The sequence below is a fragment of the Sphingomonas caseinilytica genome (genome assembly GCF_023516455.1).
In the GTDB taxonomy this organism is placed as follows: domain Bacteria; phylum Pseudomonadota; class Alphaproteobacteria; order Sphingomonadales; family Sphingomonadaceae; genus Sphingomicrobium; species Sphingomicrobium caseinilyticum.
The window spans coordinates 1-57671 of sequence record NZ_JAMGBA010000004.1 but is presented as its reverse complement, the minus strand read 5'-3'; the positions used below and the strand labels follow the sequence as shown (position 1 = coordinate 57671).

The following is a 57671-nucleotide window of genomic DNA, read 5'->3' as shown; positions in this document are numbered from 1 at the left end:
ACGCTCCGATGGACGTACGGATCAGCGATGCGGAACTCGAAGTGATGGAAGCGCTTTGGGCGGCGGGCCAACCGCTGACCGCTGCCGAAGTCGCCGACCGGATCGATGGGACACGCGAGTGGACGCTGGCAACCGTCAAGACGATGCTGTCGCGGCTCGCAACCAAGGGCGCCTTGAAGCATCGCGAGGATGGCCGCCGCTTCCTTTATTCACCGGCGATTAAGCGCGAAGATTATGTAGGACATGAATCCAGGCGGTTCGTCGAACGGCTGTTTGGCGGCCGTCTATCGCCGCTGGTAGCGCGGCTGGCCGAAGAAGATGCACTGGACGAAGATGACATCGCCGAGATCGAGGCCCTGTTGAGGGAGCTGAAGTCGTGACGGATTGGCTGCTTGGAACATTGCTCGCGACGACCGGACTGATCGTCCTGGTCCTGTTGGTCCGTGAACCCGTCCGCCGCCATTTCGGCGCCCGCGTGGCCTATGGCCTGTGGATGATCCCGGCGGCGAGGCTGCTGATGCCAACGATCACCCATACGATCGAGCGGACCGCGCCCACGCCCGTTCTGCCTTCGTACATCGCCCCGCAGGCGTCGATCGAACCGATGCTGCTGGCGACGATGGCGCCGTCCGAGCCGACGCTGGTCGAGCAGCTGGGCGGATGGCCAACGATCCTGCTGACCTTGTGGCTTGGCATTGCAGCCGGCCTGTTCCTGGCCCGGATGCTGACATTTGGTCGCGAGCGGCGGGCTATCCTCAAGGATTCGCGCGAACTTGGCCGCATCGGCTCCATCCGCCTGGTACAGTCGCCGGATCTCACCGGGCCCGTCGCGTTCGGGATTTTCGACCGCGTGATTGCCGTCCCGTCAAATTTCGAGGGTCTCTATGCACCTCATGAGCGCCGCCTGGCGCTCGAGCATGAGCTTGCCCACCATCGTTCCGGCGACCTTGTCGCCAACTTCTTTGCCTTTGTCCTACTCTGCCTCCAGTGGTTCAATCCGCTCGCCTGGGTAGCCCACGCCGCTTTTCGCTTCGATCAGGAAGCAGCGTGCGATGCCCGGGTGCTGGACAAAGCCAAGGCCGACGATCGCGCCGATTACGGTCGTGCGATCGCCAAGGCCGCTTCGGGAAGGGCGCTGCTGTTCGCCAGCGCGCTCGATCGACGCAACACCCTTCACAGGAGGCTTAAGTCCATGCTTACCAACCCCACCGCCGGCCGTCGTTTAAGTGGCCGGTTGATGGTCCTCGCGACGGTCGCCGTCGCCCTTCCGCTGACCGCCACGCGGGCGATCAACTATGTCGACATCGCGCCGCCCGCGGCCCCGGAAAGCCCAATGGCTCCGGCTAGCCCGGCTAGCCCGGCAAGCCCTGCAGCCCCGGCGAGCCCGGCGGCGCTGGCAGTCGCGGCTGTCCAGGCCGCCACAGCGGCTGCTCCGGTCGCGGAACCGGCGCCGTCCGCGCCGACGGCAGCGGTGGCTCCCGTTGCACCGGTTGCGCCAGTTGCACCCGTCGCGCCTGTTGCTCCAGTCGCGCCTGTCGCACCGGTCAAGGCGATGTATTTCGACCATGACAGCAAGATTCACATCAACGGTCGCGAGAAGCGCTGGGAAGATTTGACTCCGGCCGAGAAGCAGGAAGTGCGGCGCTCGCTTGCAAAGGCGAAGGCGGATCTGGCCCGCAACCGGATCGACCGCGAAAAGATGCAGCGCGAGATCCGCGAGTCCATCCAGGACATGAGGATCGACCAGCGGGAAATGCAGCGCGACCTCGCCGAAGCGCGGCAGGAGATCAACCGGGCAATGCGCGAAATCGACCGTAACGCGGTGCATATCCGCCGCTCCGGCCAGGACCCGGAACAGATCAAGGCCCAGATCCGCTCATCGATGCGTGATATCGAGAAGATCGATGTCAACAAAATCTATCGCGAGGCGATGGCTTCGGTCGATCACAAGCAGATCGAGAAGAGCATCGCCGAAGCCGAAAAGTCGATCGAGAAGGCTCAGGACGAGATCGAGCGGCTCGAAATCCAGTTCGACGACGAATGAATTAGGCTCGAAGCGGCACGAGGCTAGCCTCGTGAAGCCGGGGCGTCCGATGCTGGGAGGCAGCGTTGGGCGCCTCATTCCATTTCCGGGGGGCCTTGGCAAAATGGGCACATGGCGGCTTAAGGTCGCGGTTGGTCGAGGCCTGATCATTGGTTAAACCGGGGTTCAGCGGCCCTTCGGCCAATGGAAGTCCCGGATAAGGATTGAAAATGAACAGGTTGACGATCGCACTGGCCCTGGCCGCCGGCGCTATGTTCCCGGCGCTGGCGCAGGAAAAGCCGGCAGGGTCCACCATACAGGGAACCGATCCCGAAGCGCTGAAGCTCGTCACCGACTGCAATGCCCGAAAGTTCGAGACGGTCGTCGAACGCGACGAGAATGGTGAGAAGAAGAGCTCCAAGGTCAAGCTGTGCGGCAAGCAGGGGCAGACCGACGCCGAGTGGGCGGCCACGCTGAAGGACGCCGCGGCGAAGATCGAAGCTAATGAGAAGATGCCGCAGACCGCCAAGGACCAGCTGACGTCGGCGCTGAGGGCGGAGATCGCCAAGGTCGAGGCCGGCGCTGTGGCACTGCCGGCTCCCGTTGCTTCCGTTGAGCAGCCGGCTCCTCAGCCAGCTCCGCCTCCAGTGATTGTCGCCGCCAAGACGCCTGCGGTCGCACCGGTCGTGAAGAAGCCGAAGCTGACGATCCGTTGCCTCGCGCCCGGCGAAAAGGGTACGGGCAGTAGCTGCGCCACGCTTGATCGTGCCACGCGCCTTTCGATTATCGCCGATGCGGATCTTGGCGGCGAGGCAAGCCTTCGCTTCCTGCGGCGAGGGGATGAGCGGGCGAAGCTTGCACTCGCACCGATGCGGCAGGGCGAGACCTACCGGTCCAAGTTGCCGCCGGAGCTTTGCGCGGGCGTTGCCAGCACCAAGGTGGAGATCCAGGTGATGGGGTCCGGCCAGGTTGTCGAAACGCTGGGGCCATATTCCCTGCGCTGCTAGGCCGATCCGTTAGTTGCCTTGCACGCTTGGCTCGTGGCAGGAGCCGGGCATGGATGCGCCTTATGCCATATTGGAGCGGCTTGAGCCGGGGATTGCCCGGCTATTGGCGCGCAATCCATCGCCATTCACCTATTTCGGGACGCAGACCTATCTGGTCGGCGACGAAGAGCTGGTGGTTATCGATCCCGGGCCGGATATGCCCGAGCATGTCGAAGCGATCGTCGCCGCATTGGATGGCCGCAGCCTCGCCGCGATCGCTTGCACCCATACGCACCGCGACCATTCGCCGGCCAGCAGGGCGCTAAAGGAAGCTACCGGCGCGCCGATCATCGGTTGCGCACCGCTGGTGCTGGAGAGCATCGGACCGCGCGCCGACGCCAGCTTCGACAAGGAATATGCGCCCGACCTCGTGCTGGCCGACGGGCAGGCGATCGAATTCGACAATGGCAAGCGGTTGCTCGCGGTTGCGACGCCCGGGCATACCAGCAATCACCTTTGCTTTGCGTTCGGCGACGCACTGTTCACCGGCGACCATGTCATGGGCTGGTCGACGACAGTGGTCGTCCCGCCCGACGGCGAGATGGGTGCCTATATGAAGAGCCTCGACCTGCTTCGGCAGCGCGGCGACCGCATCTTCTATCCGGCGCATGGGCCGGCCGTGACCAAGCCGATGCAGCTGGTCCGTGGGATGATCGGCCACCGGCTGCAGAGGGAACGGCAGATATTGCGGCTGGTCGGGGAACGCGCGCGCGATATCCCGGACATTGTCGCCAACGCATATCCCGGGCTGGACCAGCGGCTCGTGCCCGCAGCCGGCGGATCGGTGCTGGCGCATTTGCTGGACCTTCAGAAGCGCGGGATGGTTGAAGCGGGGGAAGGTGAGACATGGAGCAAGGCCAAAGCCGCCTGAACAAGACGCTGGCGACCGCAGCGGTGATCGTCGCGCTGGTGCTTGGTCTGTTCTTCGGAAGCGCGATCGATATCGGCCGAAGGCTGTTCGGCGGGCCCAATCCCGAAACCGTTGCATCGTCGGCGTTGCAATCGATGCGGGCGCAGAACCGGCTGGTACCGTTCGTTGCGCGCTATGTCTCGGTCGTCAGCAGTCGTCAGGAGCGGCTGGGCGGGCTGGTCAGTTCGGAGCGGACGCTGATCCTTCCGGGCGACGTTCGATACGAACTCGATCTCGCCAAACTGGGGCCGGAGGATGTGCAGTGGGATGCGGGCAAGAGCACGCTCAGCGTCACCCTTCCGGAAATTGAGATTGCCGGCCCCGAAGTCGATCTCGGCGCGGCGCGCGAGTATGGCGAGAATGGCGTGCTCAGCGTGATTACCGACGCCGACCGGGCGCTTGACCGCAACAATCGGGCGAGGGCCGTGGCGGACCTCCGCAAGCAGGCTGGTTCGCCGGTTCCGATGCGGCTGGCGCGCGAGGCCGGGCGGCAGGCGGTGGAGCGGAGCTTCGCGCTGCCCTTGCAAGCGGCGGGGTTCGACAATGCCAAGGTGGTGGCGCGTTACCCGACCGAAGGTTCGGCGGTAACGGAGCCACTTGACCGGAGCCGCAGCTATAACGATGTGCTCGACGAGGCGCGGAGCAATTGAGCGCGCCGCTGGCTTGAAGGACGAATGACATGACCGCGCAGACACAGAGCCTCAAGGGGCTCGATCTCCTGGCCGAGATCGCGCGCCTCAAGAAAGAGCGCAACGCGGTTATCCTCGCGCATTACTACCAGAAGCCGGAAATCCAGGATCTTGCCGATTTCGTCGGCGACAGCCTGGACCTGTCGCGCAAGGCGGCGGCGACCAACGCCGAGGTCATCGCCTTCTGCGGCGTGCGCTTCATGGCGGAAACGGCGAAGATCCTGAGCCCCGAGAAGATCGTCATCCTGCCCGACATGGATGCTGGCTGCTCGCTTGAGGACAGCTGCCCGCCGGACCAGTTCAAGGCGTTCCGCGACGCGCACCCGGACCATATCGCGCTGACCTACATCAACTGCTCGGCGGCGGTGAAGGCCCTGTCGGACATCATCGTCACCAGCTCCTCGGCCGACGTGATCCTGAAGCAGATCCCGAATGAGCAGAAGATCATCTTCGGCCCGGACCGGCATCTCGGCGGCTATCTGGCGCGCAAGACGGGGCGCGACATGCTGTTGTGGCCCGGTATCTGCATCGTCCACCAGGCGTTCAGCGAAACGGAGCTTCTGAAGCTCAAGGCCGAACATCCCGGCGCGCCAGTTGCGGCGCATCCGGAATGCCCGCCCCATATCATCGATCATTCGGATCATGTCGGGTCGACGAAGTCGATCCTCGACTTTGCGATCCATTCGCCGAGCAAGACGATCCTGGTCGCGACCGAGCCGCATATCATCCACCAGATGGAGAAGGCGGCGCCGGACAAGACGTTCATCGGCGTCCCCGGCGGCGACGGCAACTGCAACTGCAACATGTGCCCCTACATGGCGCTCAACACGCTAGAGAAGCTGTACGTGGCGCTGCGCGACCTGGAGCCGCGCATCGAGCTTGATGCGGAGACGATGGCCAAGGCGCGAGTACCGCTCGAGCGGATGCTGGAAATGGCCGGCCGCACGGTTGGGCAGGGCGATGTCGGAATGCCCAAGATTTCCGGGGACTAATTGCCCGGGGCCAGCCCAAGCCCGCGCGATCTCGATTTCTTGACTCAGGCATAGCCGCGGCGCAGCGTTTGCCCGCGGAGGGCGAATGGGGGCCATTTTCCTCAGCTATGCACGTGAGGACCGCGGCTGCGCCGCAAGGCTTGCCGACGTCCTCGAAACGGCCGGGCACGACGTCTGGTGGGACCGCCGCCTCGATGGCGGCGAAGAATTCTCTGACGAAATCGAAGCCGCGCTCGACAAATCCGAAGTCGTGGTGGTCGCCTGGTCGCAAGAATCGATCAGATCGCGTTGGGTGCGCGACGAGGCAGGGGTCGGCTGCGACAAGGGCAGCCTCGTCCCGGTCAGCATCGACGGGTCGGTGCCGCCGATGGGCTTCCGCCAGTTCCACACGCTCGACCTGACGGGTTGGAAAGCCGCGAGGAACGACGAACGAACGAACGAATTGCTCCGCTCGGTTGAGAGACGGCTAAAGGGAAAGGAGGAGCCTTCACCAGGTCAGCGGCCGGCGAAGCCGCCACGGCGTTTCTCGCTTCCCCAAGGCAAGCCGTTTTGGTTCGCGGTCGCGGCGCTGGCTTTCATCGCGGCGGTCGCAGCCTTCCTGGCATTTCAGAAAATCCAGAATGCGGCGAGCCAACCGCTTAAGCCAACGATCGCGTTATTGCCGTTCAACGCAGGAAACGAGGACGCGAGCCTGCGCGAAATCGCGACGCAAACCCGCGACTCCATCGCTCACACATTTTCGCAAAGCGGAGTTCCGTTGCGCCTGATGAACGCGGCCCCGCAACCGGGCCAGCCGTCGGTCGATTTCCTGATGTCGGGCGACGTCAGCAGAAGTGGGGACAAAATCGTTGCTACGGTACGTCTTGCCGAGGCTGCGCACGGATCCACCGTTTATTCGCAGCAGTTCGAGGCCAGCCGCGATGAGGTCCGCGACCTTCCGGAGCGCATCGGTGCGCAAATGGCCGGAAATCTTACCACCAGCGCGAAACTGCCATTGCTCGACCCGCGCCTGTCGCTCGACCCGGCTATCCTGACTGACCTCCTCCAGGACAATTTCACCGGCGATATGCTGCGGGCATATCAAATCGCGAAAAGGTCAGCCGCCAAGGCGCCCGACGTCCCGCTCGCTCAACTCGGGGTGGCCTATAGTACGGCATTCATCATGGCTGATCTGCCGCTCGAGGAACGGGCCGGAGCGGTTGCGGAAGCGCGGCAAGCGGCCGATCGGGCCGTCGAACTGGCACCGAAGTTCGGCGAGGCATATTCGCCATGGTGCCTCCTTCGAAGCGAAACTCTATTTGCCGCCTGCGAAGACCGCCTCCGCCTGGCAAAGCGGGTCGATCCCGATGCGCCATATGTGAATACGTTCCTTAGCCATCTCCTCCGCAGTGTCGGCCGCTTCGATGAATCGGCGGACCTCGCGAAACTGGCCCACACCCACGATATCTATGTGCCGACGAAGATCGGCTGGATGCTCAAGGCGATGGAGTTCGAGGGCGATAGCGCCGGCGTTCAGGACCTCTATCAACAGGCGGTCCGCTGGTGGCCCGAATATCAGTGGATGTTCATTCGGAATCGCCTGTTCAGCCTGATCGACCGCGGCGATTTCCAGGCGATGCAGCAGCTTGAGCGGGAAGTGAAGATCAAGAACCTTGACCCCGACTATGTAACCAGCGACGAGCTCGTCGCGGCGCTGAAATCGAGATCGATCGCGGCTGCCCGAAAGACCTGCCCCGATGGCGACGATATGCTGCTCAACCTCCGCTGCATGATCGCCCTGGCGCAGCTTGGCGATCAGGACGGCGCCTATGCCATCGCGGCCAAACTCTACCCGCAGCGCGTCGGCAGGACCCCCGCGGAGACGGAGCGGATCTGGATGGAGGAACCCGATACCGTCCAAACCGACTTCATAGCATCGCCGGGTTCAGCACCAATGCGGCGCGACCCGCGCTATATCCAGCTGGCTGAGCGCAGCGGATTACTGGCCTATTGGCGCAGCGGGCGGCCTCCGGATTTTTGCAGACGGCACCCGGAACCGATCTGTAAGCAGCTGTTCAAGCGCAAATAGGGATTCGATTTTCATCCCCGGGTTGGCAACTTAATCTGGGTTGCGAATTGCGCATTTCGGCAATCGTTTCGTCGCACGAGTCAATCGATTCATCCCGAGTCCGCCCCGTGTGAATCGCAACTGGCGATCAGCGGCCTAACCAAGCTGCGGGGCAGAGGGGGGAGACTCGTGCAAAAGGCAGTCGCTGGCGCGGCCATCGCGCGCATCCGACGCTATTTCCCTGAGCGTGAGTTCATCATGCGCTCGGAAGGGCATGTCCGCTATCTGCGCATCTCCTCGCGCCTGCAGATGTCCGTCGCCGCAGTTGCCGCCGGCCTTTTGCTTGCCTGGGTGGCGACCATGGCCTCCGTGGCGATCGGTTCAGTGCTCGACAGCTACAATGCGAAATCGTTGCTGAACCGCGAAGCCAAGGTCGTAAGCGCGGAGAACCGCATCGCCGCCTATCGCAAGAATGTCGATGCCGTCGCCGTCGACCTCGACCGGCGACAACTGTTCATCGAGAAGATGGTCAAATCCTATGTCGGAGACCTGCCGGCCGATGCCAAGGCGGGCGAGACCGTTTCCGATAGCAGCCAGGAATCCTCCAAGACCGTCGACAAGGTCAGCATGACGGTGCCGGAAGCGGCCGCTCTCGCCCAGGTCGAGGCGCGGCAGCTCGCATTCGCCGAACGGCTGACTCGGTTCGCCGACCGGCGCTCGGCCGCCGCCGAAGCTGCAATGCGCAAGCTGGGGCTCAATCCCCAGCGAATGCTGGCCTCGCTGGACGACCGGAGCGCCATGGGCGGCCCGTTCATCGCGCTGACTTCAAATGCCGGCGCGATTGATCCGCGCTTCCGCCGCCTCGGTCTTAGCCTTGCGCGGATGGATGCGCTTCAGCGCGGGCTCGAAGGAATTCCGCAGGTCATCCCCGCCGCCGCCAACCATATCACATCAGGTTTTGGCTATCGGTCCGATCCGTTCGCCGGTCAGGCGGCCTTCCATGCGGGGCTCGATTTCAAGGGTCCGATGGGAGCCCCGATCTTCTCTGCCGCCAACGGCAAGGTCGCTTTCGTCGGCCGGCGTCCGGGGTATGGCAATTCCATCGACATCGACCATGGCAACGGCCTGCACACCCGCTACGCCCACATGTCCGCATTTCGCGCGCGCCCCGGTCAGGTCGTCACGGCTGGGCAGGTGATCGGTGCGGTCGGAAACACTGGCCGATCCACCGGTCCGCACCTTCATTTCGAGGTTCGCCTGAACGGCCAACCCGTCAATCCGCGCCCATTTCTTGAGGTAGCCCCTAATGTTCTCCAAGAAGCCAGACTCAACCGACCGGCCGTCGGGTAACGCAGCCATGTCGGATTCAACCTTTTCCGTGCTTGGTCCCGACATCGCCATCAAGGGCGATCTGACGGCTACGAAGGATCTTCACCTTGATGGGCGGATCGACGGCGACATCACATGCGCCGCCCTGGTCCAGGGAGTGTCCAGCGAGGTCACCGGCACCGTCGTCGCAGAAAGCGCCCGTATCGCCGGAACGATCAAAGGTTCGATCACCGCAAATACGCTCGTCATCCTGAAGACAGCGCGGATCGAGGGCGATGTCGCCTATCAATCGCTCACCATCGAGGAGGGCGCGCAGGTGAACGGCAAGTTCGCCCCGCGACAGGTTGAGGCGGAACCCAAGCTCATGCTGGCCGGCGGCACCGAGGTGAACTGAGCGCCTGACGGACCGGCTCTTACCGCCCGGTTCTTGCGGAAAGCTTCGCTTCAATATCCGGAGTTGCCCCGATTTTAGATGCGGGGCCCGGGTCTAAACGGGTGGCCGCCCTTTCAAGGAGGCGGTCATGCTAAAGCTATGTGTAATCGGCGCTGTCGCGGGACTGGCGTTTTCGACTGGCGCCGAAGCCCAGCTCACACGTATCGGGCCCGCCACGGCGGCCGTTGCCGATGCGGTCGAGACCAAGGGCACGACCGACACGCTCTATATCAGCGGCATCACGCCGCCCGCGCTTGACCCCAGCGCGCCGACCGTGCGCGGCGACACGAGGACGCAGACGCAGAATATCCTGAAGATCCTTGGCGATATTCTGAAGGGGCAGGGCTATGGTTATGGCGACGTGACGATGCTCCGCGTCTTCCTCGTCGCCGATCCGGCGAATGGCGGGAAAATGGATTTCGAAGGCATGAAGCAAGCCTATGGCCAGGTCTTCGGAACCGCCCAGCAGCCGGGCCGCCCGGCCCGCGCGACGGTGCAGGTCGCGGGGCTGGTGGACGAGGGCCAGCTGGTCGAGATCGACGCGATCGCGGTGCGGAAGCACAAGCCCTAGGCGTCAGCGTGTCGAGCTGAGGAAGCGCTCCATCAACGGACCGACCTCCTCCGGGCGCTCCCAATTGGGGTTGTGGCCAAGCTCCCCGAAAACCCGCTCCTCGGCATGGGGGAAGGCCTTTCGCAGCGATGCGTGATGCTCGGCCGGGAACAGCGGGTCCTTGCCCCCTGATATCAGCAGCACGGGAATTTTGATGTCTTCGGCGTGGCGGCCGACCGGGACATGGGCAAGTTCGCGCATGACGCCGTGCCAGACGTGGAGCGGAATCGTCAGATATTCCTGCTCGATCGCATTGGCGAACTGAGGATCGACCGACGTCGGCTGGTTCGACGGATGCCATTCGCGCAGGAACGGGGATGATTTATCCAGGGGCGCCTTGAGGGCCGTTGCGCTGCTGTAGAGCCAATCGCCGCGCTTGACGGGCTCGAGGGCGGTCGAGCCGATGAGGATGAGCCTGGAAACGCGGTCCGGATGGTCCGCAGCTAGGCTGATCGCAACCATCGAGCCCAGGGAATGGCCGGCAACCGCGGCACGCCGGACCCCAAGGGCATCCAGGAATAGCCGGGCATCATCGGCGAACTGGGATGTGCTGTAGCAGCACTCCGGCGCATCGGATCCGCCGTGGCCGCGCTGGTCCGGGATCAACAGGCGGTACGCGGCGAGATAGGGCGCGGTCAGAGACCAGCTGCGGCTGCTGTCCGTGTAGCCGTGCAACAGGAGCAGGGGCTCCCCCTTCGGATTGCCAAGCTCGACATAGTTGAGCTTGAGCCCGTTCGGCAGCCGGACTTCCTTCTTCAGGGAAACCCAACTTGCCTGATCAACCGGGGCCGCGAATGCGTCGGCGCTGCCGATGCTGGCGATCACCAATGCGAGGAAGATGATGGCGACCCGGATGCGGCTCATGCTTGCCTCGAGCGGGCGTGAACAACGGTCCTGGCTGATGTGAAGAAACATGATCACTCCCTTGGTCACGCGGACGACCCCGCGCCGGCCATGCGGCAGTGGCGCGCGATGGTTGGGATAATCGTGTGAAATTGCGTGGTAAGCAGCCGTGCCACCGGGGCGACCTGTTTTCCACGGTCGCAGCTTGGCCGCTCGTCGAAAGGTGCGTTGACCGAAATTCACCGCGCGGCCACGGTCCGCCTCAAATTCTTTGAGGGGTCTTCCTTTGCGTAAAATCCTGTTCGCCGCGTTGAGTGCGGCCGTCGCTTCTTCTGCCGTGGCCCAGAACGACGATCCATATCTTTGGCTGGAAGAGATTGAGGGCGCCAAGGCGCTGGAACAAGTGAAGGCGTGGAACGCCGCGACCGAGGCGGACCTGACCAAGATGCCGGGCTTCGAGGAACGTCGTCAGCGCGCACTGGCGATCCTCAACGATCCCAATCAGATCGCGGCGCCGAGCGCGGTGATGGGCGACCTGGTCGCGAACCATTGGGTCGACGCCAATCACAAGCGGGGCTTGTGGCGCGTCTCGCCGCTGGCGGATTATCTGGCGGGCAAGCCCCAGTGGCGGACGCTGATCGACGTCGATGCGTTGGGCAAGGCCGAGGGGAAGAGCTGGGTGTGGCACGGCGCGGACTGCCTTCCGCCCGAATATCAGCGCTGCCTCGTCTCGCTTAGCCCGGGCGGAAGCGACGCCGACGTGGTGCGCGAATTCGACCTGACGACCGGCAAGTTCGTCGAGGGCGGCTTCGTCGTTCCGGAAAGCAAGAACAGCGTGACCTGGGTCGACCGCAATACGCTGATGGTCGCGATGGCCGAAGGCGAGGGGACGGTGACCAAGTCCGGCTACGCGCGCATCGTCAAGGAATGGAAGCGCGGTACGCCGTGGAGCGCGGCGACAAAGATCGCGGAAGTCACCGTGGACGATATCGGCATCAGTCCGGTCGCGGTCATGGACGGCGATGTCCGCCGCGTCGGTTTCAGCCGCAACGTCGGCTTCTATGAGTCCCGTCGAGCGATGCGGGCGCCCGACGGACGCTGGGTCGACTTGCCGATCCCGGAGACGGCGAACTTCAACGGGGTGATTTCAGGACAGGCGATCGCAACACTGGTCGAGCCGCTGGGCGCGTTCCAGCCGGGTTCGGTCGTGGCCTATGACCTCCAGCAGATGCTGGCGGGCCAGAAGCCTGCGCCAAAGCTGGTGATGGCGCCGACAAAGAGCCAGGCGATCGAGGAAGTCTCGGCCAGCGACAATGTCCTGTGGATCAAGGCGCTGGACGATGTGTCGGGCAAGCTGTTCGCGCTTCGGCGCCAGTCAGACGGAAGCTGGTCGAGCAAGGCGATGCCGCTTCCGGCCAACAGCACCGTTCACATTGCGGGGACCGCGGACAAGCAGGACATCGCCTTCGCGACGGTCGAGGGCATGCTGAACCCGACTACGTTGATGTCGATTGATGCGGCTGGAAAGGTTGCGACAGTACAATCTTTGCCAGCGCAGTTCGATGCATCGAAGTTCACGGTCGACCAGCGTTTCGCGACGTCGAAGGACGGGACGCGCGTGCCTTACTTCCTCGTCCGCAAGAAGGGCGTCACCAAGCCGACCGGCGTCCTGGTCCATGCCTATGGCGGGTTCCGTGCAGCGCAGACGCCGACCTATTTGACCGCTCAACCGTATCGCTCCGGACCGCTCGGCCTGTTCTGGGCTGAGGACGGCGGGGCGTTCGTCCTCGCCAACATCCGGGGCGGCGGCGAATATGGTCCCGGCTGGTGGCGCGATGCGCTGCGCGAGAAAAGGCAGAACAGCTTCGACGATCTGGAAGCGGTTTCGCGCGACCTGATCGCGACCGGCGTGGCACGCAAGGACGGTGTCGCCATTTCGGGCCGCTCCAACGGGGGCGTGCTGGTTGGCGCAGCGCTGACCCAGCATCCCGACCTATATTCCGCGGTCATTTCAGGTTCGCCACTGCACGACATGAAGCGCTATTCGCACATGCTCGCCGGCGCATCCTGGATCGACGAATATGGCGACCCGGACAAGCCGGCGGACTGGGCGTTCATGTCCCAATATTCGCCCTACCAGAATGTCCGGCCCGGGGTCCGCTATCCGGCGACCTTCTTCTACCTGTCGACCAAGGATGACCGGGTGCACCCCGGCCATGCGCGGAAGATGGCGGCAAAGCTCAGCGCGGGCGGAAGCACCACCTATTATCACGAGTATCTGGAAGGCGGCCACTCGGTCGGCGCGGACCGCAGCGAAGATGCAATGCGATCGGCGCTGCTGTGGGCGTTCCTCACCAAGGAGATCGGGAAGTAGCGGTCAGCTTGCGATAATTAGCAGGCGTTCAACCCTGCGGCCTGGAAGATGCCGATCGCGTTGGCGACCCGTTCGCCTGACGGCGGCTTGGTGTCCAACAGCTTGTAGTCGAGCTTCAGCCGCTCCCACTTATATTCGCCGAGCTGGTGGAACGGCAGGATCTCCACGCGTTCTATGACGCCGAGCGAGGCTGCGAATTTCGCCATCTGCTCCATTTCCTCGTCGACGTCCGTGAGGCCCGGGACGAGCACGTAGCGAAGCCACATCGGGCGCTTCAGCTCCGCGAGGCGGCGCGCAAAGTGGAAGACTTCGGCATTGTCCTTGATGCCCGTCACGCGCTCATGCTGTTCGGCGGTGAACGCCTTCATGTCGAGGATGACAAGGTCGATGTTCTTGAGCTCCTCGTCGGACAGCTTGTCGCCGAAGAAGCCATTGGTTTCCATCGCCGTGTGGACACCCATCGCCTTGACCGCCGCGAGTAGCCGCACCGCGAACCGGTCCTGCATCAGCGGCTCGCCGCCAGACAGGGTGAAGCCGCCATGCATCAGCTTTAGGCCGTGCGCATATTTGCGAACGCCGTCGATCGCCCGTTCAAGTGTCACAGGAATGCCGTTGCTGAGCGTCCATGTGTCCGGGTTGTGGCAATATTGGCAGCGGAACATGCAGGCCGTCGTCCAGGCGACGACCCGGATGCCCGGGCCGTCAACGGCCGAACCCGTCGTGTAGCTGTGAAGGAAGCCCATATCGCCGGTCTTGAGCGCACTGCGGACATCCACCTCCGGCACGTCGTCGCCAAGATGGACCCGCATTTCGTACGGGCTTTTTGCCTCCAGGTTGACCTTCTCGGCCGAGGCGGTGGCCATTTTATCCTCCGTGGAATGTGCGGTTGATCACATCCATCTGCTGCTCGCGGGTCAGGCGCACGAAATTGACCGCATAGCCCGACACGCGGATCGTCAGGCTCGGATATTTCTCCGGATGATCCATCGCATCGAGCAATGTCTCTCGGTTCAGCACATTGATGTTCATGTGATAACCGGTCGAGCCGAAGAAGCCGTCCAGGATCGACGTCAGATTGGTGATCTGGTCATCCTTGGTCCGCCCTAGGCCGCTGGGGATCAGCGTCGTCGTCAGCGAAATGCCATCCTGCGCGTCGCGGTAGGGGATCTTCGCGACCGAAGCTGCCGACGCATGGACGCCATGACTGTCGCGGCCGTGCATCGGATTGGCACCCGGCGCGAAGGGCTCGCCCTTCTTGCGACCGTCCGGCGTGTCGCCAGTCGCCTTGCCGTAGACGACGTTCGACGTGATGGTCAGCACCGACTGGGTATGGAGTGCATTCCGGTAAGTCGGGAATTTGCGCAACTTGCCCATGAAGGTGGTGACCAACCAGGCGGCCATTCCGTCGACGCGGTTGTCGTTGTTTCCGAACAGCGGGAATTCGCCCTCGGTCTCATAGCCGGTGACGAGGCCGGTATCGTCCCGTTTCACCTTCACCTTGGCATATTTGATCGCTGACAAGCTGTCCGCGACCACCGACATGCCGGCGATGCCGAATGCCATGGTGCGAAGCGGCGCATAATCGTGAAGCGCCATTTCAATCCGCTCATAGGCATATTTGTCATGCATATAGTGGATGCAGTTCATGGCGGTGACGTAAGTGGCCGCCAGCCAGTCCATCACCTTGTCGAGGCGGTCGACGACATCGTCGAAGTCCAGATAGTCGCCCTGGACCGGTTCGAACGCCGGTGCGACTTGCTTGCCCGACACCTCGTCGCGGCCGCCGTTGATGCCGTACAGCAGCGCCTTGGCGAGGTTGGCTCGGGCACCGAAGAACTGCATCTGCTTGCCCATCGCCATGGGCGAGACGCAGCAGGCGATCGCGCCGTCGTCGCCCCAGGCCATGCGCATGATCTCATCGCTTTCGAACTGGATCGAACTGGTGTCGATCGCGACCTTCGATGAGAAGCGGCGGAAGCCTTCGGGAAGCTGCGGGGAATACCAGATGGTGAGGTTCGGTTCCGGCGCCGGACCCAGATTGTAGAGGGTCTGGAGGAAGCGGAAGCTGGTCTTGGTGACCAGCGGCCGCCCGTCGTCGCCCATGCCGGCGATCGATTCCGTCACCCAGGTCGGGTCGCCCGAGAATAGATCGTCATATTCGGGCGTACGGAGGAAGCGGACGATGCGCAGCTTGATTACGAAATCGTCGATGATTTCCTGCGCCTCGCTCTCGGTGATTTTCCCTTCTTCGAGGTCCTTTTCGATGAAGACGTCGAGGAAGGTCGAAACGCGGCCGAGCGACATGGCCGCGCCATTCTGCTCCTTCACGCTGGCGAGGTAGCCGAAATAGAGCCACTGCACGGCTTCCCTGGCGGAGGTGGCAGGTCCGGAAATGTCGAAGCCATATTTGGCGGCCATTTCCTTCAATTCGCCGAGCGCGCGGATCTGCTCGCTAAGCTCTTCGCGGTCGCGGATGATTTCGTCCGATGACCATTTGTTGTCGAGCGAAGCCTTTTCTTGCTTCTTCACTTCAGCCAGGCGATCCACGCCATAAAGGGCGACACGGCGATAATCGCCGATGATGCGGCCACGGCCGTAGGCGTCGGGCAGGCCGGTCAGAACGTGCGAACTGCGGCACTTGCGAACGTCCGACGTATAGGCGTCGAACACGCCGTCATTGTGCGTCTTGCGATACTTGGTGAAGGTTTCGACCATCACCGGGTCGGGCTTGTAACCGTACGTCTCAAGCGAGGTCAGCACCATTTTCAGCCCGCCGTTGGGCATGATCGCGCGCTTCAGCGGGGCTTCGGTCTGAAGGCCGACGATGACCTCATTAGCCTTGTCGATATAGCCGGCGTCGTGGGCGATGATCGTACTGGGGATCTGGGAGACGTCGAGCACGCCCTTCTTGCGCTCCTCGACGAACAGGTCGGTCAGTTTCTTCCAGATGCCCGTGGTCCGGTCGGTCGGCCCGGCAAGAAAAGCTTCGTCGCCATAATAGGGCTCGTAATTGAGCTGGATGAAGTTGCGGACGTTGATTTCCTTGGTCCACAATCCGGGCTTGAAGCCGGCCTGCTTCTTCTCTTCGGCGGGGCTCGGTTCAAGAACGACGGTCGACATTTCAAATCTCCCTTATCGGGCTTCAGGCAGGGGGTCGCCCAATGGCTGGGCGGGGCGGGCGCGACTTCCTGTTTCGCGCAAGAGGAAGGCCAGGAGGATGGCGATGCCGATGCCAACTAGCATGGGCATAAAGGTCAGCTGATAGTCGCCGAGCTCGCGGTCGCCGCCGCCGCTAATCCGCATCAGGCGTGCGGCGAAAAGTGGGCCAAGCAAGGCGGAGAATGAGAAGTTGATGAAGTTGATGACGCCGGTGGCGGTGCCGGCATGCTCGGGCCGGTTGGCTTCCTTGATAACGGTGTAGGGAAGCATCGCCGCGCCGGAAGCGATGCCCATGACCAGCGCAATCGAATAGGGCGGGAAGACACCGGGGGGGCCATAAAGACCCATCGCCATGGCGGCGGCCAGGACAACGCCAGCAACGATGATGACGGGCTTGCGCCGTCCGATCTTGTCGGAAATCCAGCCCAGCAGCGGACAGCCGATGATCCAGCCGAACGGGACTGCGGCCGAACGCAGGACGGCCACGTCATACGACATTCCATGCGCCTCCTGGAGGAAGCGCACGCCCCAGACCATGTCGAAGATGGTGGTCGGAATAAAGAAAAGTCCGGAGATCAAGCCGCAGATGATCGATTGCGGATTGCAGAACACGGTCTTCATCGCGCTTCCGGCGTCGCTTAGCCAATTGCCGTGTCGCTCTGTCTTCTGCCGCTTCGGAATGAAGAGGAACAACAGGATGGCGATCGGAATTCCGATGACCCCCATGATCAGCCAGAAGCTGTCCCACTGCAGGCCGTTTGAAATGGCTGGGCCGACAAGGAATTGCCCGGCAGACCCGCCCGCCATTCCGAACATTTGCGTTGCGCCGATCAAGGTCGCGGCCTTGGACGCGGGAAAGTTCGTCGTCGCGATATAGGCGGCGCCAATGAGCGCGAACACACCCCCGGCACCCTGCATGAAGCGGCCAATGCTGGCGAGGTTTGGATCGCCGGTCGAAAAAAGCAGTGCACCAACGGCAACCGTTGCCGCCCCCAACGGTACGACCGCACGCGGCCCGACCTGATCCATCGCCACGCCTGCAACAAGGCTGAACGGGGCGTAGGCGTAGTAGAAAAGGCCGACCAGCGACGCGATGCCAACAGGCGTCAGCCCGAAGGCGTCGGACATCTGCGGCACCATGACGGCCGGCGCCGACCGCATCGCATATTGGTAGAAATAGTAGATCGAGGTGATGAGCCAGGCGACGGTGACCACGCCGAGGGGAGTCACTGCGGGTCGTTCGGTCGCCTGGCTCATCGGAACGGCGTCAGCAAAGGGTCAACGAGACGGCGAGGCCGCCTTCTGAAGTTTCCTTATATTTGCCGTTCATCTCCTTGGCCGTGATCGCCAGCGCCTGCACGGTAGAGTCGAAGTCGACGCGGCGGTTGGCCGGGATCTCGTTCGACGCGATGAGGTAGCCGGTCCAGGATTTGACCGCGCCGAACGCACAGCGCTCAATGCACGGAATCTGGACGAAGCCGGCGACCGGATCGCAGGTCATGCCGAGATGGTGCTCGAGAGCGCCTTCCGCTGCGTTGGCGACCACTTGCGGATCGGCGTCCATGGCCTGGGCAACCATCGCTGCACCCATTGCGGATGCGACGCCGATCTCTGCCTGGCAGCCGCCTTCGGCTGCGGCGAGCGTTGCGTGGTGCTTGCACAGATAGCCGATCACCGCTGCTGCAAGCAGGCCTTCGCGAAGCTTCTGGTCCGATACTTTGGCCCCGGCCTGATCGAGGGAGTAAAGGACGGCCGGCATCACGCCCGCCGACCCGCCGGTCGGTGCTGTAATGACCAGATGGCCGCGCGCATTTTCCTCGGAGCCGGCGAGGGCTGCCGCTGACAGCACGCCAATACCGCGCCGTGCAGGCCTCTCCTCCTTCATGGCATGCTGGTAGACGTCGCGAGCCTTGGTCTTCAGCTTGATCGGCCCCGGAAGCGTGCTTGTCGGAGCCGCGAGGCCGGTCTTCACTGTCGCCCGCATGGCACCGATGATCTTGTCGAGGAAGGCATTGATCTCCGCCTCGCTACGACCCGAAATCGATGTTTCGTTGGCCATCGCGACCTGAGCGATCGAGATGTTATCGCGCTTGGTGTAGTCGATGACCTCCTTGATCGTTTCGTAGGGGTATTTCGGCGGGTTCTTCTTGGGCGGCGTATAGCCCTTCCATTCGATGAAGCCGCCGCCGACCGAATAATATTCCTGCTCCAGCAACACCTTGTCGCCGGCCATCAGCTTGGCGGTCATCGTGTTGGCGTGCGGGAAATCGCCCTTGGTGGCATCGTAGATGATGTCAGCCAGGGACGCATTGATCGTCTTGGTCCCGAGCTTCACGGGATATTGCCTATCCGGCTCGGCCGCCATCTTGTCGAGGACCGCAACCGGGTCGATCGTTGCCGGCTCGTGTCCGATCAGGCCGGCAAGGGCCGCGCGTTCGGTACCGTGGCCCTTGCCGGTTGCGCTGAGGCTTCCATAAAGGTGAACCTTCAGTGCGGTGGCTTGGTTGAGCGTTGATTGAGGAAGCTTGATCGCCCTCTGGTAGAAATCATAGGTGATCCGCATTGGCCCAATCGTGTGCGAGGACGACGGTCCAGGGCCAACCTTGTAGAATTCGTCGACCAGGGTCATCACCGGGCCCTTGGAGTTCTTCACCACCTGAAGATCGGGATTTTCCTTGCCCTGCAGGGGCGGTTCGGCAGTCGCCTGCGCAAACAGCGGATTGACCTGCCCACCGAGCATGCCGATTGCGGTTGCCATCGCGCTGCGCACCATGAAGCTGCGGCGATCTGATCCCTGCGGCGGCTCGGAATAATCGAGTTCCGGAAGCGTGAACGGTCCCCGCTTATGTGATTGGCTGTCCATATCCTGCCCTCCCATCTTCAACCGAGGGAGCTTGAGGCGCGTGGCGCCTTCTGGACGGTAATTCGTCCAAGAGCTCCCCTCGAAAAGCGTCAGTTCGAGCTATAGGCCCTGGGTAGCGCCAAGATATCAGGGGGAACCCCCAACACCCCCTCAGCCAGTTACTGAGGCCGTTCCGCCGTTTTTGATGCGGCCGATTTGTGCAGTGCGTCAGGACATATCCCGATGGCCCGGATCGGTGCCCTGCCTATGCTTTCGGTTCAATTCCGGAGGCCTATCCATGTCTGGCTCGCAGAGCCTTGGTCCTGCGCACGACTATCTGCTCGACGCGTGGCAGCGATCGGTGCTGTTCCTCGATGTGCTGCGCCAGCGCGGCAATATTTATCGCGAGCAGCAGGAGAAAGCGGCGCCCAATGTCCTGGAGTTCGATGCCGAAGTGGTGCTGGACGGCCGGAAACTGGCGCGCCCGGTCAATTATGGGCTGGTCAGGATCAAGCCGCCGAAGGGCGTAAAGATCGATCCGGCCAAGCGGCCGTTCGTGGTGGTCGACCCTCGCGCGGGCCACGGTCCCGGCATCGGCGGCATGAAAACGGACAGCGAAATCGGCGTCGCGCTGGAGAATGGTCACCCCTGCTATTTCATCGGCTTCCTGCCCGAACCCATGCCGGAGCAGACCACCGAGGATGTGTGGAACGCGGAGGCCGAGTTCATCCGCGAGGTAGCGCGCCGGCATCCGGGTACCGGCAAGCCGGCCGTCATCGGCAACTGTCAGGCCGGCTGGCAGACGATGATCATGGCCGCCACCCATCCTGACATTCCTGGACCACTGCTTCTGGCAGGCGCGCCGCTATCCTATTGGGCCGGCGTCCATGGCAAGAATCCGATGCGCTATACCGGAGGAATGTTGGGCGGCACCTGGCTGACCAGCCTGTCCGGCGACTTGGGCGAAGGTACGTTCGACGGGGCGAATTTGGTTGCGAACTTCGAGAAGCTGGACCCCGCGAACACCTTTTTCGAGAAGCCGTATAACGTCTATTCGAAGGTCGATACCGAGGCCGAGCGCTTCCTTGATTTCGAGACGTGGTGGGGCAGCCCCGTTCTGCTCAATGCGCGGGAAATGCAGTGGATCGCCGACAATCTGTTCGTCGGAAACAAGCTGACGGACGGCGAGATCCGCACCTCCGACGGCGTCCAGATCGACCTTCGCAACGTCAAGTCGCCGATCGTCGTCTTCTGCTCATGGGGCGACAACATCACCCCGCCGCAACAGGCACTGGGCTGGATCACCGACCTGTACGGAACCGATGACGAGCTCATCGCTAACGGCCAGACCATCGTCTATTCGGTGCACGGGTCGGTCGGGCATCTCGGCATTTTCGTGTCGGGCAAGGTCGCGACGCGCGAGCATGACGAATTCACCAGCTCGATGGACATGATCGACCTGATGCCGCCCGGCCTTTACGAGGCGGTCATCGAGGAAATCAGCGACGACGATGCCCATCGCGAGCTGATCGGCGGGGACTATCTCTTCCGGCTGGTGCCGCGAACCCTGGATGATATCCGCGCCCTGGGCGGCAACAGCCCCGAGGATGATCTGAAGTTTGCGGCGGTCGATCGCGTATCGGACATCAACCGGCGGCTGTACGAAAGCTACATGGGCCCACTGGTCCGCGCCGTCACGCCGCCGGGCTTTGGCGATTGGGCGCGCAAGATGCACCCGAACCGGGTCCGCTTCTCGATCTTTTCCGACGAGAATCCGGGCATGAGGCTAGTCGCGGAGACGGCCGAACAGGTTCGCAAGGATCGGCAGGCCGTTTCGGACGACAATTTCTTTGCCGCCGCCGAAAAGGCGATGGCCTCGACCATCAGTGCGTCGCTGTCCGCCTTCGGCGCCGCACGCGATGCGATGACCGAGCAGCTCTTCCACATGACCTATGGCTCGCCGATGTTGCAAGCGCTGGTCGGCCTTGATCCGAAGGACGAAGCGAGCCGCCGCAAGCCGGAGCGCGATGCGCTTCGCGAGCAGGTGCAGGCCAGGAAGCGGGAAGAGCTTGAAGCGAAGTTCGAAACGGGCGGTGCTCTCGAGGCGGCGCTTCGTTCAATCGGCTACATCCGCCTGGGCCAAGGCCAGGTCGACGAGCGCGGCTTTGCGATGATCAAGCAGCTGCATGACGCGCAACCGCCCGGCCGGCCGCGAACGATGGAGCAACTGAAGGAAGCGGTAAGAGATCAGTATCTGCTTCTGAAGATCGACCAGAAGCGTGCCGTTGCCGCGATACCGAAGCTCTTGCCGCGAGATCCGGAAGAGCGGGCCAGCACGTTGCGTTCGATTCAGCGCATCATTTTCGCAACTGGCGAGCCAACGGGCGAGGCCAAGCGACGATTGGCCGAAGTGGAGAGCTTGTTCGGTGCGAAGGCCTCCAAGGCCAGCAAGAAGGAGGATGACGATGTCCGTGCTTGAGGCCGATGCCCCCCCTGTCAGCCGCAATAACCATGAGAAATTCCACAAGCTGATCGCAACCGCCCAGAAGCACCAGCCGGTGAAGGTCGCGGTGGCGCATCCTTGCGACCAGGTGTCGCTGGAAAGCGTCGTCGAGGCAGCGAAATTGAGGCTGGTCGAGCCGATCCTTGTCGGTCCGCAGGATCGCATCAAGGAAGTTGCCGCTCAGCATGGTCTGGACATCAGCAGCTTCGAAATCGTCGACGCTGGATACAGCCAGGAATCGGCAGCCAAGGCGGTCGAGCTGGTTCGCGAAGGCCGCGCCGAGGCACTGATGAAGGGCAGCCTTCACACCGATGAAATCATGAGTGCGGTGGTGAAGCGCGACACCGGTCTTCGCACGTCCCGTCGCATCAGCCACTGCTTCATCATGGACGTGCCGGATCATGATCAGCCGCTCGTCATTACCGACGCAGCGGTGAACATCGCGCCGGACCTCAAGACCAAGGTCGACATCACGCAGAACGCGATCGATCTCGTCCGCGCGCTGGGGCAGAAGGAAGTTCGTGTGGCGGTGCTGAGCGCCATGGAAAGCGTCAATCCCGACGTCCCTTCGACCCTTGAAGCCGCTGCCCTGTGCAAGATGGCGGACCGGGGCCAGATCACGGGAGCGCAACTCGACGGACCGCTGGCGCTCGACAATGCGATCAGCCCGGAGGCTGCGGCGATCAAGAAGATCAGCTCCCCGGTCGCGGGGCGCGCCAATGTGCTGGTCGTGCCAGACCTTGAGGCCGGCAATATGCTGGCCAAGAGCCTGTCATTCCTCGCTGGTGCGGACGCCGCCGGAATCGTCCTTGGCGCGAAGGTGCCGATCATCCTGACCAGCAGGGCGGATGAAGAGACGGCACGGCTTGCTTCCTGCGCCGTCGCCCAGTTGCTGGTCGCCGCCCGACGCGCGGACGCCGCGGCGGCAATCCAGTAGGAGCGGGGGTATGGCTGAAGTCCGGCCGATCCTGACCGGGCACAAGTCGCTGATCGTCGGTGTCGCGAACGATCAGTCGATTGCTTACGGCTGCGCGGAAGCATTCCGGGCGTGCGGGGCGGACCTCGCCATCACCTGGCTTAATGACAAGGCGCGGCCGCACGTCGAGCCATTGGGCGAGAAGCTTGGTGCCGAGATCATGGCGCCGCTCAACGTCGAAAATCCCGGCGAATTGGAGGCGGTCTTCGACGAAATCGGCAGCCGCTGGGGCAAACTCGATAGCCTGATCCACTCCATCGCCTTTGCGCCGAAGGAAGATCTGCAGGGCGGGCTGCTGGATTGCTCCGCCGCAGGGTTCGCGCGGGCAATGGACGTATCCTGCCACTCTTTCGTCCGGATGGCGAAGTTGGCCGCCCCACTGATGAAAGACGGCGGCACCATGTTCGCGATGAGTTACCTCGGCGCCAACCGCGTCGTGACCAACTACAACGTCATGGGTCCGGTTAAGGCAGCGCTTGAAGCGGCCTGCCGTTACCTCGCCTTTGAGCTGGGCCCCCAAAACATTCGCGTGCACGCCATCTCGCCCGGTCCCCTCAAAACCCGGGCGGCGTCGGGCATCAAGGATTTCGAGCACCTACTCAACGACGCAGTCGCGAGATCGCCGCTGCACGAGCTGGTCGACATCGACGATGTCGGCTTCGCCTGTGCCTATCTCGCGGCCGACTTCGCCCGGCGGATCACCGGCGGGACAATCTACATCGACGGCGGCGCAAACATCATCGGATAACGGGAGAGACAGCATGGCGCAGTGCATCGCAGTGGTGAACGCCGGCTCATCCAGCGTGAAGTTCGGCTTCTATGACAGCGAGGGCGAGGAGACCCTGCTGCTGCGCGGTGCCGTCGAGCAGATCGGCGTTTCGCCGACGCTATCGGCAAGCGATGGCGCCGGAAACGACGTGGTGGAGCGCAGCTGGCCGAAGGACGGCTTCACGCACGCGCAAGCAATGACGTCTGTACTGGACGTCGCCCGTGAGTTCTTGCCGGAAGGTTCGACCGTTGTCGGCGTCGGCCACCGCGTGGTTCATGGCGGAACCGAATTTGCAGGCCCAGCGAAGGTGAGCCCCGAGGTCATCGCCGTGCTCGAGGGATTTTCGCCCTTGGCGCCGCTGCACCAGCCGCACAATCTCGCGCCGATCAAGGCAATCGCGCAAAATCGGCCGGACATTCCCCAGGTCGCCTGCTTCGATACCGCCTTCCACCAAACCCAACCGCATCTCGCGCAAGCCTATGCGCTGCCACGAGAGCTCAGCGACGAAGGCATCAAGCGCTACGGATTTCACGGCCTGTCCTATGACTATGTGAGTTCCCGGCTGCGCGAGGTTGCGCCGGATCATGCCGACAAGAAGATCATCATCGCCCACCTCGGCAATGGCGCAAGCGTATGCGCCATCGACAAGGGGAAGAGCGTCGCAACGACGATGGGATTCACGGCGGTCGAGGGGTTGGTCATGGGGACCCGCTGCGGTTCGATCGACCCAGGCGTGCTCATCTACCTGATGGACGAAAAGGGCATGGATGCCAGGGCGCTCGAAACCCTGGTCTACAAGAAATGCGGGCTGCTCGGCGTTTCGGGCATTTCATCCGACATGCGGACCTTGCGCGGATCCGACGATCCGCGGGCGCGGGAAGCGATCGATCTGTTCATCTATCGCATCGTCCGCGAGATCGGGTCGCTGGCGGCGGCGCTTGGCGGCGTCGACGGATTGGTATTCACCGGTGGTATCGGGCAGCGCGACGCCAAGACCAGGCGCGAAGTCGCGGCTGGTTGCGCATGGCTGGGTGCGGAGCTGGATGAAGCGCGGAATGGCGGCGCCGAAGGGCTGATCAGCACCGATGGGTCAGCGCTACCGATGTGGGTCGTACAGACCGACGAGGAGCTGGTAATCGCGCGGCAGACGGCCGTGGTTCTGGGGATTTAGCGCGGCTGCACGTCGATCGTTTTCGTATGCGGGTGGTGCTTGTCCAGGTGCCGCTTGATGATCCGCAGATTGCGCGTGTTCGACTGGAAGAAGAGGTCAGGGATCGCGCCGATCCAGGGAATAAGGCCGAGCAGCATGTCGAAACCGATGTTCCCGCCCATCCGCGCGATCTGCCATTTCGACATGCCCAGGTTCCGCGCTTCCCAGGCGATGTAGCTGCCTAGCGCGGCGGCGCTGATCGTTCCGATGCCGGGTATGATGTCGAGGATGACATCGAGTCCGACCGGCTTGTTGATGCCCGGGATGACGAACATCCGTTCCAGCACCTTCTCCATCGCCTCAACCCGCTGACGAACCGAGTGAGGATCGGTGCCAAGGCTGGGCATTTGGCGGCCCAGCTTCGGGGTCGGCTGTTCAATGGTGTCGGTCAACGCAATCCTCCGCTGTTTCCAATCTCAGCAAGGCCAACCAACGTATGACGGGCAAAGGGGTTCTCTTCGAAGCCGGGAGCGCGGCCCGAAACCAGCGACCACCGGATCGGGGCGGCAATAGGGATGAACAGCTGCGCATCGTCCATCATCCGGGCCGCTTCAAGGAACAGCTGGGCGCGCTGGGCGGAATCTGGCGTGAGGCGCGCCTGGTCGAGCAACGGATCAGCATCTTCCAGGCAGACGGGAACCATGTCGCATCGGAACCGGCGAAGGAACCACGCCGGGGACGAGGAAGGGGCGACTTCATCGATCCAGACGAGGTCCGCCGACGCAAGGGTAGGGGCACGATCGACCCGAATGCCCAGCGGTCCCCAATCATAGCGCAGACGAGCCAATAGATAGTCTCCGCCAGGGCCGGCCGGCAGGAGAATGCGAAGGTTCGGCAGCTCAACCTTGCCGAACAGTCGCCGGGCCTCGGCGACAAGGGCTTGCCTCCGTTCGATCACGGGCTGTGCTATCCAGGCAGGTTGCTGCGGCGCTCCCACGCCCTCCAGTCCGGACTGGAGAATCGTTGCCCGCGGCTGAAGGCCATTGACGTGGAGGCCGGCAATCAATGCGTCGCGATCGATCGCGGTGCTGAGCAATCGCCGCACGTCGCGTTCCTTGAGCGCTTCACGGCGGCCTGTCGGCGCCAATCCGAAAAGCCCCGCCACCGGGTCGAACCGACGAGCACCTCGCGGAAGCTTGGCCATGAATGCATAGGGAAGGTCGCCCACGGTGCCGCCGAGCAAGAGCTCGAGGTCGCCGTTTGCAAAGGCGGCGATCAGCTTTTGGGCATCTCCTCCGCTCAAATGGATCTTCTCGACCGGATCCTCCGCATCGGGGATCCGGATGCGGTGAGCGAGAAAAATGCCCGGCAGCTTCTTCAGCTCCGCCGGCAGCGGCGCAATCTGTTCGGCGGTGGCCGGCTGGAACGGACCGGTCCCCACGCTTGCCCTGACCAGCCCAAACTCCGGTTGGGCGAGCAGCTGCAGAAGGTTGGGGCGAGGTGCGTTGAGCCGAATTTCGATGACCCGGTCGGTCATCGCGACGATCTCGCGGACCGCGCCCAGCGTATCCTTGAGCGGGTTCTTGCTGGACGGCCTTAATTGGCGGCTGATGATCCGGGCGACCTCATCCGCCTTGATCTTGCGGCCGTCCGGCCATTCGCCGGTCTGCAATCGAAAAATATAGCTGAGGCCGTCGTCGCTTACGTTCCATCGTTCGGCGAGGCCCGGAACGACCTGGCCGCGCTCGTCGAAGCGGACAAGGCCCTGAGCGACATTGGAGCGGATCAAGGCTTCTCCGGCCGTCAGCGGTACCGAGACAGTTTCGACCAGTTTCGGCTCTGTCCCGATCACCGCGACTCGCGTCAGATCCGACGCGCCGCTTCCGCAGGCGATGGGGCCCAGGGCGGCCAGTGCCGCAAACATCAGGCCAAGGCTGAATCGACGGACGGCCATTGGGGCTTTGGTTTACCTTTAAAGCAGGGTTCAGCAACCACTGGATATTCGAACCCAACTGTTTTACCTAACTAAAGCAGTTCGGCCGCTGGAGTTTCGTGCCGGAAGGGGAGAAATGGCAGACGACCACGGCCCGGGTTTCGACCGCGCACATGGCATCTGGCAGCGTGGCGGCACTGACGTCGAAAACCTGCCCGATCCCTTCGGACCTGGTGCACGCCATCCCGAGGCAGCGACGCCTCCGAAACCTCCGGGAAAGTATCGGCGCTGGCTTCGCTGGGGCTTCAACATCTTTGCGGCCCTGCTGCTCGTCACCTTGATCTGGCTGATCGTCACCGCTCCTCTGTCCCGCGCGCTGGAGCCGCTGGACGATCCCGCGATGCTGCTTGTTTCTACCGAGGGCCGGGCGATCGCTCGTCGCGGCGCGATCAAGGACGAACCGGTGGACGCGGCGAAGCTGGACCCGCTGACGCCTGCCGCCTTCATTTCCATCGAGGATCGTCGGTTCCGCAGTCACTGGGGGATCGATCCGCGAGCGATCGGTCGCGCCATGGTTGCCAATTTCCAGGCGGGCGGCGTGCGTCAAGGCGGAAGCACCATCACGCAGCAGCTGGCAAAAACCAGCTTCCTGTCCGCGGACAGGTCAATCAAGCGGAAGGCACAGGAGGTGATCATCGCCTTCTGGCTGGAAGGCTGGCTGACCAAGGACGAAATCCTCTCGCGGTACCTGTCGTCCGTTTACTTCGGCGACGGCGTCTATGGCCTCCGCGCTGCGTCGCGACATTATTTCGATCGGGAGCCGGAACGGCTGACCCTGGCGCAGTCGGCGATGCTGGCGGGCATGGTGCAGGCTCCGTCACGCCTTGCCCCGACGCGCAACCTGGCGCTGGCCCAGAAACGGAGCCGTTTGGTGCTTCAGACGATGGCCGATACCGGCGTGATCAGCCAGGCTCGCGCGGAATCGACGAAATCCGCGCGGCCAGTGGGAACGGCGAGCAGCGTTCCGACCGGCACATATTTCGCGGATTGGGTCGCACCGCAGGCCGCCAAGGCGTTCGAAGCCGATTATGGCGAGGTGAAGGTTCCGACGACACTCGACGCCGATCTCCAGCGGATCGCAGTGCGCGCGGTCGCGAATGCGAAGATCGGCGATGCCCAGGCCGCGCTTGTGGCGATGCGGCCCGACGGCCGGGTAGTGGCAATGGTTGGCGGCCGCAATTACGGGAAGAGCCCGTTCAACCGCGCCACTCAGGCTCGGCGTCAGCCGGGCAGCGCGTTCAAATTGTTCGTCTACCTCGCAGCGCTGAGGGCCGGTTACCGGCCCGACAGCAAGATCGAGGATCGGCCGATCACCCTGGATGGCTGGTCGCCTGGCAACAATGACGGCGTCTATCGCGGGACCATTACCTTGCGGGAAGCCTTCGCCCGATCGAGCAATGCGGCGACGGTTCGCCTGGCCGAGCAGGTCGGACGGCAGAATATCATTCGGGCGGCGCGAGACTTGGGAATCGACTCGCCGCTGACGGATCGGCCGAGCCTCTCTCTCGGAACGTCCGGCGTCAGCTTGCTTGAACTGACGGCAGCCTATGCGGCAATTGCCGGCGGGCGTTACCCGGTCGAGCCGCGAGGACTGCCGCTCGACAAGGAGGAAGAAGGGCTTTCGGGCTTCTTCGCGCGCGGGGGTCATCTGGACGATCGGCGGGATCGGGCACCGATGATGGAACTGCTCTGGGCTGCGGCCAATGAAGGGACGGGCCGCCGTGCGGCCATTTCGACGGCGACCTTCGGCAAGACCGGCACGACTCAGAATAACCGTGACGCGCTGTTTGTGGGCTTTGCAGGCAATCTTGTTGTCGGGGTCTGGGTGGGCCGCGACGACAACCAGTCGCTTGGGCGAATCACTGGTGGAACTGCGCCGGCGGAAATCTGGCGGCGGTTCATGGGATCGGCGATTTCGATCGACGGCCGGCAGGGCCCGCCGCTGCCCGAAGGATTCCGCTTGCCAGAACGTCGACAGCCTCAGAAGGAGCGCAAGAGCCCGCTCCCTGACGACTGGAGCGAAAGCGGCAAGGCGGTGCGCTCCATCCTGGAGATGGTAGAGCGGCTTATCGATCAGAATTGATCCGTTTTAGAATTAATTACGGTTAACGCGCGGAAACCGGTGACTTTAAGTCTTTCTCAACCCTTCAGGGCGTAATCCTCTCTGCAACCGACGCGGATTTGATGCGGAGGTAAGGGAATTGTGGATCCCTTTTGTGGAGCCTGAAGGAGACCAGAGATGGCCAAGTTTCTGAAGCTGATCAAGAACGAAGACGGTGCGACCGCCATTGAGTACGGCCTGATTGCCGCTCTCATCGCTGTTGCCGCGATTGCCGCTATGGGCAACATCGGCGACCAGCTGGGCGACACCTTCAACGACGTTGCGACCGAGCTCAGCACCGCTCGCAACTAATCGTTCGAAGATTAGTCAAAAAGATTGGCGGCGGCGTCGAAAGGCGCCGCCGCTTTTCTTTTGTCTTCGCCAAGGATGCCTCGGGTCAAAGCGTCGAGCGCTATCCGGGCTACGGCAAAGTAGCCAAAGGGCCGAACTAGAACGTCGAAGCAGCCGTGCGCCAGGCGCAAGGATCTTGGGGTTTCGAGTAGGCCAGCCTATCGATGGCCAGTTGAAGTTGCGGCCCGACGAGCGGCGATATGCCGGGATCCTTGTCGAGCAATTCCAATGCTCTCAACATCAGATCTAGGGCGATCTCGCGCGTGTCGAGCACGTCTTTTTCGGCGGAAATCCGCCGCAAACGGTCAGATTTAATTTTCATTTATTGCTCCCCCTTTCCGCTCGATGAACGAGCACGCTTGCGTCGGCAACCGGAGATAACGGTTAACTTCGAGGAAACTGATCCGAATCGGACTAAGCTGTCGCAGCTCAGCTGATGCCCGCCATTCCCGCGGCGGAAAATTCATGAGGCCTCCAACAAAAATTGTGCGAGACGGGTCGCTCATTTGGAATTGGGTGCATGGGCGAGCAATTGTTTGTTGGAATCGAAACCGGCGGGACCAAGATCCTGGCGAGAATGACCGATGAGAATGGGAAAGTCGTGGCTGACGGTCGCTGGGCCACCAGCACTCCCGCCGCTGCACTGCATGATCTCGTCGAATTCATTGGGCACGAGAAGCGCGAAGGTCAGCTTGCCGCAATCGGACTTGCGGCCTTCGGGCCCTTGGTCACCGACCGCTCATCGCCGGACTATGGACTGATGCTGACCACCACCAAGCCGGGATGGTCCGGTTCCAACCTTCGAGCCGATATTGCGAGCCGGTTTGATGTGCCGGTGGTGGTCGACAGCGATGTAAATGCCGCCGCCGTAGCGGAGCAGGCCTTGGGGGCAGGGAAGGGATTGCCGAGTGTTGCCTATGTCACCGTCGGGACGGGCATTGGTGCCGGACTGGCGACCAACGGCAGGAGCTTGACCGGCGTCATGCATCCGGAAGCAGGGCATTTGCAGCTCAACCGGCTGCCCGGCGACGACATTCCCAGCCTATGCCGGTTCCATGAAAACTGCGCAGAAGGGTTGGTTTCCGGGCCGGCGCTGAACAAGCGGCTAAATGGACGGCAGCTTTCCGAAGACACTGCCGTCGCCGAACTGGTCACCCGCTACCTGGGCCAACTTGCCGCCAGTCTCGTGCTCGCTTGGTCGCCGCATCGGATCATCTGGGGCGGCGGGGCGATCAGCGAGGCGGACATAGTCCCGCGGATCGAGGAATCTATGCGTGCGGCACTTGGTGGTTATGGCGTTGGGCCTGCTGTCGAACGTCCAGGGTTTTGCGTTCCTGCCGCACTCAAGAATGCAGGTCTCGAAGGGGCATTGCTGATGGCCAGGCAGCTAGCGCTCGAAACCTAGTAGTGTTTCCCGACGCTAGGCCAGGTGGCCGAGAAGGTCCCTCACGTTGATCGGCTTCCGGATAATTGGGACCGTTTCGCGCATATGGGCCACGGCACCTTCGTCGGCGTAGCCGGTCATCAGTAGCGCCTGAAGCGCAGGCCGCTCGATCATCGCGCGATTGATCGTGTCGAGCCCGTTCATTCCCGGCATTGCGAAATCGGTGAGCAGCACGTCGTAGGAGCCGTTGGATTTCAACCGCTCGATAGCGGTCTTGCCATCGCCAACCTCGTCCACCTTGAAGCCTAGTTCGCGAAGCTGTTCGCCAAGAACGGTTCGAACGCTTTCGTCGTCATCGACCAGGAGCACTGCCTTCATCGTACCGGATGTTCGAACGTTCGAATGTTCCAATGCTTGCGGAGCGTGAGCCGGCTGATCGGTCGCCGGAAGAAACAGCTCGATCCTTGTTCCGCCGCCGGTTCGGTTGTCGATTTTCAAGAGCCCGTTCGATTGCTGGACGAAGCCCGCCACCATCGACAGCCCAAGCCCGGTTCCCTTGCCGGCTTCCTTGGTTGTGAAGAAGGGTTCGGTTACTCGGCTCACCAGTTCTTCGGGGATGCCAAGCCCCTGGTCCGAAACGCTGATCCGGATGTACGTGCCGACCTTCAAACCGGATTCCGCGTCAGTTGCGTCGAGTTCGAAATTGTCCATTTGGACCTCAACCGTGCCGCCGTTGGGCATGGCGTCGCGGGAGTTGAGGATGAGGTTGACCAGCGCAAGTTCCAGCTGCGCCTTGTCGGCATAGATGTTCTGAAGCTCATCGGGGCATTGCCAATCCACCGTGATCGTGCCGCCGAGGGTGTGTTCGACCAGCCCCGCGACCGATTTGCACAGGGACGACGCTGAAACGCTGGTCGGCTTCAGGTCCTGCTTCCGCGCAAAGGCCATCATCCGCCGGACGAGTTCCGCGCCCTGCTCGGCCGCATGGCGCATCTGGTCGATGATCCGCTGTTCGCGTTGCTCGAAATCGACCCGGCGTTCCAGCAAGTGGATACCGCCGATCACCGCCGACAACAGGTTGTTGAAGTCGTGGGCCACTCCACCAGTCAGCTGTCCGATCGCGTCCATCTTCTGCGCATGGATCAGCCGGCCTTCCAGCAGCCGCTGTTCGGTCACATCCGTAAGCGTTCCGGCAAATTGAGAAGCTTCCCCGGTCACGTCTGACACCAATACGGCCTGGTCGTGGAAGTGCTTGTAGCTGCCGTCGGCGCATTGCCAGCGATACTCGATCGAAAGTCGTCCCGTTTCACGGCTCGCGCCAATCGCTTCCAGCACCCGCTCGCGATCCTCGGGATGCAGGCGGCGTTCCCAAAGCTCCGGGTCCTGCTGGGCCTCGTCGAAGTCAAAGCCGGTCATGGCCGTAAAGTCACCTGAGACGAAGTCCGGCCGGCGCGACTGATTTCCTAATGGCTCCATGTAGAGCAGGATCGGGATCGAACGGATGATAGCGGCCTCGCGCTCGCGTGTTGCCTGCAACTCGCGTGCGATTTGGAGGCGGTCCAGCTCCGCCTTGAAATTGGCATCGCGAAGCTTTTGTTCCGCAACGCTTTTTTCCTCGACCTGTGCTCTCACATTATAGAGATCGACAAATACGCTGACCTTCGATTTCAGGATCAGCGGATCGACGGGTTTGAACACATAATCGACCGCGCCCATCGCGTAGCCGCGCATCAGATGCTCAGTTTCCTTGTTTACCGCCGACAGGAAGATGATTGGGATTCGGGCCGTCTGTTCGCGTTCCCGGATCAGGCCCGCGGTTTCATAACCATCGATCCCCGGCATGAAGACATCCAGCAGGATGACCGCAAAGTCGTCCTTCAGCAGATGGCGAAGCGCCGCTTTGCCGGACGTCGCAGTCACAACAGTGGCGATATCCTTCAGCAGCTCGGACAACGCCATCAGGTTCCGCTCATCGTCGTCGACCAGCAGAATCTTGGCTCCGGCCGGCGGTGCGGAAGCCGCCGTGTCGGAGCTGGACTTTTTTATACGCGACGAACGGGTCATTTCGGTCATGCGGCTTTCGAGCTTCTGCGGGGCTTGGTCAGCTTGCCGCTCTGGCCGGCCTTCGCCCGACCGATCCAAACACGCATCAAGGCGAGGAGCAGGTCGATATCGACCGGCTTTGCAATATAGTCGGACGCCCCCGCATCCAGGCACTTCTGGCGATCTCCCTTCATTGCCTTCGCAGTGACGGCGATCAGCGGGAGATCGGAAATTCCGGGCGTGCCCCGAATTCGGCGCATGGTTTCATAGCCGTCCATGTCGGGCATCATGATGTCGACCAGCGCTGCGTCGATGTCTGGGTTCGCCTGGATAATGGCGATGCCTTCGGCTCCGCGTTCGGCGTGCAGGACTTCGACGTCATGCACCTCCAGGACGCTCGTCAGCGAGTATATATTCCGGATGTCGTCATCGATGATCAGGATCCGGCTCCCGGCAATTTCCGGGATCGCTTCACGCTTGGTCGCCCGAGCCGCCCGGCGAGTGGAGGCTTTACCCTTCGCCGAGGGGCGGGCCGATTTGGCGATGGTTTCGAACAGATCGGCCAGCTGATCGCGGTCGGCCGGCTTGTCGATAACGCGAGTGGCGCCAATGGTGAGCGCATGTTCGGCTTGTTCGGCACCGGAAATCACGTGGACCGGAATGTCGGCCGTGTCCGGATCGTGGCGCAGCAAGTCGAGCAGCACGAAACCGTCGATGTCCGATAATCCGAGGTCGAGCGTGATGGCATTGGGGCGCAACTTGCGGACCATCGCAATCGTTCCGGAGCCCGCCGAAGAAATGACGCCCTTGAGGCCCTGGTCGTGGGCCAGTTCGAGGAGAATGCCGGCAAAGGTCGCGTCATCCTCGACGATCAGCACAAAGGGCTGGCCATCAAGCTCGTCACGGTCGTCCGGCGGGGCATAGCTCATCGCTGGGATTGATGGAGCTTCCCCGGGCAAGACATCCATTGCGGTCATTGCGATCGGGACGCTGAGCGACTGGATGGGCACGTAGAGCGTGAAGATCGATCCTTCGCCCGGCGTCGAACGAACCTGGAGCTCGCCACCAAGCAACCGCGCAATTTCGCGGCTGATCGACAGGCCGAGGCCGGTACCACCATATTTGCGGCTGGTCGTACCGTCGGCCTGCTGGAAGGCTTCGAAGATCAGGCGCTGCTTGTCTTGCGGAATTCCGATGCCGGTGTCGCTGACCGAAATCTCGATAACCTGGTCGGAATCGCGAAGGATCGGATGTGTCGGACTCCATCCTTCGGTAGCGGTTCGTGCCGAAAGGGTGACGCCGCCATTGGCCGTGAACTTGAAGGCGTTGGACAAAAGGTTGAGGACGATCTGCTGCAGCCGCTTTTCGTCGGTGCGAATGGTCGGCGGCAAGGTTTCGTCGAACTCGACATTGAAGGCGAGGCCCTTTTCCGAAGCGAGCTGGCGGAAAGTGCGCTCCATATGCTGCTTCAAACCGGCCATGGGCACGTCGCCGATCTCGATCGAAACCGTGCCGGACTCGATCTTCGACAGGTCGAGGATGTCGTTGATCAGGTTGAGCAGGTCGGCGCCGGCGCTGTGGATCGTGCGCGCGAACTCCGTCTGCTTTTCATTGAGGTTGCCCTGCTGGTTGTCGGCCAGCAGCTTTGACAGGATCAGCAGCGAGTTGAGCGGGGTTCGCAGTTCGTGGCTCATATTGGCCAGGAATTCCGATTTATACTTGGACGTCAGGGACAGCTGCTCGGCCTTTTCCTCGACCGCGCGGCGGGCCATCTCGATTTCGAAATTCTTGGCCTCGACCTGACGCTTCTCGTTTTCGAGCAGCTGGGCCTTTTCCTGCAGCTCCTCATTGGTGTTGTGCAGTTCTTCCTGCTTCGTCGTGAGCTCGGTCTGGCGCGCCTGAAGCTCCTGCGTGAGCAGCTGCGATTGGGCGAGCAGTCCCTCGGTGCGCATCGTCGCCGCGATGGTGTTGAGCACGATGCCGACGGTTTCCATCAGCTGGTTGAGGAAACTGTGGTGCGTCTCGTTGAACTCTTCGAACGAGGCCAGTTCGATGACCGCCTTGACCTCATCTTCGAACAGGGCGGGCAGGATGTTGATGTTGACCGGCGACGCGGCGCCCAGGCCCGATCCGATCTTGATGAAATCGCCGGGGACACTGTTGAGGCGCATCGGCCGCTTGTCTGCCGCAGCCTGTCCGATCAGCCCTTCACGCAGGGCGAATTGCTGTTTCAGGTCCTCGTGATTGTCGGCGCCATAGCTCGCGACCAGTTCCAGCTTGGTGTCTTCCTCGTCGCGGTTGGACACGTAGAACACGCCATATTGCGCGTTCACCAGCGGTGCGAGCTCCGACATGATCAGGTTGGAGATGGTGGCGAGATCGCGCTCGCCCTGAAGCATGCGGCTGAAGCGGGCGAGGTTGGTCTTTAGCCAATCCTGTTCGGCATTCTTGAGCGTCTGTTCCTTCAGGTTGAGGATCATCTCGTTGATGTTGTCTTTGAGGGCCGCCATCTCGCCGGATGCCTCGACGGCGATCGAGCGGGTAAGGTCGCCCTTGGTCACGGCGGTTGCGACTTCGGCGATCGAGCGCACCTGATTGGTCAGGTTCGCGGCGAGCTGGTTCACGTTGTCCGTAAGGTCGCGCCACAGGCCGGCGGCACCCGGAACGCGCGCCTGACCGCCAAGGCGGCCTTCGACGCCAACTTCGCGGGCCATGTTCGTCACCTGGTCGCCGAAGGTCGACAGCGTCTCGATCATGCCGTTGATCGTCTCGGCAAGCGCGGCGATTTCGCCTTTCGCGTCGAAGGTCAGCTTGCGCTTCAAATTGCCCTGAGCGACGGCCGTCACGACGTCGGCGATGCCGCGCACCTGGTTGGTCAGGTTGGTGGCCATCAGGTTGACGTTGTCGGTCAGGTCCTTCCACGTGCCGCCGACACCAGGAACCTGAGCCTGGCCGCCCAGCTTGCCCTCAGTACCCACTTCGCGCGCGACGCGTGTCACCTCGCTGGCGAAGCCGTTGAGCTGGTCCACCATCGTGTTGATGGTGTTCTTCAGCGCGAGGATTTCGCCCTTCACGTCGACGGTGATCTTCTTGGACAAGTCGCCGCGCGCCACGGCGGTCGTCACGTCGGCGATATTGCGGACCTGGCCGGTCAGATTGTCGGCCATCAGGTTCACGTTGTCGGTCAGGTCCTTCCAGGTGCCTGCGACGCCGCGCACATGGGCCTGGCCGCCAAGCTTTCCTTCCGTACCCACTTCGCGGGCCACACGGGTCACTTCGGAGGCGAACGAGTTGAGCTGATCGACCATCGTATTGATGGTGTTCTTGAGCTCCAGGATTTCGCCCTTCACGTCGACGGTGATCTTCTTGGAGAGATCGCCAAGCGCAACGGCGGTGGTCACCTCGGCGATGTTGCGGACCTGACCGGTGAGGTTCGCGGCCATGGCGTTCACATTGTCGGTAAGGTCCTTCCAGGTGCCGCCGACGCCCTCGACCTGCGCCTGGCCTCCCAGCCGGCCTTCGGTGCCGACCTCGCGGGCGACGCGCGTCACTTCGGAGGCGAAACTGTTGAGCTGGTCGACCATCGTGTTGATGGTGTCCTTGAGCTCCAGGATCTCGCCCTTCACCTCGACGGTGATCTTCTTGGACAAGTCGCCACGAGCCACGGCGGTGGTGACGTCGGCGATGTTGCGGACCTGGCCGGTAAGGTTGCCGGCCATGGCGTTCACATTGTCGGTCAAATCCTTCCAGGTACCGGCAACGCCTTCGACCTGCGCCTGGCCGCCAAGCCGTCCTTCCGTGCCCACTTCGCGGGCCACGCGGGTCACTTCCGACGCGAAACTGTTGAGCTGGTCCACCATCACGTTGATGGTGTCCTTGAGCTCCAGGATTTCGCCCTTCACGTCGACGGTGATCTTCTTGGACAAATCGCCGCGGGCCACGGCGGTCGTCACCTCGGCGATATTGCGGACCTGGCCGGTCAGATTGTCCGCCATCAAGTTGACGTTGTCGGTAAGGTCGGCCCAGGTGCCGGCAATGCCCGGGACCTGGGCCTGTCCGCCGAGCTTGCCCTCGGTGCCCACTTCGCGCGCGACGCGCGTCACTTCCGAGGCGAAGCTGTTGAGCTGATCGACCATCGTGTTGATGGTGTTCTTGAGCTCGAGGATCTCGCCCTTCACGTCGACGGTGATCTTCTTGGACAAGTCGCCAGACGCAACGGCGGTGGTCACCTCCGCAATGTTTCGGACCTGGCCGGTCAGGTTGGCGGCCATGAAGTTGACGTTGTCGGTCAGATCCTTCCAGGTGCCTGCGACGCCGGGAACCTGTGCCTGGCCGCCGAGCTTGCCTTCGGTGCCCACTTCGCGCGCAACGCGGCTCACTTCCGAGGCGAAGCCGTTGAGCTGATCGACCATCGTGTTGATGGTGTTCTTGAGCTCGAGGATCTCGCCCTTCACGTCGACGGTGATTTTCTTGGATAGATCGCCCGAGGCGACGGCGGTGGTCACTTCGGCGATGTTGCGGACCTGGCCGGTCAAGTTGGCGGCCATGAAGTTGACGTTATCCGTGAGGTCGGCCCAGGTGCCCGCGACGCCGGGCACTTGTGCCTGTCCGCCGAGCTTGCCTTCGGTACCCACTTCGCGGGCCACGCGGCTCACTTCCGAGGCGAAGCCGTTGAGCTGGTCGACCATGGTGTTGATGGTGTTCTTGAGCTCGAGAATCTCACCCTTCACATCGACGGTGATCTTCTTGGACAAGTCGCCCGAGGCGACGGCGGTGGTCACTTCGGCGATGTTACGGACCTGGCCCGTGAGGTTCGCGGCCATCAGGTTGACGTTGTCGGTAAGGTCCTTCCAGGTGCCGGCGACGCCTTTCACATTGGCCTGTCCGCCAAGCTTTCCTTCCGTACCGACCTCGCGGGCCACGCGGGTCACTTCGGATGCGAAGCTGCCCAGCTGCTCGACCATGGTGTTGACGACCTTGCCGATGCGCAGGAACTCGCCCTTGAGCTGGCGGCCCTCGATCTCGACGGCCATGGTCTGCGACAGGTCGCCTTTCGCGACGGCGCCGATGACGCGTGCGACTTCGGTCGTCGGCTGCACCATGTCGTCGATGAGCTCGTTGACGGCGCGAAGCTTGCTGTCCCAGCCGCCGGACGCGCCGCGCACCTTGGCGCGATGGCCGATCTTGCCTTCCTTGCCGACGACCTTCGAAAGGCGCTCGAACTCTTCGGTGATTTGCTGATTGAGGCCGACTACCTCATTGAAAAGCGAAGCGATCTCGTCATCGTCGCTTCCGTCTTCCGGGAGGCGCACGGTAAAGTCGCCGCGCCTCAACCGCCGAAGCGCGTTGACCAGTTCCCTGCGCGATACTCCGAACTCCGAGCGCGGGCTCTGCTTGTTCATGGGCCCTCCCCATGGCCAGTGGATGGGCGCGAAGACAAACCCCGCCCATCGAGCCAATTCGCGGGCGGTCAATCGGTTCCCAATGCGGAAACATTTTCGCGCTTAATGGCATGTTAGCCACGATAGCAGGCCGCGTCGGTGTCGTTACTTCCAAGCGGCTTGAATAGCGCGTGCCGAACGCAGCTTGTCAGACAGCCGAAACTACCCGCGTTGCGTCGTCCTCTAGTCCCGATAGCAGCGCTTCGACATTATGCCCAAGCGCGTCGACCGCATAGCCGCCCTCCATGACGACCAGCACCGGCAATCCGATTGCAGCGATCCGCTCGCCGATCGCCCGGTAATCGTCCCGGCGAAGTCGGAAATGGGAAATCGGATCTTCTTCGAACGTATCGGCGCCGAACGACAGGACAAACAGGTCGGCACCGTGCGACCGGACCGCGTCCAGCGCTTCGGCTAGCGCTGAATAATAGGCCTGGAAATCCGTTCCGCGAGGAAGCGGCAGGTTGAGCGTCTTGCCTTCCCCGGGCCCCGCGCCGCGCTCGTCGGCGTGGCCCCAGAAGAATGGATAATCGGTCACCGGGTCGGCATGGATCGATACGAACATGACGTCCGGATCACTGTAGAAGATGTCCTGCGTCCCGTTTCCATGATGATAATCGATATCGAGGATCGCGACGCGGCGACCGGAACGGCGAGCTTGCTCGGCGGCGATGGCCGCATTGTTGAGGTAGCAATAGCCCCCGCAATAATCCGGTCCCGAATGGTGGCCCGGCGGCCGGCAGAGAGCGAAGCTGGCAGCCGCCTCGCCATCGAGGATGACGGACAATGCCGAAAGTGCGGTCTGCGCGCTCCAGTAGCTGGCTTCCCAGGTGCCTTCGGCGATCGGCGTTGCAGCATCGTAGCTGTAGAGCCCCAGCTTTGCGTCGATCCGGTCGAAATCGAGCCGCCGACGCCGGACCACTGGCCAGGTGTATCCGATGGCGTCGCCGTCGCGTCCCGTCGCCCGCCATTCCTCGTAAGCCGAGCGCAGAAATTCGACATAGGCGCGATCGTGAACGTTTAGCAGCGGCTCAAGCCCGAAATCCCTGGCGGGCCTTAGTTCGGCAAAGCTGTTCGCAATGATCTGCGCACGCGATGATTTTTCCGCATAGGCCGTCCAACCGCCGTTATGCAGTTCCTGGACGGGCTCATGCGTCAGCTGCCGCCGGTCGAAGTAGCCGGGTACGGTAATCATTTGATCAGAGTCCCTGGGCGGTCGTGCCTTGCTGCCCCTCGTGGATCGTCATCAGCGATTCGAGCAGCTCCTCGTCCGCGCTGGACATGACCGCGAGCACCACCGCCTCATCACATCCTTCCGCGGCCAAATATGCGTGTCCCATACTGGAATCGATGTAGATCGACTGACCAACATCGAGCGTGACCGAGTCATAATAAGCCGTGTTGACGGTAATTTTTCCGCTCAGGACATAAACGAACTCCTCACCTGCATGGTGGACAAGCTCGCCGAACTCCTCCGACGTCTTCGCGCGGATCTTCGAAATGACCGGGATCATCCGTTTCCGCCGAAGGTCGGTGCAGAGATAGTAATAATCATAATTGTCCGTCTCGACCCGCACGGCATGGTCGATGTCACAGAGGCTGCGGCGGGCCGTGATGGCCGCCGGCGGTTCCTCGACCGATTCGGCGAATAGTTCCGACATGCGCATGCCGAGGCGCTGCGCGACCTGGTAGAGCTTGTCGTAGGTGAGGGTCAGCCGGTCATGCTCGACCTTGGACAGCGTCGAGACCGGAATGCCGCTCTTCTCGCTCATCTGCTTCAGGGTCCAGCCCTCGCGATTGCGCACGCCACGGAGCAGGGCGCCCAAGGTCTGAACTGTTGAGGACATGTTACGCGAATCCCTTTCCGGTTGACGAATTTTCCAATCAGGATAACAGTATCCCAATCAGAACAATAGCATCAGTCTATTGAACGGCGCATGCCGGGGCAATCCCGGCGACTTGGGGAGGTAAAGCCATGGCAAAGTGGCGAGGATTAGTTTTTGGATTGGCGGCTGTGGCCGCTGGTGCTGGAGTGGCACAGCAAGCCGTCAAGCTTGGACCGGATACGACGGTTGCAAAGCCGGTAGCGGTGGCAGCCGCGCCCGGCGCGACGCCGGTCACTCCGGCGGTTGCCGGTGCCCATGAGCTCAGCAAGACGGACGTCGACGCATGGCTCGATGGCTACATGCCTTATGCTCTTGCGCGCGGCGACATCGCCGGTGCGGTCGTCGTGGTCGTCAAGGATGGCCAGGTCCTGACCCAGCGCGGCTTCGGCTTCTCCGACGTCGACAAGCGCACGCCGGTTGATCCCGCCACAACTCTTTTCCGCCCCGGTTCCATCTCGAAGCTGTTCACCTGGACGGCGGTGATGCAGCAGGTCGAGCAGGGCAAGATCGATCTCGATGCGGACGTAAACACCTACCTCGATTTCAAGATTCCTGCCCGCAACGGCAAGCCGGTCACGATGCGCAACATCATGACTCACACGGCCGGCTTCGAGGAAACCGTTCGCCACCTCATCCATGATGACACCAGCCCGGTATTCCCGCTGGACAAATTCGTGAAGGAAAGCCTGCCGAACCGCGCGTTCGATGCCGGCACGACGCCAGCCTATTCCAACTATGCGACGGCGCTGGCCGGCTACATCGTGGAACGTACGTCGGGTCAGTCGTTCGACGATTATGTCGACCAGCACATCTTCAAGCCGCTGAGCATGCAGCATTCCAGCTTCCGCCAGCCGCTTCCGAAGAACCTGCAGCCGTTCATGTCAAAGGGCTATCACGGTGCATCGTCGCCGAAGGCGGAGCGGTTTGAAATCGTGGACCCGGCTCCTGCGGGCAGTCTGGCGGCTTCGGGCGCGGACATGGGCAAGTTCATGATCGCGCACCTCAACAATGGTGCGGGCCTGTTGAAGCCTGAAACCGCCAAGCTGATGCATGAGTATCGCTACGACGTGATCCCGGGCCTCAATCGCATGGCGCTTGGCTTCTACGAGCAGGGCATCAACGGCCATCGTGGTTTGGCGCATGGCGGCGATACCAGCCTGTTCCACTCCGACCTGACCCTGTTCGTCGACGACAATGTCGGTCTCTATGTGTCGGTCAACAGTGCCGGTGGCGAAGGCGCGCCGCGTGCTTTGCGTGAGCGTCTGTTCGACGAATTCGGTAATCGCTACTTTGCGGCCACCCCCGTTACGACCAAGGTCGACGACGCGACCGCCAAGAAGCATGTCCAGGAAATCGCCGGCACCTATTTCAACAGCCGCGGTATGCGTTCCAATTTCCTGCACATCCTTGACCTCATCAGCCCGATCTCGATCGGACCGGATGAGAACGGCAAGCTGTCGGCCCCGATGGTCACCAACACCGGCAACAAGTCGCGTCGCTGGGTCGAGATCGAGCCCTATGTCTGGAAGGACGTCGACAGCGGCGAAAAGCTCGCTGCCAAGGTCGAGAATGGCAAGGTTACGCGCTGGAGCTTCGACACCGTCTCGCCGTTCATGGTCTTCGACCGCGTGCCCTGGTACAAGAATCCGTCGTGGCTTGCGCCGGCCTTCTTCGTGTCGCTCGGCCTGCTGCTGCTCGGCGCCCTGTCCTGGCCCGCCGGAGCAATCACTCGGAAGCGTTACAAGCTCGCGCAGACACTTCAGGGCAGCCGCCTTCGCAACCAGCGCCTCTGGCTTGGTTCGCAGTGGCTGGTGCTGGCGACCATCGCCGGATGGCTGACCTTTGTCTCGGTCGGCTTCTCGAGCCTGGAGCTGCTTGGCGGACCGCTTGATCCGTTGCTGATCGCCCTGCAGATCCTGACTCCGATCGCGTTCGTCGGACTGGTGCTCTTCTCAGGCTGGAACCTTCGCCAGGCTTTGGTTGAGAAGCGTGGCTGGTTCTCGAAGACCTGGGCGGTGGTGATGCTGCTTGCTTCGGCAATCCTGCTGTGGGTCGTCCTGGCGTTCCACGTCATCAGCTTCGGGACGAACTACTGATGGCACGGCTGGAGTTGGACGTAACTGTCGAGACGTTGCGGCTGGCCCAGCCGTTCCGGATCTCGGGTCATGTGTTCACTGGATCGGATGTCGTCGTGGTTACCCTCCGCGATGGCGACCTTCAGGGCAGGGGAGAGGGGGGCGGCGTTTATTATCTCAACGATGACGTCCCCCATATGCTCTACACGATCGGTGCCGCCCGGTCCGCGATCGAGGCGGGCCTGACACGGGAGGAGCTGCGTTCGATCATGCCTCCCGGCGGCGGCCGCAACGCAGTCGATTGCGCATTGTGGGAACTGGAAGCCGCGCGGGCCGGGAAGCCCGTGTGGCAGCTTGCCGGGCAGTCCGAACCCAAGCCGCTTCGGACTACCTTCACCCTTGGGGCTGATGACCCGGAGGTGATGGCGGCGGGCGCGATCGGCTATGCCGGCGCCAAGTCGATCAAGGTCAAGCTGACCGGCGAACTGGATCTCGACATCGCTCGTGTCGAAGCAATCCGCGCGGCCCGGCCGGATGTCTGGCTTGGCGTCGACGGGAACCAGGGCTTTGTCCGCGACGATCTGGATCGGCTCATCGAGGCATTGCAGGAACAGAATGTTTCGCTGCTCGAGCAACCGCTCGCGCGGGGCAAGGAATCCGACCTGTACGGCTATAAATCGCCGATCCCGATTGCCGGGGACGAGAGCCTGCTTTCGCTGGGCGATGTGGCCGGCGCGGTCGGTTGCTTCGACGTCGTCAACATCAAGCTCGACAAGTGCGGCGGCCTTACCGAAGGCCTTCTGATGGCAGAGGAGGCGCGCCGCCTAGGCCTTGGCGTCATGGTCGGAAACATGGTGGGATCCAGCCTCGCAATGGCCCCGGCGTTCGTTCTCGGGCAGGGCTGCGACATCGTCGATCTCGACGGCCCGACGTTCCTTGCAGAGGACCGGAAGCCAAGCGTCGTCTACGAAGGCGGAAACGTCACTGCCGGGCCGGAAGTATGGGGCTCGGGCCAGGTGACTGTCGCATGAGCCAGGAGCCGACCTGGTTCGGGCAGCCGCGCGGCCTCACCGTCCTGTTCCTCACCAATATGTGGGAGCAATTCTCCTACTTCGGGATGAGGGCGCTGCTGGTCTATTACATGACCAAGCAGCTGCTGATCGGGCAGGCGCAGTCGTCTTTCATCTACGGCTCTTACACCGCACTTGCATATTTCACGCCGATCGTCGGCGGCGTCATTGCCGATCGCTATCTCGGCAAGCGCAAGGCCGTGATCATCGGCGCCAGCATCATGGCGCTGGGTCATTTCATGATGGCGTTCGAGGCGCTGTTCTTTTTCGCGCTGGCAGCCATCGCACTGGGTAACGGCCTGTTCCTGCCGAGCCTGCCGAGCCAGGTCGGCGACTTGTACAAGCGCGACGATCCCCGCCGCGGCTGGGCGTTCAACATCTACTATGTCGGGATCAACATCGGCGGGTTCCTGGCGCCGCTGATCTGCGGCACGCTTGGGGAAGTCTACGGCTGGCATTACGGCTTTGGCGCGGCTGGTGTCGGCATGGTCGCCGGGCTTTTGATCTATCTCGCGGGCCAGAAGCATTTGCCGCAGGAACAACCGCGCCAGGTCGCCGCCAATGACGACGTCCGCAAGGGCTTCGATCGACATACCATCCTGCTCCTGCTGGGCATCGGACTTTCGGTCACGGTGTTCCGCGCCGCGTATGAGCAGATTGGGAATACGGTCGCGCTGTGGGCCGACAGCGGCGTCGATCGCGCTGCCGGTGCCTTTCAGATCCCGATGACCTGGTTCCAGTCACTGAATCCGCTGTTCGTGATGCTGTTGACGCCGCCGCTGCTCGCCTACTGGCGCCGTCACGCCCACAAGGAGACCCAAGGTTCGCTAGTACGCCGAATGGCACTCGGTTCGCTGATTGTCGGATCGGCTTATCTGCTGCTCGCCGGCGTCACAGCCGCCAGCGGTGCCGCATTGACTGGCTGGGTTTGGCTCGCGCTGTTCTTCCTGGTTCTGACCTTCGGCGAGCTGTTCATCCTGCCGACCGGCCTGGGACTGTTCGCCCGGCTGGCTCCGCCGCACCTTGGAGCGACCACGGTGGCGTCCTGGTTCCTGGTCATTTTCTCGGGAAGCCTGACCGCCGGACTCGTCGGCACATTGTGGAGCAGCTTCGAGCCGTCGAGCTACTTCCTGCTCCTCGCGGCAATTGCCGCTGTTGCGGCGATCCTGTTGCGCGGAATCAGCACCGTGGCGGATCCAGCATCCAAATAGCGAGAATCCTTACCGAATCTGATTGACAATTTTCCAATCAGGACAATAGTGTCCTTATCAAGATTAATGCGGCGCGAGAAAGCGCCGGGGCGCAAAGCAGGCATTAGACCGCAATGGCGCCGTGCTTGGGGAGAGAGAATATGGTCAACGTCCGCACTGCATTGCTGCTGTCGTCAGGGTTTGCTGCACTATTTGCGAACGCGTCGGCGTTTGCACAGGAGATCGCCGCCGAAGCGGCGGTCACCGAAGCCAGTGCCGCTCAGGACAACGAAAATCAGATCATCGTTGTTACTGCGCAAAAGCGCGAGGAAAAGATCCTCGATATTCCCCAGTCGGTAACGGTGGTCGGCGGTGACACCCTTGAGCGTCAGAACGCAACGACGTTTGAACAATATGCCAATCTCGTCCCGAGTCTCAGCCTGAATGAGACCGATCCTGGTCAATCGCGCATTTCATTGCGCGGCGTGAACACTGGCGGCATCGCCTCGACCGTTGCCGTGTATGTCGACGAAATTCCGTTCGGTTCGAGCAGCGGCCTGCTCAATGGCGGCGTGCTGGCTAGCGACTTCGATACGTTCGATGTCAACCGTCTCGAAGTGCTGCGGGGACCGCAAGGCACTCTCTATGGTGCGAGCTCCCTGGGCGGACTGATCAAGTTCGTCACCAACGAGCCGAAGCTCGGAGTATTCGATGCCCGAGCGCGCGCCGGCGTCGAGTTCGTCGATGAAGGCGATGTCGGATATAATTTCAACGCAATGTTCAACGCGCCGCTCGGCGACAAGGCCGCGTTCCGCGCATCGGGTTTCTACCGCAGGAACGGTGGTTACATCGATGCAGTACCAAATCAATTCCCGAACAGCGTCTTTGTCGACCTGGGAATCCTGGATCCGCTGGGTACGTCCAAGGAACTCAACAATTTCAATGACAGCGACGTATGGGGCGGGCGTGGATCCGTGCTTTTCGAACCGAACGATCAGTTGAAGATCCGGTTGACGGCTATCGCGCAGAAAATTGAAACGGACGGTTTAAGCGACGTCGAGGTCGAACCGGAAACCTACAAGCCCCTGCATGATGACTGGACGCAGACCGTCATCATACCTGAGTCCACCTCGGTCAAATATCGCATCTACAATGCGACGATCGACTATGATCTGGGTTTCGCAACCCTAACGTCGGCAACGGCATTCGCGCGCAACAAGTTCAAGTCGCGCCAGGATGCTACTTTGCCGTTCGGGATGTTGTTTAATGCGCTCTACGGCCCCTATTCATTCCTGCTTGGCATTCCGCCAGTTACGACCTCGCCGATCGGCGTGCCGATCGACGCAGGATTCCGCCTCAAGAAATTCACTCAGGAAGTGCGGCTGGCCTCGCCGTCGAACGAGACGTTCGAGTGGCTCGCCGGCGCTTACTACACGAAGGAAGATGGCCTCGTCACCAATCTGATCGAAGCTGTCGATCTCAATACCGGTAATGCGTTCACCGATCCGTTCCTTGCTCAGCTGTTCACCGCGGAGCTTGGGTCCAAATACAAGGAACTGGCAGGTTTCGCCAACGCGACCTGGCATGCGACGGACCGCTTCGACATTACCGCTGGCGGACGCCTGAGCAGGAACAAGCAGTCTGCCCAGCAGGACGTGGGTGGAAACTTCTCCGCGTTGCAGTTTGGCTGCCCGACACCAGACACGGGCTGTTCGCTTCCTCGCGCCGAATCCGACGAGACAGTTTTCACTTACTCGATTTCACCGCGCTTCGAGATCAATGACCAGACCGCCGTCTATGCACGTGTGGCCAAGGGTTATCGCCCAGGCGGTCCTAACGTCATTCCGTTGGGGGCGCCCGAAGGCTTTCCGCCAAATTACGATGCTGACACGCTCACCAGCTACGAGCTCGGCCTGAAGGCCGATCTGGATTCACATGTGTCGGTGGATCTCGCAGCCTTCTACAATGACTGGAACGATATCCAGGTGATCGGCGTCACGCCGGCGGGCGACGACTTTAATGCCAATGGCGGCACTGCCAGGAGCATGGGCATTGAAGGAACGATTAGCGCGCGGCCGGTTCGTGGCCTCAACCTTTCGGTCAACGGTGCCTATATCGACGCCGAACTGACCGAAGATACGCCACCGATCACTGGCGGATTCGACGGCGACCAGCTTCCCTGGACGCCGAAGTTCAGCTTCTCGGTCAATGCCGATTATGACTGGGCACTATCGAGCAACATCCAGGCATTTGTTGGCGGCAGCCTTCGCTACGTCGGCAAGCAAAAGGGTAATATCAACAATGGCGAATTCGTTGGCCCTGGTGGCGACCTGAACGATCCCGACAACTTCGTGTTCACTCCACAGGACAAGATTCCGGACTACGCCACGCTCAATTTGCGAGCGGGGGCTGAGTTCGGGCACTTCAGCCTCGAAGCATTTGTCCGGAATGTCACCAACTCGCATGGCGTGACCTCGACAACGAGCTTTACCAACGCAGAGCTTGGCGGCAACGCCATACCGGGCGACGGAATCCTTGTCGGATTTACCCAGCCGCGAACGTTCGGACTCACACTGACGGCAGGCCTCTAATCCAATGGGTGGCACTGCCGATTCAGTAGACCGATCGACCGTGCACGCGTCGCACCAGGCAAGCCCACTCGGCCCGTATCTGCTCTTCCTGGGCGATACGGTCGAGCCGGGCTATGCCAAGACCGCGTTCGGGCTCCGCGATTGGGCGCCCGAACGGTGCATCGGCGAGCTCGTCCTGCCCGGTGGTACAGTATCGACCGGGCTGGAACGGCTCAGTTCCGAAGAGGCCCATGCCAAGGGCGCGCGCGCGCTGCTGATCGGCGTTGCCAGCCCCGGCGGGGTAATTCCGCCGCAATGGCTTCCGGCAATGCTCGACGCGCTGCGATCCGGCCTCGACATTGTCTCGGGAATGCATTCGAGGCTTTCCGACATCCCGGAGCTGGCGTTCGCGGCCGAGGCTCATGGACGGAGGCTTGTCGATGTCCGAGTACCGCCGGCGAATATCCCGATCGGCACGGGCGCGAAGCGCAGCGGGAAGCGGTTGCTGACCGTCGGTACGGATTGCGCCTTGGGCAAGAAATATACCGCCTTGTCCGTAACACGCGGGCTGCAGGCCCGGGGCCTGGACGCGACCTTCCGGGCGACCGGCCAGACCGGCATCATGATCGCCGGCGCCGGAATTCCGATCGACGCGGTCGTATCCGACTTCCTTGCCGGCGCCGCGGAGACACTCTCGCCTGCGGCCGATGAAAATCACATCGATGTCATCGAAGGGCAGGGAAGCCTGTTCCATCCGGGTTATGCGGCGGTGTCGCTCGGCCTGCTTCACGGCAGCCAGCCCGACATGTTCATCGTTTGCCATGAACCGGGGCGAACCCATGTGCTGGGCTATCCGGACGTCAGGCTGCCGACGATCGAGGAAGTGATTTTGCAGACGGTCGCGCTGGGCAAGCTCACCAATCCCGCCATTCGGTGCGTCGGCGTCAGCGTCAATACGGCGAGCTACACCGACGAACAGGCTCAGCGCCTGATCGCCGCCGAAAGCGACCGGCTCGGTCTGCCGGTCGCGGATCCGCTTCGCGGCGGACCGGCGTTTGACCAGCTACTCGACCGCTGTCAGGGCTAAGCAAATGGACGTATCGCAGCCAAACGGTCCGTCCCGGTTTCAACGCTATCTGCTGCCCGGCTTCGCCTTCAAGGCGGTGGTGATCGGCGGCGGCTACGCAACCGGACGAGAGCTGGCGGAATTCTTCCTGCCGAGCGGCGCATGGGGCGGCGTCGCGGCAATGACATTGTCGATGATGCTCTTCAGCCTTTGCTGTGTCGTCACCTTCCTCTTCGCCCGCCAGTTCGGCGCCCGCGATTATGTGACCTTCTTCAAGCAGCTTCTCGGCCCCGGCTGGATGCTGTTCGAAGGCGCCTACATCCTTTTCATCGTCCTGATCCTGGCCGTTTACGGCGCAGCCGCGGGGGCGATCGGGACGGCGGTCTTCGGCCTAAATGAAATATGGGGCACGATCGCACTCGGGCTTTCGATCATCGGTATCGTGACCTTCGGCAACGCCTCCGTGGAGCGCATGTTCGCCTACGTCTCCTACCTGCTCTATGCGGTCTATGCGCTGTTCGTCGTCCTCGGCTTCAGCCGTTTCGGAAATGAAATACAGGCCGCCTTCGCGAACGGCAGCATTGGCGGCAGCTGGGCGGCGGGCGGCACGGTCTATGCCGGCTACAACCTCATCGGCGCTGTCGTGATCCTGCCGGTGATGAGGCACCTAACGAGCAATCGGGACGCGGTCATCGCAGGCTTGCTCTCGGGCCCATTGGCGATGCTTCCTGGCGCGCTGTTCTTCATCTGCATGGTCGCGTTCCTGCCCGACATTGCGTCGGCGACCTTGCCGTCGGACTTCATGCTGCAGCGGCTGGAAATGCCGCTGTTCCATCTGCTCTTCCAGCTGATGATCTTCTCGGCCCTGCTCGAAAGCGGCGCCAGCTCGGTCCATGCGATCAACGAACGCATCGCCAAGGCCGTGCGCATCCGGCGCGGCAGCGAGCTCAGCCATCGCGCGCGTCTTGTCATCGCGTTGGCGCTGCTCATTTTCTGCATGTTCCTCGCCGACCGCTTCGGCCTCGTTGCGCTGATCGCCACCGGCTATCGCGCGCTCGCCTACATCCTGCTCGCCGTATTCGTCCTGCCGCTCATGACCTTTGGCGTCTGGCGGCTGTGGAAAAACCAAAAGACATCCGTGGAGGCACAATGAAACTTCGCCATTCGGTCGCGCTGATCGCGCTCGCTGCATCTTGCCCGTCGCTCGCGGCGCCGCCCGCCAATTTCGACCAGCGCGTGGAATCGCTTCGCGTGGCTTCGGAAACGCCGGGCATGGCGATCGCCATCGTCGAGAATGGCGAAACGGTGCTGGCCAAGGGTTATGGCGTTCGCAAGATCGGTACCAACGTTCCGGTCGATGCCGACACCATCTTCATGACCGGATCGACCGGCAAGGCCGTGACGGTTGCGGCCCTCGCAACGCTGGTGGATGCCGGAAAGCTGGGTTGGAACGACAAGATCGTCGACCGCCTGCCTGGCTTCCAGATGTATGACAGCTGGGTCACCCGCGAGATGACAGTGCGCGACCTGCTTACGCATCGCAGCGGCCTCGGCCTCGGTGCGGGCGACCTGATGTTCGTCCCGCGCAGCAAGCGCACCCGCGCGCAGATGCTGGAAGGCCTGAAGCACATCAAGCCGGCCACCAGCTTCCGCAGCGGCTACGCCTACGACAACATCCTTTACACAGTCGCAGGCGCCCTCATTGAAGCCGTCAGCGGCCAGACCTACGAAAGCTATCTCCGCGATAATGTCTACAAGCCGGCCGGCCTGCTGACCGCGACCAGCGACGAGCCAAGCCGTCTCGGCACCGTCAATCGCGCTTATCCGCACGGCCGTATCGGCGGTCCGGTCCGCGGCCTGGCGCCGCAGCAGCTGCTCGACGAAACCGATCAGCTGGGCGCCGCATCGACCCCGGCGGGCCTGCTGGCGATGAGCGCGAACGATCTCGCCAAGTGGCTCAAGATCCAGCTGTCGCGCGGCAAGACGGAAAATGGCGGCCGCCTGTTCAGCGAGGCATCTTCGGCGGCCATGTGGAACCCGGAGACGATCGAGCCCATCGGCAACCAGCCTCCGGGCTTCGAAGCCAACAAGCCGATGTTCCGCGCCTATGCCTTGGGCTGGGAAGTTTCCGAATATGGCGGCGCCAAGATCATTTCCCACTCGGGCGGCGTGTTCGGCTTCATCACCATGGTCGTGCTGATCCCCGAAAAGAATGTCGGCTTCGCGATCACGATGAATGCCGAGGAAGGCGCGGTCCGTCGCGGCCTCACCAACGAGCTGCTTGATCATTACCTTGGCCGGCCGTTCGTCGATTGGCCGGCGAAGTACAAGACCCTGCTCAGCACGATGTTGAACAATGCCAAGACCGCGGTGGAAGCCAAGGCTTCCACGCCCGCCAAGATCGGGCCGTCGCTATCGCTCGACCGTTATGCCGGTCAGTACAAGGACCCCTGGTACGGCAAGATCACGGTTTCGCAGGGCAAGTCGGGCCTCGGCATCAACTTCGACGAAACGCCGCGGATGAGCGGGCCGCTGGAACATTACCAGTATGACACCTTCATCGCTCGCTTCGAGGATAAGGGTATCGAGCCGGCCTATGTTACCTTCGGTCTCGACGCGGAAGGCAAGGTCGACAAGATCACGATGAAGGCGGTCTCGCCCACGGCGGACTTCAGCTTCGACTATCAGGATCTGAATTTCACTCCGGTCGCATCGGCTGCTCGCTGATCCGGTCAAATATAGGGGAGGCTGCCATGGCGTGGCGTACAGGTGTTGCATCGGCCGCGTTGGCAGCCGCCCTTTTAACGACAGGCTCGGCGCAAGGCGCGGAAACGCCCAGCTATGACCTGCTGATCCGCAACGGCATCATCTATGATGGCAGCGGCGGGGAGCCCTATGCCGGCGACATCGGCATCAAGGGCGACAAGATCGTCTACGCGGGGCCGTCTCGCGCCGCGACGGCCACGAATACCGTCGACGCCAAGGGCCTCGCCGTCGCGCCAGGCTTCATCAACATGCTCAGCTGGGCGACGGAATCCCTGCTCGTCGATGGACTTGGGCAGAGCGACCTTCGCCAGGGCGTCACGTTAGAAGTGATGGGCGAGGGCTGGTCGATGGGCCCGCTCAACGACCGGATGAAGAAGGAAGCGGTCGACCAGCAGGGCGACTTCAAGTTTCCGATCGAGTGGACGACGCTTGGCGAATATCTGAGCCTGGTCGAGAAGCGCGGGACGTCGATGAACGTCGCCTCCTATGTCGGGGCCACAACCGTCCGCCAGCATGAGCTGGGCGATGCCGACGTCGATCCGACGCCGGAGCAGCTGACGCGGATGCGGGCTCTGGTCCGCCAGGCGATGGAAGAGGGCGCACTAGGCGTCGGCACATCGCTCATCTACCCGCCCGCCGCCTTTGCCGAGACGGATGAGCTGGTCGCGCTGACCACCGAAGCCGCGCAATGCGGCGGAAGCTACATCAGCCACATGCGATCGGAAGGCGACCGCCTCCTTGAGAGCATCGACGAGCTGATCGAGATCTCGCGGCGTTCGGGAGCGCCTGCGGAGATCTACCACCTGAAGCAGGTGGGCCGCGCCAACTGGGACAAGATCGACGCGGCGATCGCCAAGGTCGAGGCCGCGCGTGCCCAGGGCCTCAAGATCAGCGCCGACATGTACACCTACACGGCCGGCGGCACCGGCCTTGCCGCTTCCATGCCGCCCTGGGTGCAGGACGGCGGTACCGAAGCCATGCTGAAGCGGCTGAGGGACCCGGCAACGGTCGAGCGCATCAAGCAGGAAATGGTGAAGCCCGGCAGCAACTGGGAAAACCTCTATAATCACGCGGGTCCGGACGGCGTCCTTATCGCCAGCATGACGGAACCGTCGCTGAAGCCCCTGATGGGCAAGACGGTCGCCCAGGTCGCGAAGGAACGCGGCGTCAGCGCCGAGCAAGCCGTCATCGACCTGGTGCTTGCGGACAAGGGCCGGTCGGGTGCGATCTACTTCCTGATGAACGAGGACAATGTGCGCCGTCAGGCCGCGATCCCCTGGGTCAGCTTCGGATCGGATGCCGAGGCATCGGCGCCGGAGGGCGTATTCCTGAAGAGCAGCACCCACCCACGCGCTTATGGCAATTTCGCCCGCTTCCTCGGCAAATATGTCCGCGACGAAAAGGTCGTGCCGCTGCAGGACGCCATTCGCCGCCTGACTTCATTGCCCGCAGGCAATCTCGGCCTGCGCGACCGCGGCCAGTTGAAGCCCGGACTGGTCGCCGACGTCGTGCTGTTCGATCCGAAGACGATCAGCGACCATTCGACCTTCGAAAAGCCGAGGCAGTATGCGACTGGTGTCCGCGACGTGTTCGTCAACGGTGTGCAGGTCCTGAAAGACGGCACACCGACCGGCGCCAAGCCCGGCCGTTTCGTCAAGGGAGCGGGTTGGACCGGCTGGCCGGACGGAGGAGCTTGCCGCAAGGCAGGCTGATCAGCCGCAAGCAGCCTTAATCACAAACGGAAACGGGCCGCTTTCGCGGCCCGTTTTTCGTTCGGCGGAACTCTAGATTTGGACGGATGGTGGAGCCGAGGGGGATCGAACCCCTGACCTTCGCAATGCCATTGCGACGCTCTCCCAGCTGAGCTACGGCCCCGTCCAATTCGTCGCGCCTTAAGGGAAGCATTCCCGTCTGCCAACGGGAAATTTTCCCTTCCGCGATCTTTCTTAGCCTTCTTCGTCCTCGTCGCCGGTAGCAACGCCGAGATCCTCGTCGCCGGTCGCCAGATCGACTTCCTCGTCGGCGCTGGGTTCTTCGTCTTCGTCGGGCACCAATTCTTCGGCAGCCAGATCGTCATCCTGCTTGACGGCCTGCTCAGGCTGAACAGCTTCGAACGGAAGCGGCTGCTTCGACTTCAGGACTGGCTCGGGCAGCCAGGCATTGCCGCAGTTGATGCAGGTGACCGGCTCATCCTTGGTCAGGTCGTAGAAGCGGGTCGAGCATTTGGGGCAAGTGCGCTTGGTGCCCCATTCGGGTTTGACCATTGGGTCATGTCTCCATGAAAGGTGGCGGGCGGAATTGGCCCGGCCGCAGTTGGCGGGCGCCTTGCCATAGCGCAAAGCCCCTGTCAAAGCGCCGCTGCATGCCTTCCGCCAGCCAACCCATCCTGATCGCCGTCGACGGCCCCGCAGCCAGCGGAAAGGGGACGATTGCGAGGGCGTTGGCGAAGCATTTCGGCCTGCCGCACATGGACACGGGCATGCTCTACCGCTCGGTTGCGCTGACGATGTTCCGCTTCGGCGGCGATCCGGCCAGCGAGTTTGAGGCCGTACGCGCTTGCGAAGGCGTCGCGCAGATCGACCCGACCGACCCTGAACTACGCAGTGAAGTCGTCGGATCGATCGCCAGCCGGATTTCGACCTATGCGGGGGTGAGGGCCGCCCTGCTCGAGCGCCAGCGCAATTTTGCGTCGCAGGCGCCAGGCGCGGTACTGGACGGGCGTGATATTGGGACTGTGGTGGCCCCGAACGCCACGGCCAAGCTGTTCGTCACTGCTTCTCCGGAAGTTCGCGCCCGCCGGCGCGCTGCGGAACTGCTGGCGCGCGGCATGCCGGCGCATCTCGAAGATGTGCTGATCGATATCCGCGCACGCGACGATCGCGACACCCATCGAGATGCCGCTCCCTTGGTACAGGCGGCGGATGCGGACCTGCTCGACACCAGCGACATGGAAATCGACGAGGCGATCGCCGCGGCGATCGAGCTGGTCGAACGGAAGATCGCGGCGCTGGCCTAAAGCCAGCCGAGCTTGCGGAAGCGCCGGTAGAGCAGGGCGCAGATCAGCAAGATAACCGCGACGACGATGAAATAGCCGTATCGAGCGTGAAGCTCCGGCATATTATCGAAATTCATTCCGTAAATACCGGCGATTGCGGTCGGCACGGCGAGGATAGCGGCCCATGCGGCGAGCTGCTTGGTAATCGTCCCCTGCCGCTGCTGTTCGAGCAGCGAGCTCAATTCGAACACGCTGGTCAGCACTTCGCGAAGGCCATCCACCCTCGTTTGCACGCGCCGGACGTGGTCCTGAACGTCGCGGAAATAGTGGCGGGCTTCGGTATCGATGCAGGGCAGGTCCTGCCGCGCCAGCTTCTGGGCGACTTCGCCCATCGGGCCGAGGACGCGCTGGAAGCGGATCAGTTCGCGGCGGACGGTGAAGATGCGATTGACTTCCCCCCGTCCCAGGAAGCTGTCGACCGCCTTCGTTTCCATTTCGAGAACTTCTTCCTCAAGGTCCTCGATCAGGGGGAGGTAGCCATCGACGATATAGTCGAGGATCGCGTGGAGCAGATAGTCCACGCCATGCATGAGAAGGCGCGGCGACTTCTCAAGCTGTTCGCGGAGCGCGGTATGCGCACGGGTTGACCCATGCCGGACGCTGATGATGTGGCTGTGGCCGACAAAGATGGCGGTTTCGCCATAGTCGATATGGTCGTCCATCAGGTGGGCGGTTCGGGCGACGATGAACAGCTGGTCGTCATAGACGTCGATCTTGGGAAGCTGGTTCGCCTTGAGCGCATCTTCGACCGCCAAAGGGTGAAGCTCGTAATTATTGGCGAGCGAATGCATTTCCTCTTCGGTCGGGTCGGCGATGCCGATCCAGACAAACTCGCTCTTGTCGTCGCGGCAGTCGATTCTCTCGTCGATCGACACCTCGCGCACCCGGTGTCCGTCTCGATACAGATATGCGGCGACGACCGTCATGGCGCAGCTTGTAAGTGGAGTGCTGCCGGGTGGCTAGCCTTCCTTCTGTCGCAATTGGGCAAGCTTTCGTCTATTAACCATTTGTCAACCATTCGAGGAGCTAGGATGAACAGGGGCAGGATCTTAGGAGACCGGTGGTCAAGGTCATGAAACTGTTCGCATTCCTTGTCGCTGGAGCCTTCTTCGCTGCCCAGCCCGCGGTCGCAGCTTCGAAACCCGAGCTGGTTCCGCTTGAGCAGCAGCTCGCGGCACTCGCCAGCGCGCAGCCGACCGAACTTGGCTTTGCCGCCTACGACCTGGGCTCCAATTCCAGCATCTGCGTCAATTGCGAAGCCGCCTTTCCAATGGCCAGCACGGTCAAGATCGCGGTCGCGGCCGCCTATCTTTCGCAGGTCGATTTTGGCCGGCGATCACTGGACGACAGGATTGGAAGCCAAACGGCCGGCGACCTGATCCAGGCCATGCTGATCCACAGCGACAATATCGCGACCGATCGGCTGATCCGAAATCTCGGCGGGCCGGACGAAATCCATGGCTGGCTGAAGTTCCACGGCCTCAACAAGGGCATTCGGGTCGACCGGACCATTGCCGAGCTGTTGAGCGCGCGCCGCGACCTATGGGATGTGCGGGATTCCAGCACACCGATGGCGATGATCGAGCTGTTGAAGAAGCTTGAAACCGGCAATGTGCTGAAGCCAACCAGCCACGCCTATCTGCTAAACCTGATGGGCCGCTGCATGACGGGCAAGAACCGCATCCGCGGCCTCTTGCCGACGAGCGTCCGGGTCGAGAACAAGACGGGCACGTTGAACGGGCTGACCAGCGACGTCGGCTATATCCGGATGCCCGATGGCAGGAAGATCGCAGTAGCTTTCTTCGCCCGCGGTGGCACCGCCCGGCCCCGCGCCATCGCGGAAGCCGCCCGGGCCATCTACTACGGCTTTGCCGCTATCCCGACCTATCCGCGATATGCTGCGGCATCGGCCGGGCAGGAAACGGCGAACTAGCCTCGGAATAGGAAGGGCCCCCCGAACATCCGTCCGGGAGGCCTTTTTTTCATGCCAGTAAATGCAGCGGCCAATCTAGATGAAAAGGAAGTCACCGCTGTTCACATTACCCAGGCCGGCGAGCGAGATGTTATCCAGCTCCGTCACCAGAACTGCGCCACCTGCCACGCTTGGGTTCGCGTCATAATAAACGGCTGCATGGCCCAGAGCAGCATTGTACACGACAAACATCGCTCCCTGGCTCACCGCCTGAGAGTCGATATAGGCTTGCACAGCCGCCGTGTTTGCAAAGGAGGTCGTGCTGTTGATGAAAAGCTCGCCTGCATCGATGGTCGTATTGTTGTTTCCAACGCTGAACTCATTTGCCAAGCTACCAACGTCGATGTGAAGCTGGTCGACGGTAGTGGACGACGTGCCGGCTTCGAAATCCGTTACGTGGTTCGTCATCCCAGACCAGTTAGTCAAAATGAAGTCATCGCTCCCAGCATCACCGGTCATGACGTTATTGCCGCCCTTCGTATCGAGCTTGTCATCGGCCGCACCGCCAAAGACCCTGTCATCTCCGCCAGCGCCAATGATGACGATGCTTCCCGTGAAGCTGTCAGCGCCGTTCTTCAGATCGAAGTAGGAGGCCGCGTAGGTGTCGGCGGACAGGTTGATGGGGTCTGCGCCTCCAGTGACCTGTACAACATTGATGGTCACTGTTGCCGTATCTGTGCCTCCTGCATTTGTCAGTGTGTAGGTGAAGGGGGCCGGATTTGCGCTGCTGAGTGTGATTGTCTGCGTGGTTGCGTCGTAAGTTGCGGATTGCCCCGCAGCGATCGAGAACGTCGCGCCATTGAGGACATCATTTCCAAGGAATGACGACAGCGAGAATGTCGTCGGATTTGTGCCGCTCGAGATGTAGAGAACGTCATCGTTTGCTACCGGCGTTGGCGCCGCCTCGGCGGCTCCGTTGACGGTGACAGTCAATGTGTTGGGCGTGGTCGTGATGCTGTCGCTCACGCCAAAATGGAACACCAAGGTGTCGGTGTCGCCGGCGGGCATGCTGTTGAATAGCGCGAACCCGGCAGAGGTTAGCGCGAACGTCGAGCCGGACACCGTATAGTGGGTGCCAAGGGTCAAGGTCCGACCGTCCGACGTGGTCACGCTGGTATCGGCATTCACAACGTTTAGCGTCGTACCGGCATCGACGTCGGCAGCGCCAGACAGCAAGTTTTGGCTGAACGTTGGTCCATCTTCTCCCACGCTGCCTGTTAGCGCAGTAACCGTCGGCGCATCGTTGGTGCCGGTGATGGTGATGGTCAGGGTGGTGGTGCTGGTTGCGCCGAAATCGTCGACCATGGTGTAGGTGAACTGGTCCTGGACGACCTGGCCCTGGTAGAGGGCGTTGGTGTCGGCATCGGCGTTGTTGAGCGAGTAGCTGTAGCTGCCGTCTGCGTTGATGGTCACCGAGCCATAGGTGCCGCCGACCGCCGCGCCGACGTTGGTGCCCAAGCCGTTGACCGCGCTCACCAGCTTGGTCGCGCCGGTATCGACGTCGGTATCGTTGGTCAGCACATTGCCGGCCGCCAGAGCATCGCCGGCGATCACGCCGGCCTCGACCACCGGATCGGTAGCATTGGTATCGGCGACCGCCACCGGCGCATCGTTGGTGCCGGTGATGGTGATGACCACGTCGACAGTGTCGGTGAGGCCCTCATCGTCGGTGACGACGACGGAGTAGGTGAGCTCGATGGTGTCGCCCGACCCGAGCGCTTCGAGGTCGAGGCCTGAGGGATCATAGGTCCAGGCGCCGGCGGTGGTGATCGAGAAGGCTTCGCGGATGGCGTCGGCGTCGAGGCCCACCGGCAGCGCCGAGGGGGCTCCGCCGTCGGGGGTATAGACGAGGCCGACATCGGCCGCGGCGGTCGAGACGCTGGCGTCCGGCGTGTCGCCGGCATCGACGTCGCTAAAGACAATCTGGCCGGTGGCCGGCGTGTCCTGGGCCGGGGTCACGTCATCGACCGCGTTCTCGGTCGCCGCGCCGGCCAGGTCACTGGCGCCCTCGTC

Annotated in this window: 43 protein-coding genes and 1 tRNA gene; 28 read left to right on the top strand and 16 right to left on the bottom strand. The window is 62.3% G+C overall.

The window, feature by feature from the left end; all coding sequences use genetic code 11:
• Positions 1-8: 8 nt before the first annotated feature.
• The 10 genes from LZ496_RS13135 to LZ496_RS13090 all read left to right on the top strand — a co-directional run bounded on the left by LZ496_RS13135 (position 9) and on the right by LZ496_RS13090 (position 10040).
• The gene (locus LZ496_RS13135) at positions 9-380 is read left to right on the top strand and encodes a BlaI/MecI/CopY family transcriptional regulator (RefSeq protein WP_249905180.1); all 372 of its coding nucleotides are present in this window, start codon (positions 9-11) and stop codon (positions 378-380) included.
• Positions 377-2044: a M56 family metallopeptidase gene (locus tag LZ496_RS13130; protein ID WP_249905179.1), complete on the top strand. Its 1668-nt coding sequence runs from the start codon at positions 377-379 to the stop codon at positions 2042-2044. The genes LZ496_RS13135 and LZ496_RS13130 overlap by 4 nt, the downstream gene beginning before the upstream one ends.
• 209 nt (positions 2045-2253) lie before the next feature.
• Complete coding sequence (locus LZ496_RS13125; protein WP_249905178.1) at positions 2254-3030, top strand: hypothetical protein; 777 nt, start codon at positions 2254-2256, stop codon at positions 3028-3030.
• A 49-nt stretch (positions 3031-3079) separates the two neighbouring features.
• Complete coding sequence (locus LZ496_RS13120) at positions 3080-3940, top strand: MBL fold metallo-hydrolase (RefSeq protein WP_249905177.1); 861 nt, start codon at positions 3080-3082, stop codon at positions 3938-3940.
• Positions 3916-4629, top strand: coding sequence for a DUF4230 domain-containing protein (locus tag LZ496_RS13115; protein ID WP_249905176.1), 714 nt, complete (start codon positions 3916-3918; stop codon positions 4627-4629). The genes LZ496_RS13120 and LZ496_RS13115 overlap by 25 nt, the downstream gene beginning before the upstream one ends.
• A 29-nt stretch (positions 4630-4658) precedes the next feature.
• Positions 4659-5660 carry a quinolinate synthase NadA gene (nadA, locus tag LZ496_RS13110; protein WP_249905175.1) on the top strand — a complete coding sequence of 334 codons (1002 nt, stop codon included), beginning with the start codon at positions 4659-4661 and terminating at the stop codon, positions 5658-5660.
• A gap of 85 nt (positions 5661-5745) precedes the next feature.
• Positions 5746-7728, top strand: a complete 1983-nt coding sequence (locus LZ496_RS13105) for a TIR domain-containing protein (RefSeq protein ID WP_249905174.1) — start codon at positions 5746-5748, stop codon at positions 7726-7728.
• Between the two features lie 168 nt (positions 7729-7896).
• On the top strand, positions 7897-9057 hold the full coding sequence (locus LZ496_RS13100) for a M23 family metallopeptidase (RefSeq protein ID WP_249905173.1): 1161 nt from the start codon (positions 7897-7899) through the stop codon (positions 9055-9057).
• On the top strand, positions 9014-9430 hold the full coding sequence (locus LZ496_RS13095) for a bactofilin family protein (protein ID WP_249905172.1): 417 nt from the start codon (positions 9014-9016) through the stop codon (positions 9428-9430). The genes LZ496_RS13100 and LZ496_RS13095 overlap by 44 nt, the downstream gene beginning before the upstream one ends.
• 127 nt (positions 9431-9557) lie before the next feature.
• A complete protein-coding gene (locus LZ496_RS13090; protein ID WP_249905171.1) occupies positions 9558-10040 on the top strand; it encodes a Rid family hydrolase in 483 nt (160 codons plus the stop codon).
• A gap of 3 nt (positions 10041-10043) precedes the next feature.
• Here LZ496_RS13090 and LZ496_RS13085 read toward each other — a convergent pair whose 3' ends face one another.
• Positions 10044-10994 carry an alpha/beta fold hydrolase gene (locus tag LZ496_RS13085; protein ID WP_249905170.1) on the bottom strand — a complete coding sequence of 317 codons (951 nt, stop codon included), beginning with the start codon at positions 10992-10994 and terminating at the stop codon, positions 10044-10046.
• Between the two features lie 214 nt (positions 10995-11208).
• Here LZ496_RS13085 and LZ496_RS13080 point away from each other — a divergent pair, with 214 nt between their 5' ends.
• Positions 11209-13296 carry a prolyl oligopeptidase family serine peptidase gene (locus tag LZ496_RS13080; RefSeq protein WP_249905169.1) on the top strand — a complete coding sequence of 696 codons (2088 nt, stop codon included), beginning with the start codon at positions 11209-11211 and terminating at the stop codon, positions 13294-13296.
• Positions 13297-13313: 17 nt separating this feature from the next.
• On the opposite strand, the gene pflA is transcribed toward LZ496_RS13080, so the two are convergent.
• Genes pflA through LZ496_RS13060 form a run of 4 tightly spaced genes read right to left on the bottom strand, consistent with a single transcriptional unit; the run spans position 13314 to position 19318 of the window.
• Positions 13314-14159, bottom strand: a complete 846-nt coding sequence (gene pflA, locus LZ496_RS13075; protein ID WP_249905168.1) for a pyruvate formate-lyase-activating protein — start codon at positions 14157-14159, stop codon at positions 13314-13316.
• Position 14160: 1 nt separating this feature from the next.
• The gene (pflB, locus tag LZ496_RS13070) at positions 14161-16416 is read right to left on the bottom strand and encodes a formate C-acetyltransferase (RefSeq protein WP_249905167.1); all 2256 of its coding nucleotides are present in this window, start codon (positions 16414-16416) and stop codon (positions 14161-14163) included.
• A gap of 12 nt (positions 16417-16428) precedes the next feature.
• The gene (locus tag LZ496_RS13065) at positions 16429-17712 is read right to left on the bottom strand and encodes an MFS transporter (protein WP_249905166.1); all 1284 of its coding nucleotides are present in this window, start codon (positions 17710-17712) and stop codon (positions 16429-16431) included.
• A 10-nt stretch (positions 17713-17722) separates the two neighbouring features.
• Positions 17723-19318, bottom strand: a complete 1596-nt coding sequence (locus LZ496_RS13060) for an L-serine ammonia-lyase (RefSeq protein ID WP_249905165.1) — start codon at positions 19316-19318, stop codon at positions 17723-17725.
• A 277-nt stretch (positions 19319-19595) separates the two neighbouring features.
• On the opposite strand from LZ496_RS13060, the gene LZ496_RS13055 reads away from it, so the two are divergent.
• The 4 genes from LZ496_RS13055 to LZ496_RS13040 are packed head-to-tail and all read left to right on the top strand — an operon-like array spanning position 19596 to position 24716.
• Positions 19596-21776 (top strand): DUF3141 domain-containing protein, encoded by a 2181-nt coding sequence (locus LZ496_RS13055; RefSeq protein WP_249905164.1) that lies wholly within the window; start codon positions 19596-19598, stop codon positions 21774-21776.
• Complete coding sequence (locus LZ496_RS13050) at positions 21763-22737, top strand: phosphate acetyltransferase (protein ID WP_249905163.1); 975 nt, start codon at positions 21763-21765, stop codon at positions 22735-22737. Before LZ496_RS13055 ends, LZ496_RS13050 begins: the two co-directional genes overlap by 14 nt.
• Before the next feature lie 10 nt (positions 22738-22747).
• The gene (gene fabI, locus LZ496_RS13045; protein WP_249905162.1) at positions 22748-23524 is read left to right on the top strand and encodes an enoyl-ACP reductase FabI; all 777 of its coding nucleotides are present in this window, start codon (positions 22748-22750) and stop codon (positions 23522-23524) included.
• 13 nt (positions 23525-23537) lie between these two features.
• A complete protein-coding gene (locus tag LZ496_RS13040; RefSeq protein ID WP_249905161.1) occupies positions 23538-24716 on the top strand; it encodes an acetate/propionate family kinase in 1179 nt (392 codons plus the stop codon).
• Here LZ496_RS13040 and LZ496_RS13035 read toward each other — a convergent pair.
• Positions 24713-25102 carry a DUF4112 domain-containing protein gene (locus tag LZ496_RS13035; protein ID WP_249905315.1) on the bottom strand — a complete coding sequence of 130 codons (390 nt, stop codon included), beginning with the start codon at positions 25100-25102 and terminating at the stop codon, positions 24713-24715. The two genes, LZ496_RS13040 and LZ496_RS13035, sit on opposite strands and share 4 nt — an antisense overlap.
• 41 nt (positions 25103-25143) lie before the next feature.
• The gene (locus LZ496_RS13030; RefSeq protein WP_249905160.1) at positions 25144-26649 is read right to left on the bottom strand and encodes an ABC transporter substrate-binding protein; all 1506 of its coding nucleotides are present in this window, start codon (positions 26647-26649) and stop codon (positions 25144-25146) included.
• Positions 26650-26764: 115 nt separating this feature from the next.
• Here LZ496_RS13030 and LZ496_RS13025 point away from each other — a divergent pair, with 115 nt between their 5' ends.
• Together LZ496_RS13025 and LZ496_RS13020 are read left to right on the top strand one after the other, a co-directional pair.
• A complete protein-coding gene (locus LZ496_RS13025; RefSeq protein WP_249905159.1) occupies positions 26765-28771 on the top strand; it encodes a transglycosylase domain-containing protein in 2007 nt (668 codons plus the stop codon).
• Between the two features lie 156 nt (positions 28772-28927).
• The gene (locus LZ496_RS13020; RefSeq protein ID WP_249905158.1) at positions 28928-29101 is read left to right on the top strand and encodes a Flp family type IVb pilin; all 174 of its coding nucleotides are present in this window, start codon (positions 28928-28930) and stop codon (positions 29099-29101) included.
• A gap of 136 nt (positions 29102-29237) precedes the next feature.
• Here the strand turns inward: LZ496_RS13020 and LZ496_RS13015 are convergent, their stop codons facing one another.
• The gene (locus tag LZ496_RS13015; protein ID WP_249905157.1) at positions 29238-29462 is read right to left on the bottom strand and encodes a hypothetical protein; all 225 of its coding nucleotides are present in this window, start codon (positions 29460-29462) and stop codon (positions 29238-29240) included.
• Between the two features lie 198 nt (positions 29463-29660).
• On the opposite strand from LZ496_RS13015, the gene LZ496_RS13010 reads away from it, so the two are divergent.
• Positions 29661-30545 (top strand): ROK family protein, encoded by an 885-nt coding sequence (locus LZ496_RS13010; protein ID WP_249905156.1) that lies wholly within the window; start codon positions 29661-29663, stop codon positions 30543-30545.
• 15 nt (positions 30546-30560) lie between these two features.
• Here LZ496_RS13010 and LZ496_RS13005 read toward each other — a convergent pair whose 3' ends face one another.
• The 4 genes from LZ496_RS13005 to LZ496_RS12990 form a co-directional block, all read right to left on the bottom strand.
• Positions 30561-32597: a response regulator gene (locus tag LZ496_RS13005; RefSeq protein WP_249905155.1), complete on the bottom strand. Its 2037-nt coding sequence runs from the start codon at positions 32595-32597 to the stop codon at positions 30561-30563.
• The gene (locus LZ496_RS13000) at positions 32594-37969 is read right to left on the bottom strand and encodes a HAMP domain-containing protein (protein ID WP_249905154.1); all 5376 of its coding nucleotides are present in this window, start codon (positions 37967-37969) and stop codon (positions 32594-32596) included. The genes LZ496_RS13005 and LZ496_RS13000 overlap by 4 nt, the downstream gene beginning before the upstream one ends.
• A 187-nt stretch (positions 37970-38156) precedes the next feature.
• Positions 38157-39203 (bottom strand): histone deacetylase family protein, encoded by a 1047-nt coding sequence (locus LZ496_RS12995; RefSeq protein WP_249905153.1) that lies wholly within the window; start codon positions 39201-39203, stop codon positions 38157-38159.
• A 4-nt stretch (positions 39204-39207) separates the two neighbouring features.
• Positions 39208-39855, bottom strand: a complete 648-nt coding sequence (locus tag LZ496_RS12990; protein ID WP_249905152.1) for a helix-turn-helix domain-containing protein — start codon at positions 39853-39855, stop codon at positions 39208-39210.
• Positions 39856-40040: 185 nt separating this feature from the next.
• On the opposite strand from LZ496_RS12990, the gene LZ496_RS12985 reads away from it, so the two are divergent.
• The 8 genes from LZ496_RS12985 (at position 40041) to LZ496_RS12950 (ending at position 52343) form a co-directional block, all read left to right on the top strand.
• Positions 40041-41990 carry a serine hydrolase domain-containing protein gene (locus LZ496_RS12985; RefSeq protein WP_249905151.1) on the top strand — a complete coding sequence of 650 codons (1950 nt, stop codon included), beginning with the start codon at positions 40041-40043 and terminating at the stop codon, positions 41988-41990.
• A complete protein-coding gene (locus LZ496_RS12980) occupies positions 41990-43000 on the top strand; it encodes a dipeptide epimerase (protein ID WP_249905150.1) in 1011 nt (336 codons plus the stop codon). The genes LZ496_RS12985 and LZ496_RS12980 overlap by 1 nt, the downstream gene beginning before the upstream one ends.
• Positions 42997-44250: a peptide MFS transporter gene (locus tag LZ496_RS12975; protein WP_249905149.1), complete on the top strand. Its 1254-nt coding sequence runs from the start codon at positions 42997-42999 to the stop codon at positions 44248-44250. The genes LZ496_RS12980 and LZ496_RS12975 overlap by 4 nt, the downstream gene beginning before the upstream one ends.
• Before the next feature lie 140 nt (positions 44251-44390).
• Complete coding sequence (locus LZ496_RS12970; RefSeq protein WP_249905148.1) at positions 44391-46820, top strand: TonB-dependent receptor; 2430 nt, start codon at positions 44391-44393, stop codon at positions 46818-46820.
• 4 nt (positions 46821-46824) lie between these two features.
• Positions 46825-47886 (top strand): DUF1611 domain-containing protein, encoded by a 1062-nt coding sequence (locus LZ496_RS12965; RefSeq protein WP_249905147.1) that lies wholly within the window; start codon positions 46825-46827, stop codon positions 47884-47886.
• 4 nt (positions 47887-47890) lie between these two features.
• Positions 47891-49018: a YkvI family membrane protein gene (locus LZ496_RS12960; RefSeq protein WP_249905146.1), complete on the top strand. Its 1128-nt coding sequence runs from the start codon at positions 47891-47893 to the stop codon at positions 49016-49018.
• On the top strand, positions 49015-50592 hold the full coding sequence (locus LZ496_RS12955; RefSeq protein WP_249905145.1) for a serine hydrolase: 1578 nt from the start codon (positions 49015-49017) through the stop codon (positions 50590-50592). The genes LZ496_RS12960 and LZ496_RS12955 overlap by 4 nt, the downstream gene beginning before the upstream one ends.
• A 26-nt stretch (positions 50593-50618) precedes the next feature.
• A complete protein-coding gene (locus tag LZ496_RS12950) occupies positions 50619-52343 on the top strand; it encodes an N-acyl-D-amino-acid deacylase family protein (RefSeq protein WP_249905144.1) in 1725 nt (574 codons plus the stop codon).
• Positions 52344-52430: 87 nt separating this feature from the next.
• Here LZ496_RS12950 and LZ496_RS12945 read toward each other — a convergent pair.
• Both LZ496_RS12945 and LZ496_RS12940 read right to left on the bottom strand, forming a co-directional pair.
• Positions 52431-52506, bottom strand: a tRNA-Ala gene (locus tag LZ496_RS12945).
• A gap of 71 nt (positions 52507-52577) precedes the next feature.
• Positions 52578-52895, bottom strand: coding sequence for an FYDLN acid domain-containing protein (locus LZ496_RS12940; protein ID WP_249905143.1), 318 nt, complete (start codon positions 52893-52895; stop codon positions 52578-52580).
• 119 nt (positions 52896-53014) lie between these two features.
• Between LZ496_RS12940 and LZ496_RS12935 the strand changes: the two genes are divergently transcribed.
• Entirely contained in the window at positions 53015-53647 is a 633-nt protein-coding gene (locus tag LZ496_RS12935; protein WP_249905314.1) for a (d)CMP kinase, read from the top strand.
• Here LZ496_RS12935 and corA read toward each other — a convergent pair.
• Positions 53644-54612, bottom strand: coding sequence for a magnesium/cobalt transporter CorA (gene corA, locus LZ496_RS12930; RefSeq protein ID WP_249905142.1), 969 nt, complete (start codon positions 54610-54612; stop codon positions 53644-53646). The genes LZ496_RS12935 and corA overlap by 4 nt on opposite strands.
• 134 nt (positions 54613-54746) lie before the next feature.
• On the opposite strand from corA, the gene LZ496_RS12925 reads away from it, so the two are divergent.
• A complete protein-coding gene (locus LZ496_RS12925; protein ID WP_249905141.1) occupies positions 54747-55619 on the top strand; it encodes a serine hydrolase in 873 nt (290 codons plus the stop codon).
• A 75-nt stretch (positions 55620-55694) separates the two neighbouring features.
• On the opposite strand, the gene LZ496_RS12920 is transcribed toward LZ496_RS12925, so the two are convergent.
• The coding region (locus LZ496_RS12920) for a beta strand repeat-containing protein (protein ID WP_249905140.1) at positions 55695-57671 on the bottom strand (1977 nt) is incomplete at its 5' end.

Coding starts and splice junctions, on each gene's coding strand:
- LZ496_RS12975 (WP_249905149.1), top strand. CDS start 42,997: ATGAGCCAGGAGCCGACCTGGTTCGGGCAGCCGCGCGGCCTCACCGTC.
- LZ496_RS13020 (WP_249905158.1), top strand. CDS start 28,928: ATGGCCAAGTTTCTGAAGCTGATCAAGAACGAAGACGGTGCGACCGCC.
- LZ496_RS13040 (WP_249905161.1), top strand. CDS start 23,538: ATGGCGCAGTGCATCGCAGTGGTGAACGCCGGCTCATCCAGCGTGAAG.
- LZ496_RS13035 (WP_249905315.1), bottom strand. CDS start 25,102: ATGCCCAGCCTTGGCACCGATCCTCACTCGGTTCGTCAGCGGGTTGAG.
- LZ496_RS13135 (WP_249905180.1), top strand. CDS start 9: ATGGACGTACGGATCAGCGATGCGGAACTCGAAGTGATGGAAGCGCTT.
- LZ496_RS13115 (WP_249905176.1), top strand. CDS start 3,916: ATGGAGCAAGGCCAAAGCCGCCTGAACAAGACGCTGGCGACCGCAGCG.
- LZ496_RS12980 (WP_249905150.1), top strand. CDS start 41,990: ATGGCACGGCTGGAGTTGGACGTAACTGTCGAGACGTTGCGGCTGGCC.
- LZ496_RS12995 (WP_249905153.1), bottom strand. CDS start 39,203: ATGATTACCGTACCCGGCTACTTCGACCGGCGGCAGCTGACGCATGAG.
- LZ496_RS13010 (WP_249905156.1), top strand. CDS start 29,661: ATGGGCGAGCAATTGTTTGTTGGAATCGAAACCGGCGGGACCAAGATC.
- LZ496_RS13085 (WP_249905170.1), bottom strand. CDS start 10,994: ATGTTTCTTCACATCAGCCAGGACCGTTGTTCACGCCCGCTCGAGGCA.
- corA (WP_249905142.1), bottom strand. CDS start 54,612: ATGACGGTCGTCGCCGCATATCTGTATCGAGACGGACACCGGGTGCGC.
- LZ496_RS13055 (WP_249905164.1), top strand. CDS start 19,596: ATGTCTGGCTCGCAGAGCCTTGGTCCTGCGCACGACTATCTGCTCGAC.
- fabI (WP_249905162.1), top strand. CDS start 22,748: ATGGCTGAAGTCCGGCCGATCCTGACCGGGCACAAGTCGCTGATCGTC.
- LZ496_RS12955 (WP_249905145.1), top strand. CDS start 49,015: ATGAAACTTCGCCATTCGGTCGCGCTGATCGCGCTCGCTGCATCTTGC.
- LZ496_RS13095 (WP_249905172.1), top strand. CDS start 9,014: ATGTTCTCCAAGAAGCCAGACTCAACCGACCGGCCGTCGGGTAACGCA.
- LZ496_RS13005 (WP_249905155.1), bottom strand. CDS start 32,597: ATGACCGAAATGACCCGTTCGTCGCGTATAAAAAAGTCCAGCTCCGAC.
- LZ496_RS12960 (WP_249905146.1), top strand. CDS start 47,891: ATGGACGTATCGCAGCCAAACGGTCCGTCCCGGTTTCAACGCTATCTG.
- LZ496_RS13060 (WP_249905165.1), bottom strand. CDS start 19,318: ATGGACAGCCAATCACATAAGCGGGGACCGTTCACGCTTCCGGAACTC.
- LZ496_RS13105 (WP_249905174.1), top strand. CDS start 5,746: ATGGGGGCCATTTTCCTCAGCTATGCACGTGAGGACCGCGGCTGCGCC.
- LZ496_RS13065 (WP_249905166.1), bottom strand. CDS start 17,712: ATGAGCCAGGCGACCGAACGACCCGCAGTGACTCCCCTCGGCGTGGTC.
- LZ496_RS13000 (WP_249905154.1), bottom strand. CDS start 37,969: ATGAACAAGCAGAGCCCGCGCTCGGAGTTCGGAGTATCGCGCAGGGAA.
- LZ496_RS13015 (WP_249905157.1), bottom strand. CDS start 29,462: ATGAAAATTAAATCTGACCGTTTGCGGCGGATTTCCGCCGAAAAAGAC.
- LZ496_RS12965 (WP_249905147.1), top strand. CDS start 46,825: ATGGGTGGCACTGCCGATTCAGTAGACCGATCGACCGTGCACGCGTCG.
- LZ496_RS13025 (WP_249905159.1), top strand. CDS start 26,765: ATGGCAGACGACCACGGCCCGGGTTTCGACCGCGCACATGGCATCTGG.
- LZ496_RS12990 (WP_249905152.1), bottom strand. CDS start 39,855: ATGTCCTCAACAGTTCAGACCTTGGGCGCCCTGCTCCGTGGCGTGCGC.
- LZ496_RS13090 (WP_249905171.1), top strand. CDS start 9,558: ATGCTAAAGCTATGTGTAATCGGCGCTGTCGCGGGACTGGCGTTTTCG.
- LZ496_RS13120 (WP_249905177.1), top strand. CDS start 3,080: ATGGATGCGCCTTATGCCATATTGGAGCGGCTTGAGCCGGGGATTGCC.
- LZ496_RS13030 (WP_249905160.1), bottom strand. CDS start 26,649: ATGGCCGTCCGTCGATTCAGCCTTGGCCTGATGTTTGCGGCACTGGCC.
- LZ496_RS13050 (WP_249905163.1), top strand. CDS start 21,763: ATGTCCGTGCTTGAGGCCGATGCCCCCCCTGTCAGCCGCAATAACCAT.
- LZ496_RS12950 (WP_249905144.1), top strand. CDS start 50,619: ATGGCGTGGCGTACAGGTGTTGCATCGGCCGCGTTGGCAGCCGCCCTT.
- nadA (WP_249905175.1), top strand. CDS start 4,659: ATGACCGCGCAGACACAGAGCCTCAAGGGGCTCGATCTCCTGGCCGAG.
- LZ496_RS13125 (WP_249905178.1), top strand. CDS start 2,254: ATGAACAGGTTGACGATCGCACTGGCCCTGGCCGCCGGCGCTATGTTC.
- LZ496_RS12970 (WP_249905148.1), top strand. CDS start 44,391: ATGGTCAACGTCCGCACTGCATTGCTGCTGTCGTCAGGGTTTGCTGCA.
- pflB (WP_249905167.1), bottom strand. CDS start 16,416: ATGTCGACCGTCGTTCTTGAACCGAGCCCCGCCGAAGAGAAGAAGCAG.
- LZ496_RS12940 (WP_249905143.1), bottom strand. CDS start 52,895: ATGGTCAAACCCGAATGGGGCACCAAGCGCACTTGCCCCAAATGCTCG.
- pflA (WP_249905168.1), bottom strand. CDS start 14,159: ATGGCCACCGCCTCGGCCGAGAAGGTCAACCTGGAGGCAAAAAGCCCG.